The following is a 56851-nucleotide window of genomic DNA, read 5'->3' as shown; positions in this document are numbered from 1 at the left end:
TGAATATTACCGTTCCGGTGAAGAGAACATCGGTCTCTCCCGGAGCCACAATAAAGCCCGGCAGATGATGGGGTGCTAGGGGATGCATCGCTTCGGACATTGCCATCACTCCAAAATATCAGGCGCTGCCTGATGATCGCCGCTTCCTGTTCGCCACCCTGTGCGGTCTGGGCGGCTTTCTGCTGGGCAAGCCTGACGACGGACTGGTGGCCGGGCTTGGCCATGAATGCGAAGCTCAATTCCATACCACCTCTTCTGCCACAGCGCAGGGTTTTGCCGATCGACTCGAAAATAACCCGGCTTTTGATCCATTTCTCTCAGTCGCCCACGACCTGCCACGTATCGTCCGGATTGAAGCGGTCGATGTATTTGACGATCTGCTCGGTGGCTGGCCCGAGATCCGCCTCGTAGACGACGCCGTGCTGGTTGACGGCGAAGGTTTTTGCGCCCGTCTCGCCATATTTGGCCGGCCAAGCGATGAGGCCAAAGCCGGCGATCATGTTGCCGTTGATGACGTAGTCATAGGCGCCGCCGGCGATCTGGTCGCCCTGGCCGGTCAGGATCTTGTACTTGTAGCCGAAATAGCCTTCGCCCTTGGCCGCGTCCTCTAGTTCGGCCTGATCGATGTTGCCGTCAGCCGGGCTCTCACCGTTGATGTCGTCGGTCGGCCAGTAGAGCCCGTCGGTCGCGCCTTCCGAGCTGATCAGTTTCTGCGCGAACTCCTCCACGCCATCCTCGTCGCGGTCCTGCGACGCATAGTCCTCTTGCGCATCGACATAGGCGCGCATCGTCTCGATCGCGGTGAGCTCGTTTTCGCCGACATACCGGTTCACGATCTCTTCGAGCCCGGCATAGGTGTCGAAAGCCCACTTGCCGTCCTCGCCCTTGACGAGCGGAAACGGCAGCGGCCACAGCTTGTCGCCGATCTGCAGCGTGCGGCGGTCGCCCTCGCCATCGAGGACAAGCTGCTTGGCCACACCCTCCTTGATCGCCGCCAGTGTCTCCTCCGCGTTCTCGTCAGCTTTCAGCTTTTTCGCATCGAGGCCGAGAAGGGCCGCAACCGCACCGTTGCCGGCGTCGTTCAGGGCCTTCTTGAACGCCTCGACAGCCGCTTCCGGCGTGTCGAAGACGGGCGGCTCGGCAGCGGCCACGAAGGCGGTGATCTCCGGCGCCTCCGACGCATCCTGTGCGGCGGCTGGCTGCGAGACAGCGATGCCCACTGCAAGCGCCACGGCGCAGACAGAGTGGAGAAGGATCGTATGCAAAAGTCCCGTGTGACGGGTGGTGCTGAACATCAGTGTCATGGTCCTGTCCTCCCCGTTCCGTTAACGCCGGCGTCCGCCGCCGCTGCGCTTGATCTGCTTGTGGCCGCCACCACGGCTGCCGCCACCCATGGATTGATGGCCGCGGTTGGAGCTGACCTTGGTCACCTTGCCGCGATCGACGTTGCCAAGCCCCGACGGTTTCTTCGGCCGATTGTCGACCCTTGCCGCCGGTTTCGGCTTGCCGGCCGGGCGGTTGATCTTTGCCGGTTTGGCGGTTTGGCGGTTGGCGGTGGGGCGGTCGGCGACGGCGGGCCTGGCTTCTGGACGGTTGACGTTCGGCCGATTGCCCGGCCTGTTTGCCGCCTGACCGCCTTGGCCCTTCAGCCCGTCGAGCGTGCTCTTGCGGATGTCTCTCGTTGCAGCCGTCTTGCCCGGCACCCTGTTGGCGAGCTTGTCGTTCTTCTTGATGTCGCGGGCGCGGTCGCGGATGGCGTTGTCGCCATTCTTCTCGATCCGGTTCTTGATGTTGTTCCGGTCGAACTTGTTGAACTGGTTGCGGTCGATGTTGATCTTGCTGCGATCGATGTTCTTCCAGTCGACGTCGTTCAAGTTGATCTTGCCGTTGAAGTCGCGGTTGTTGAAGCAATTGTTGCAATCGATGTTGATGTCGTTGCCGTTCCAGCGGCCGCCCCATACGCCCCAGTCGTTCCAGTCGACGGCGGCGGCCCAGATGGCGCCGGTCACCGCCCCGGCGAAAAAGGTCGCTCCCGGATACCAGTAATAGGGGTAAGGATCGGGATAATAGCGGATCGGTTCCCACACGTAACCCGGCTCATAAAACATCTGCGGCGGATATTGCGGGACGTAGATCACTTCGGAGCTCGCCGACTTGATGACAAAATTGTCGTTCTCCTTGACCACCTGGATCTTGTCGTCGGTCTTGATCACGCCCTTGGCGACCGCCTCGTCTCGCAGCTGCTGGATGGCAACCAGCACGTCCTTCTGCTGGTAGGCAATGGCGTCGCCGAGCGTCTGCGTCCATTCGAGGTCGTCGCTCATCATCTTGACGATGTCCGGATAGTTGAGCAGCGACACTACCGAGCCGTCCCAGCTCTCCTTGGGCTTCAGGCTCTTGTCCTTCTCGTACCGCTCGAGAAAGCGCGCCGCCTCGACGATCTCTAGCGGATAGAGCGCTGCGGCCGTGATCACCGCGATCAGTTCGTCCGGATAGAGCGCAATGCGCGCAACCAGGACCTCCATCTCGTCGGCGCTCAGCGGCTCCGGCGAAGTCGTCGCATCACCCGAAGCGTCAGCCGCCGCGACCTGTTCTTGTGCAACGGCAGGATGCGCCGAGCCAGGCCCGGCAAGCAGCAGCGCCAGCGCCGCCGCGCCGACCTTCAACATATCATTGCCCGTCATGCTTCGATCCTCCCTGTCTGTCTCTGTTCCGGCAGGCTTTGCGCCGGGCGTTTTTGGCAGTGTTCGTCACGTTCTGCGTGCAATGCAGCGGAAACCTAAATGGCACGTCGACGTGTCGACGGGCTGCGCCATCCGCGCGGCCGGGCGGTAGCGCCGGCAATAGTTGGGCGCGCAAAGATGCGATCCGCCTTTCATCACCTTGCGCGGGATTCTGATCTGCGGCTGCCGTGGATCGAGGCTGTCGTCCCGTTTGGCACCGCGGGGGTTGTCAACCGTGCAGCACGGGCTGTCGATCTTGCCGTGTTCCTGGTACCAGTCCGTGGTCCACTGCCAGACATTGCCAGCCATGTCGTAGAGGCCGTAGCCATTGGCGGCAAAGGAGGCGACGGGTGACGTCCCCTCGTAGCCGTCCTCGCAGAGATTCTGCCATGGGAACTCACCTTGCCAGGTATTGGCCATGTGTCGGCCATCGGGTGCCATTTCATCGCCCCAGACAAATTCGGCCGCGTCGAGCCCGCCCCGCGCCGCGAATTCCCACTCGGCCTCGGTGGGCAATTCCTTGCCCGCCCACGATGCGTAGGCTTCGGCATCCTCAAAGTTCACATGCACGACCGGATGGTCGGCCAGCCGCTTGATCGAACTCGCCGGCCCGCGCGGATGGCGCCAATTGGCGCCGCGCACGTAGACCCACCAATTGTAGTGATCGCGAAGATCGACACGCTGTTTGGCCTTGCTGAACACCACCGACGACGGCGCCAGCATGTCCGGCTTCGCTCCGGGATAATCGTCGGGATTTACCGGACGTTCGGCCGAGGTGACGTAACCAGTTGCATCGACGAACCGAGCAAACTCGCGGTTGGTGACGGTGCAGGCGTCCATCCAGAAGCCGCCCACTGTCACCCTATGCGCCGGCGCCTCCTCGGGATAGTGCTTGTTCGATCCCATGAGGAATGTACCGCCGGGAATCCAGACCATGTTCAGGAATGGCTCTTCCACCTGTGTAGATTGAGCCTGGCGTTCCACAACTTGACGCATCGTCTTGCTCCGAATCCTTACTTCTCGAAGGCGAACACCCGGTTCCAATCCTTCTTCATATCGACAACCGTCCAACCAGAATCGGCTGCAGCGTCGAGGCCCTTGTCGAGGCGGCCGATGTGCGACTGGCGGTCGTAGGCCCATTCGCGCTCCGCGTCGGTGTGGTGCACGTAAAGGCAAAAGTGCGGGCCAGGTCCCGAGCATGTCCATTGCAGCATCTGCAGGTCGCCGTCCGAATTGCCAAACGCCGCGATTGGCCGGCGACCGATGTGCTGGTGGATGCCAACAGGCTTGCCCGCCTTGTCGTCAATGAAGTTGATTTCCGGCAACCGCATGAGCACCGGCGTTCCGTCGCGCATCTCGAACTTGGTCTTGCCACTGCTGCCGACGACCTGTTCGGGCGGTATGCCGTAGACCTTCTCCGTCCAGGGACGCATGAAATCGATGCCGCCGCCGGAGACGATGAAAGTCTTGAAACCGTTGGCGCGAAGATACGCGAACAGCTCCAGCATCGGCTGGTAGACCATCTCGGTGTAGAGCCGGCCGCTCTTTGGGTGTTTGGCGGTGGTAATCCATTCGCGAACGATCTGGTCGAATTCCACTGTTGTCATACCGGAGTGCGTGGTCATGACGATCTCCACGATCGCCGGCTCGCCGCCTGAGAGTGCAGCTTTCACGTCGCCCTTGAGCAACGAGGCAAAGGGCTCCTTGTCCTTCCACTCCGGATGCTGCGGGGCCATTGCCTTGACCCGATCGAGTGCGAACAGGAGCTGGAAGTACAGCGGCTGCTCGCCCCACAGCGTGCCGTCATTGTCGAAGACGGCGACGCGCTCTGCTTCGGGCACGAAGTCTGCCGCGCCTTCCGCAGTTACACGTTCGACGAAGGCGACGATCGCCTGCTTGGCCTGGACATCGTTCCAGGAAGGTAACTGATCGGCGCCCTGCGCAGTGGCAGAGGCAGCGGCCCCCAGCAACAGGAGGATGGACACCAGGTAGCGCTTCGCGGCGCAAGCAAGATTGGTCATGGCTTGATGTCTCCTGTAGGTCAGCGCCCATCAGGAGCGCCATCATCAAAAAGCGATCACTGGTAAGGGTGATCGCTCGGGTTCGTTGGACCTGACTCTCTCGCGGCAGCTGCCAAATCGGCTGACCGAGGTCCGTCGCGGCGTTCGAGCAGCAGCGTCCAGAGCCTGCCTTCGCCAAGGGCGACATTCAGTTCCCTGGACGCCAAATAGGGGATCAATATCAGCAGCATGATCAGGCTTGTCGCCAGCGTCTGAGGCAGCTTGGCGCCTCCGAACTCAGCGAGCGCGGCGGCGACCGATCGCCCATGAATCAAACCGACGACGACTTCCTCGATGACCGAGAGAACGAGAAGCAGGATCAGATAGAGCAAGGCCTTGTAGGCTATGACGTAGGCGATTCTTCCTCCTCCGCGCCGGTCGCCCAATCGAATCATCTGCCCGAGCATTATGAACTTCGCCAGGATCAGTGCCTTGATGGCCGCCAGGCCTGATGGCAGATAGCTGATGCCCTCCTCGCCAAGGATCGCTGCCTTGTAGAGAACGAGCGCACCAAAGCAGACGAATAGATACAAGGACAGGAGCGCGTACTCGCGCAGCTCGTTCTTTGCCCTCTGAGCAATGGTCTCGGTCGAGGGATTGTTGTTCGCGACTGCCATTGACCTGCTTCCGAGTTGGCTTGGAGGCCGCGCCTGCCGATAGTGCGAGCGCGGCCTATTCAAAGCGAAGACTCAGTGTCTGCCACCCTCCTGCAGTTTCGCCAGGACCTGGTCGAGCGCGAAGCTGCCGGGCCTCTGCCGCGGCGGGAATTCGACATAGGTCTGCAGGTGTTTGGCGACATAAGCCTGTGCCGGCACGAGCGCGAAGGCGTGCTCGACACGCCATCTGTCGTATTCCCCGGCGTCCGTCTGCGCCCGTTCGAACGGGTCGCCCTTGATGTCGAAAAGCTTCGGGAACCGCAGCGGAATCAGCGGGTTCTCCCACACGGCCAGTCCTTCCTCGCGCTGCTCGAGGAAGACCATCTTCCAACGTTCGTAACGCAAGCCGGCGAGATTGCCGTCATCGGTCCAGTAGAAGTATTCGTGGCGCTTGCCTTCGCCTTCGCCGGCCAACACGTCGCGTTGGTTGTAGCCGTCCAGATGCACCTTGAACGTCTTGCCAGCAGCTTCGTATCCGTTCAACAGCTTGGCCGTCACGTCTGGTTCGCCTGCGGCTGCGACCAGCGTCGGCACGAAATCTTCGTGTGACGTTATGTGATTGATTTCGGTTCCGGGCTTGATGACGCCCGGCCAGCGCATCATGCACGGCACGCGGTAGCCACCTTCCCAGTTTGTGTTCTTCTCGCCTTTGAAGGGCGTGGTGCCGCCGTCCGGCCACGAGAAAACCTCCGCGCCGTTGTCGGTCGTCCAAAGGACGATGGTGTTGTCGGCGATGCCGAGGTCATCGAGCTTGCCCAGAAGCTGGCCAACCATGCCGTCCATCTCCACCATGGCGTCCGCATAGATGCCCAAGCCGGTCTTGCCCTTCGAGGCCTCCTTGAGAAACGTGTAGATGTGGGTCCGGGTCGAATTGAACCAGCAGAAGAACGGCTTCCCGTCGGCGTTCGAGCGGTCGATGAAGTTGAGCGCGCTGCCGAGGAACTCTTCGTCTACAGTTTCCATGCGCTTCTTCGTCAGCGGACCGGTGTCCTCGATCTCCTGTTTACCCACCCGCCCGAAGCGCGGATCTTCGGTAGGATCGTCGGTTGCACTGGCCTTGCATTTCATCACGCCGCGTGGACCGAACCTGGCCTTGAACTCGGGGTTCTTCGGGTAGTCGGGATGCTCAGGCTCGTCCTCGGCATTGAGGTGATAGAGATTGCCGAAAAACTCATCGAAGCCGTGAACGGTGGGCAGATGCTCGTTGCGGTCGCCGAGATGGTTCTTGCCGAATTGCCCGGTAACATAGCCCTGCGGCTTGAGCAGTTCCGCAAGTGTCGGGTCTTTCTCCGACAGCCCTTCCTTGGCACCCGGCAGGCCTACCTTCAGCAGGCCGGTGCGGAAGCAGGATTGGCCGGTAATGAATGCGGCGCGCCCGGCTGTGCAGGACTGCTGGGCATAGTGGTCGGTGAAGATCGCGCCCTCTTTGGCGATCCGATCGATGTTCGGCGTGCGATAGCCCATCATGCCCCGGTTGTAGGCGCTGAGGTTCCAATAACCGACGTCATCGCCGAAAATGACGAGGATGTTGGGTTTTGCGCCGGCTGCTTGAGCTTTCGCGCTCGTGGCTATTCCCGATGCGACAGCCGAAATGGCGAGCACAGATCCTCCGGTCAGCAAAATGTCGCGCCGGTTCGGTTGTCGGTCTGGATTCGCCTGCTTGTCACTCATCTGACGTCCTCCTTTGACTGTACCGCTTTTCCAGGATGAGCCGAGTTTTCGGTTCCCTGGCATGCTCCGCGTTCTGTCGACGAGACGAAACTGGTGGCAGGACGCTTCAGACATGCCCCCGACAAAATCGCCCTTCGTGAGGTTCGCCTATTGCCGCTCGGGGCGGAAGGTAATTAACGGTAACCTACGGACGGAATCCGCTCGGTTGCATCGAAAGCGGGCTATCCAGGATACGGTCTAGCTCGACGGGACAAATGACAGTAGGGAGATCCAATTCCCGGCGCCGATATACCGCGCAATGGCCTTGGGTCGGATCGGGAAGACATTGCGGGTTCTTTGAGGACCGCTGCCACAAGCGTGTCAATCCTCGGCCATCGGCAGATACAGCTTCACCAAGCAACAGTCCGACTGCGTAACTTACATACTGATACTGGCACCATCAAAAAGACTATGCGCATTCTAGCGCATAAGGGGTGGCGCAATGGCAGCAAAAGGCAAAACTCGTGGCAGGGAGCTGTGATATTCGGCGGCAAGCGACGCCTGCCGCATGCCGAATTTGCGATCCGCAAATGAGGCATTCCGCGACAGTAGGGTGTGGACGGTCGACACCGACTTTTCCTTCAGTTAAGCGACGGGCGCAGCCTGGGTGGATGCCATGGCCGGTCTTCGTGGAAACTATTCGGTCAGGCCCGAGGTCGACCGGTGGGGCTCGTCGGCGCCGGCGAAGCCGACATCGACTGGGATGTCGCCGGGGCGGTCGGCTATCGTTTCAACGATCGCATCTCATCGGTCATCGGGTACCGGGCACTGGGCGTCGACTACAGCAACGACGGCGGTTTCCTCGATGTCGTGCAGCAAGGTCCGATTCTGGGACTCGTGGTCCGGTTTTAGCGGCACAAAGAGTCCGATGGATTTTGATTGCGCCCGTAGCTTGCAGCCACTCTGCCCGGAGACGTAGCATGCAGCCAGAACAGGGCCCATAAATGGGGCGAGGAGCCAATATGTGCAGCTGCGGCATTCAAAACTCGAGGCACTCATGAATTACAAGCTACGGCTCGGGTTCTTGCCAGTTGTCGTCGTGCTCTTGCTAGCGCTCTTGCAAGGAACTTCGCTAGCTCAACAGCCCTCCCCCGACCTTCCGCCCGAAAAGGCAAAGCAGTTCCTCGAGCTTTTGTCCGATCCGCAACTAAAGGCATGGCTCGAGGGAAAGATTCCAGCGGCCACGGACGAGCCCGGCCTGTCCATTTCCGAGGACATCTTGAGCGTGGAGACGGGTATTCGTGCCCGTATCGGTGCGCTCGGCGCCGCGATCCCGCGCCTGCCGGAAGAATTTTCGCGAGCCGCCGAAATTGTCTCGCGTGACGTGAACTCCGGCAGGCCAGGGCTGGTCATGGGCATCCTGGCGGTCCTGATCGCGGTCGGTTTCGGAGCCGAGTGGGCGGTCCGACGAGCGCTCGCCAGGACGAGGGGCGCGGTTGCTCAGGAAGACGCCGGACAAGCGGTCCTCTTCGAGACTGTCGCCCTGCTGACTTTTGCGCTCGCCAGCGCCGGTTCGTTCTTGGCGCTCGGATGGCCACCCTTGCTCCGCAGGATCATTCTGACCCTGCTTCTTGCGTTCATCGCGTTCCGTATCGTTCGGGCGGCAGCCCGATTGCTGTTTGCGTTCGGCGGTGCGCCAAGCGCCCCCTCGGACAGGCCGACTCGGCTTTTCGAAAGTGAGGCTTCGACCCGTTTCTGGCGGTGGCGTGTCAGCCTTATGGCCGGGTTCCTGCTGTTCGGCTGGGCGATCGCCAGCCTCATGCCTGGCCTGGGCTTCTCTCAAGAGGCTGCAGAGCTCGCCGCCTTCCTGTTCGGGCTTGGCGTTCTGGCGACCGCAATCGAGGTCGTCTGGCAACGGCCCGACGGGGGAGGCTCTCTGGTCAAGCAATGGTTTCTCACCTTGTTCCTGATCGTGCTCTGGATGGCTTGGGTCGCCGGCCTGCTCGGCGTCCTGTGGCTTGGGATTTTCGCCCTGGTGCTGCCGACAGCCTTGCGCGGCGTCGGCGCCGCGGCACAGGCTTTCGCCGGCAGATCGAAGCGCAGCGGCGCGATGGGCGTCGCACTCAACGTGCTCATTGTCAGGGGCGCCAGGGCGGCGGTCATTGCCGCGGCGGTCGCATGGCTCGCCCATATCTGGCGGATCAGGGCCGCGAGCCTCGCCGCCAGCGAAACCGGCGGCTTCCTGATAACCGGGCTGCTCCACGGCATCATCATTTTGCTGATCGCCGACCTGCTCTGGCAACTGTCGAAGGCCTTGATCGAATATCGCATGAACCTCGCGCAGGCGGATGGGAGCAGCGCCGACCAGCTGGCCCGCAGCGGCCGGCTGCGCACGCTGTTGCCGATATTCCGCAACGCCCTTGCCGTGTTCATAGCCGCGGTCACCGTGCTAACGATCCTCGCTGGGCTCGGCGTGAAGATACTCCCGCTGATTGCCGGCGCCGGCATCTTCGGCATCGCCATCGGCTTCGGCTCGCAGACCCTGGTCAAGGACGTGCTGAGCGGCGTGTTCTACATGATGGACGACGCCTTCCGGGTCGGTGAATACATCCAGAGCGGCAGCTACAAAGGCACGGTCGAATCCTTCAGCCTGCGGTCGGTGCGTCTGCGGCATCATCGCGGCCCCATCTATACCGTCCCGTTCGGTGAACTCGGGGCGGTCCAGAACATGAGCAGGGATTGGGTGATGGACAAGATCACGATCGGCGTGACCTATGATTCCGACGTGGACCTGGCGCGCAAGCTGATCAAGAAGATCGGCCAGGAGCTGGCGGCAGACCCAGAATTTGCGGCTGACACGATCGAGCCGCTCAAGATGCAAGGCATCGACAATTTCGGGGACTACGCGATCGTTCTCAGGATGAAGCTGATGACAAAGCCCGGGACCCAATTCGGCATCAAGCGGCGCGCCTTCATGATGATCAAGAAGGCCTTCGAGGAGAACGGTATCAAGATCGCGGTTCCCACCGTTCACGTCGAGGGTGGCGGGGAGACTGCGGCCGCTGCTCATCAGGCAAACCAAATCCTGAAAAAGAGCAAGGCCCCCTTGGAGGCGGTGAGCGACACGCCATAGAGCTGCGCGGTCCTGTCCACGTCATTCGAACTCGGCCTCACCTCTCTGAGAAAGGCATAAAGCGGGGCGAGCATCCACCCACGGGTCAGAGCCTTCCTGCGGATCGGATCGCTGCTCGGATTTCATTGTACCCATGGGGTCGCTCCACGCCCGCTACATGAACATAGAATCAAAGCGCTCAATGCTCCAGAACGCTGCGATCGTCCCGATGACATAGGCTGAGGCGACAACCGCCTGCCGCGGCAATTCATAAACGCGCTGGACTAGATGAATGGCGACCAGCACGACGGCAATAAATATCAGCTGGCCAAGTTCGACGCCGACGTTGAATGAGAAGAGCGCCAGCGGGACCATGGGATCCGCGCCCATGGCCAACCGTATCCACTTGTCACGGGACGAGTTCGATCTCGCCGGGCTGCCAGGTCTTGTCGAACCATGGCTGCAGCGGACCATAGAGGCGAAGAAGAACGTTCCAGCCCTTGCCGGGAACTGTCTGGATCCAGTTGGCCTCATGGCCTTCCGGCGCCGTGGGGCCGAACCAGACATCGACCGAGGAGTCCGCGTTGATCACAATGTCTTTCTTGTCGCTGCCGATGCTGGGGAATTGCTGGTCCGTCTGCAGCATCGAACGCGTCTGATTGTCATACAAGACGAACGACCAGAAATTCTTTGCCGGAATGTTTGGCGGCAGATGCACCTTATAGGTCTTGCCGCCATCGAACGGCTTGCCGTCCTTGTCGGTCGTGGCGCCTGCGTACTGCGAACCGATGCCGACGCGCTTTATCGCCATGGCCGGCGTGATGCCCGTCGCATAGTAGTGGAACAGGACACGGGCATCCAGATAGCGAACGCCGGGCTGCAGAAGGAACTCGTAGCTGCCGCCGACAAAGCCGGTGAACCAGGCACTGTCCGGATAGTAGTAGGCATCCTTCATGCGGGTCTTGAAGGTGATGGTGCGCGCCGTCGCATTGCCGACGGCTACGGCTTCGGTGAGGATCTTTTTCATCCGCTCGTCCGGCGCGAAGGGTTTGCCTTTTACGATGCCGATGGCGGCGAGTTGTCCCAACACTTCCGGGTGATAGGACTCCTCCGGCTCGTATTGGACGATGTCGTTCACTTCCTCGTAGAAATGAAAATCATTGGCATGGATGGTGTTGAACTCCTTGCCGGAAGAATTGATGATCTTCATCGGCGGCGGGTTGTCAGCTTCCGAAAGAGGATAAACCTTGGCGAATTTCCTGGTGTTTTCGACAGCAGTGGCGGTACTGCCGTTCTCGAGGAAGCCGCGCCAGAAGAACAGGTTTCCGTAGGTTGACGTCTTAAACACGAAATAGCCGTCAGGTATCTCGCCTTGGTAACCCGGCGGCAAAAGCAGGTATTTTCCGCCCTTGCCCTTGTCCGGTCCGGCATTGCCGACATCGCCGATATATTGGAACCAGTGGTTGTCGATCATGCCCAGGATATTGGGCGGTGTCTCGATGACCAGCGGGCCAGCCTTGGTGTCCAGCCACATCAAATTGTAGATGCTTTCGGTGTTGGCCGTCAGGAACAGCGAATGCGAGTCCGCCAGGTTTTCGAACACCAGGATGGTCTGGTTGTTGTCGGCTCCCTGGCTGGCAAATCCAACCCGCATAGCTTCGACGGATGCACCAGGCATGGCGTTGAGAAAAGCGTCGACGCCGCGCATGAAATCGAGGTTGTCGTAGATCTTCTCCGAAGTGGCGTCATCCGGGAAGCCATCGAAAAAATTCAGTTTGCCAATCCTGGTGTCCACACTCTCCGGCGTGACGATGGAATCCGGTATCGGCGTCGTCATCTTCATTTTCGGCGCTTCGGCGGAAGCGGTGCTCATGCCGATCAGTACCACCGCGGCGGTGGCGCAAAGCAGTCTCGTCGTGCGTGCAGCGGTCGCAGTGGAGCCGGCCAATTTCAGGTAGTGTTTCATGGCTTTTCATCCTTCACAGTGGTTCAGGCCGCGGGGCGGCCGGTCTTCTCATTTTTTCGGGAACAGAAGCGTCCGGTCCATCAACCGACGGATCGGGAACCGACGCGCTGCGCTGAAAATGCTTTTCTTGCCTTTTGGCCGATACTCGCTGGCATTGCGCCACGTTATTCAAAGCAACTTAGGCTCGGCATTCGTGCCGTGCCAGCCGCAGTATGTAAATTACGTGGACCAACCCGTAATTGACGAAAAACGAGGCGCGGGCGGTCGAAACCTCAACACGCGAGGGTACGGTGATCCGGGCGGATGCCTCCGCAGAAGGAAGTTCAATTCCCTGCGCGGAAAGACTGTCGTGCCCAAGTCCACCGGATCGCGGACGGCATACCGGTGGGCCTCGTTCCCAAGGCCAGCGCTGGAGCACGCGTTTGCCTTGGATGGTCGGGCGATTTCCTAACTATGCGACTGCCTGGGCCCTGCTGGCTCAGCGGCTCGATCGCGGACTTGATCCGACTCGGCGCGAATGAGCGCCAGAACAATGAGCCAGACCGGCAACACAACAATCAGGCAGGTCGTTTTGAGGAAGGAGCTTGTCGCATGTTTGAGCCTTCCTGTCTTGGCAGGCGGCGCACGATCCGCCTGCCCCAACACCAGCCAAGCAAAATCCGGCGTTTCCTTTAGCCAGCCGGACTGTACCAGATCGGCGAGGTGTACGCGCGCTCCTGCATCTCCATCGTCGCTTCCGGCGGCATATTTACGCCGAAATATTTGGCGTCGTAGGCCGTCCAACGCGGCGTCGGGATTTCCAGCACGCGGCCGTAATAGAACGCCCGCTGCGTCGGATCGAACTCCGGATCGGTCCAGACGGCGACCAGTTCCGGGGCGCCTATCGTGTTGGTCCAGGTGGCGTCGGCGACATCGACTGTGCTGCCGACAGCGGGCACCTTGCCGTCCGCGCCCGGCTTGCGATCGCCCGACCACGCAACGTCGTAGACCTTTTCCTGCACCTTTCCGGTAGCATCCAGCCATCCCTTGACGATTTGATAGCGATCGAGGTTTGCGCCGATCGGATCCTTCAGCGCTGCAACCAGGAAGGTCGGCGCCTTGCCTTCCGGCGCGGCAGTGAGATCGCCACCCATCGGTACGCCCTTCGTATAGCCGATGAGAGCAGGGCTGCGGGTATTGGCGTCGGCTTCAACGAAATCGAAGCCGCCGAAGAGCCGCACCAGCATCCGCGATCCGGTCGTGGCATAAGTCTCCCGGCGTGCCATCGCGTCGAAGATCGCCTCGCGGGTGTTCTCGGTCGCCCAGACCGCCGCGTAGCCGGAAGCGGTCTGCTCCCAGCCCATAATGGTCGCCTTCTCGGTCTTGACGAACGGGTGCGTGGCGCGGGCCGGCCCCGGCTCGCTGCTAGATGTCTTGCCGAAGAAATTGTCCTCCTCGACTGCGGCAAGCCCGGTATGCGCGTCGGTCGAGCCGACCATGCCGAACTTGTAGGGGTTCACCCCGAGCTCCTGCTCCAGCTTGAGCCCGTTCTTCAGCGCCGCGCGCGCATATTCGAACTCCAGCATATCGGGCGTCTTGACGACGGTCAGGTCGAGATTGCCCTTGTCCCAGCGCTCGAAGCTGGCGAATTCGTCATTTGGTGACAGGAAGGGGTGCGTTTCGCCGTCGCCCTTGATCTGTGTAGCCTCGTAGAGACGCTCCCATTTGGCGCGCGTCTCCGCATATTCGCGGTCTATCGGCTTGTCGACGCCCGGCTCGATCATCGGGAACATGCGGCCATTGGAAAGGTTGCCATTATGGGCGATGGCGAGCACGTCGCCGCCGGTTTTCTCCTCATAGGCCGCCATCCACTTCCACAGGTCGCGGGGATTGTCGCTGCCCGGTGCGAGCACGGTGAAGGGTACGATCTGGCGGGCGAGATCGCCATTGTCGCGGAAAATGACGTTGCGATGCAGGTTGTTGCCGCCCGTGTTGGAGGTCCATTCGTAGCCAATCACAGCAGTGAAGCGGCCTGGATCGTTCGCCTCCTCCGCCGCGTCAATGGTCTCCTGCCATGCCGAGCGATAGGGGGCGGAGTCGGGCGAATAAAGCAGCGGCCCGGTGAGTTGCCCTGCCCCGAAGGCAGTGATGAGCTCGATCGCGGCAGTGGCGCCCTGGCCGGACTGGATCATGTCGTACCACCGTCGTCCCTTGGGGTCCGCCACGATATCAGGCTTGCCGGCCAACAGGTCGTTGAAGAAGCCCATATTGTCGGAATGGTCGGTGACGACCAGGAAATCGAGCGGCCGCGACAGTTTCACCAATTGCCCGGAGGATGCCATCACCTCCTCACCTTTGCCGAAGCGATAGGCATCGCGCGGTCCAAGGCGCGCACCGAAGGCGCCGGCATCGAAGGAGAAGGATGTGTGGGTGTGGGTGTCGCCGAACAGCGGCCGGGTCGGGAAGTTGCGCCCGGCCCAGGGAGAATAGGGCCGTTTGGCCGGATAGAGCTGGTCGGCGGTTCCCTTGTCCAAGGAACCGGAATCCAGCAGGGTATCCTGCGCCGCAGCGGGCAGCGCGCCTGTCAGGCTTGCTGTTCCAAGAGCGGCGACCGAAACAAACTGCAAAAGTCCGAACGTTCTCATCATAGTCCTCCTCCAACTGTGGTGCATGCCCAAGCCAATCATTCCCTGGAAAACTTGGTCATCGGAGACCACCAGACCGCGTGAACACGGCCTTGGAACTCCTGCCTTCATCAGCGCTTGAAAGGTACATGGCGATCGCGAAACGCGATGCTTCGTCCAGGCCAACGCCCGCATTCAGGATTTCACGCAGCCGGGGCACGAAACGAACCACTTTCCAATCGGACAGGTCATTTGCGACATTCCCGGCAAGCTCGGGGTGATGCGCGAGCAGGCGACCGTAAGCTTCGACGATTGCGGACCGCAGTTCGACTGCCCCGCCCGTCCCCTGTACCGACAATGCTTTGACGATTTCGAGCAGCTCAGCATGACTTCGGCCCGGCTCGACAAAGTATTCTTCCGCGAGCCGCGTCACCCCGTCCGCGCCGGTCATCTCGATGAGCGCAGTGGCATAGGCACCGAGGTTGATCGTCAGCCCGTACTCCGCCGCGGTCTTCAGTTTTCCGCGAACGAAGGCGATGTCGTCCGGGCGGTCCGACATGCCGAGCATGAGGATGTAGAGCCCATGCCATTCGACATGAAACAAGTCGTTGACAATTCGATAGATGTCGTCGCGCGCAACACTTGTTTTGAGATCGCGCAGCGTTGCGTAGGGCGCGCGCGCGACCTCGAGGAAGGCCAGTTCGGCGAGCCTGCGATCTGCGTGCCGGAGGTAAGTTGCGAAGAACACCGCGCGTTCGGCCAGCGTCTTCGAGCTCTTGTCCCATTGAGCCACCTGGCGCATTACACTTTGATACTCGCGCCCCGCCATGCCAAGCGCTCTCCAGGCCCCGCCGGGACCGTTCTGGACAAGAATAACCTGGAGAGCCGGATACAGCTGGAGCGCGCGGGCCGTCGTCGAATCGAGGAACAGAGGGATGGCGCTGCCGTCGTAGCGTCCCTTGAATGTTTCCAGCACTGCGTAGGAGAAAGGTCTTGCCGGGTTCTCGCGCGCGAAGACCGCCGTGCCGCTCCCGACAACCTGGTCGGCATTCGTCACCTTGGGATAGGGCATACAGAGCACACAAGCATGCGCCGGCGTCGCGGTCAGCAGGAACGCCGCGGCAATCATGTATATCAGCGATGCCAGTGCTGCGCTTGTCAGCCCGGTTCGCCGATCCCTGCGCGAGGTGTTCATATGCCGCCCTTCCCGACAATCTCAAAGGTCGCCACACGTTCGATCACCCAGAACATTGCAATCGTGCCGATAGCGTATGGCGGTACGAGATCCAGCCAGGCCGGCAGCGATCGCCTGCGAACCCCCAGTGCGACCAGCGCAAGCACGGCTCCGACAAAAAGAAGCTGTCCGACTTCCACTCCGAGGTTGAAGAACAGCAGCGCAACGGGAATCTGTCCCGCCGGCAGTCCAATCTCGCCAAGAGCGCCGGCAAAACCGAAGCCATGCAGGAGCCCGAAAGCAAATGCCACCAACCAGGGTGCTCGAGCGGCTAAACTTCTGCGCCCCTGCCGTACGTGGACGATCTCGACGGCGACGAACGCGATGGACAACGCAATCACCGCCTCGACCGGCGGCGAAGGGATGTGAACAAAGCCGAGCGTCGCCAGCGCGAGCGTGATGCTGTGCGCAACGGTAAAGGCGGTGACCGTCTTGACGAGCCGCCACGAGCCCTCGGTGATGATGAGCAGGGCAAGCACGAAAAGCAGATGATCGAAGCCTGACAGAATGTGCTCGACGCCAAGTTTGAAATAAGTGGCGGCCGTAAACCAGCGGCTTGGAGTTGCAGGAATCGTCGCTTCCGGGGCGCCGGGCGTCAGCCGCTCGATCCACACGTCGCCGCTGGCGAACTCGACGCGCACGAGCGCATCGGTCATCGTGTTTTGCAGGCCGTCAATCGATACCACCTGGCCTTCCAACGGCTCGACCGCGCGCATCTGCCAGGTCTGCACCATTGCGTCGCCGGTCGGGCGCGAGAGGACCGGCGTGAGGTTCTCGACCTTGCCCGAGAATGCTGCAGAGAGCGCCAGACGCGCGTCACCCTGCATCGGTGTCTTGAACAGCACGCTGAACTCGTTCGGCGCCTCTTCCTGAACGCTGAGGTAGGCTGGGCGCACCTCGTGGGCCGAGGCACCCTCCGAGAACAGCATGGCGATGGCCGCTGTCAGCACGACCAGCCGAACGCACTGCCTCGCGGCGTCGGCACCTCGGACGAGTGCAGGCCATTTGGTCAGCGGTTTCATTGCGTGGCCACTTTCGGTGCGGGCTCGGGCCCCAATCCCGCTTTCGTGGTGTCGTCCAGCTCGACGCCATACTTGTTGCGCAGCGCAATCAGATAATCGCGGCTCAACTGGGTCTGCTTCGCAGATCGCCACTCAGAAAGGACCGCATCCCTGACGGTCTCGAAGGGCTTCAGCGCGGTCGCTGTACGCTGTGTGACGAGCACCAGATGAAAGCCATAGCCGGATTTCATCGGCCCCTGCCATCCGCCGGCTTCGAGTGCAAACACCGCGCGCGCAAAATCGGCACCGAACATTCCGGACAGCGCCAACTCGTCGGTATCGGCGAAGCCGTCGCCGAACGGCGGCCGGTCGCCCGCGGTCGAACTGTCCTCCGTATTCGCTGACAGCGCGCCCAGCACGGCGGTCGCGTCCGCCGCGGCATCCTTGCGATGCTCCGGGTTGAAGTAGACCTGCCTGAACGAGAGTTTTCCGGGCGTCTCGAAGTGTGCAGGGTTGGCGGCATGGAACTGCCGCAATTCCGCTTCGGTCGGCTCGGCAAGCTGGGCCGTGTCCTCGACAAGGAATTTCAGCTTTTGCGCCAGGCGGCGGCGGATGATGGTGTCGTCCTGCTCAAGGCCCATCTCCTGCGCTTCGCGCGCCATCACTTTCTCATTCAGCAGATCGTCGACAAGACCCTTGAGCTCATCGGCGCTTGGCTCACGCAGCCATTGGCTCGACCAGGTCTGCTTGAGCCAGCGCACGTCGCCTTCACCGATCCGGATCGGCTCGGCGGCTGTGGCTTCGATACGCCTGTCGTTCAGCCAGGAATAGCCGCCAAACAGGATCGCACCGATGACGGCAAAATGCAGCAGAGGCTCCCTGAGCAATATCATACGCTTTCCTGCGCCCCCTGCTGTCGCATCCATGGTTCGGTCCAAGACGACAGCATCTCGCATCAGAGCCATTCGAGTGTGATACTTCGAAGACTACTTCTTTCGCTCCTGCATGGATGGTAGGCCCCAAAGATCCGGAGCGGAATGTAATTTACGTGGGCAAGCACGTAACAGGGCAACAACAAAGCCGCTGCTGAGCGTGTGAGTAGTCGCGCCAAAATTGCGGTGAGCATCGATTGCGAGCCGATCACGTCGCACGACGATGCTCTCGCTCCGGCGAATTCATCAAAAATCCGGCACCAAAGGGACCGTGGAGAAGATTTCGATACGATCAGTGACACTGTGCAATTCGAGCGGTTCGTAGCACAGTTTTGCCGAGCCATTTAGGGCCGGAGACGAACCTCGAGATTACGCCGCGCAGGCCAACCGAGGGGCTACTTCTTGCAATCTTTTGTGGCGGAGCCAACGCATTTCTTGCCAGCACCCGATTTCTGGCTGGCCTGGGAACCCGTCAAGGCGCCGATGTGATTGCCCAAATTTTCTCTGCTGTTTTGATCGACGGCTGCAACAGGTGCGGCAATCACCAACCCTGCTGCGCTGCCCGCCGCTGCCGCCACACCGGTCGTTGCGTGAATGATCGTGTCGCCGAGGCCTATCCTGTTGTCGGTCAACGTCTGGCCGCCGGCCATACGCGCCCCGATCAGTTGCACGACCTGCGGTGACGAGGCGAACTTGCCGTGATGCAAAGGATCTCCGGATTTGACTTTCGTCAGATCGATGACGGTTATGTTGTTGCTGGCGAGATCTTCCTTGTATGGAGCTTGTTCCGGATCAATCGATCCGAGCCGGGGGATATCGCCCCAGACCCGTCGCGAAACTTTGAGCGCGCGATCGTCCTGCGAGACAAAGAGGGTGAACTGCGGGTGCTGTTTGCCCATGTCGGCAATCTGAGTGCGAAACACATCGACGTCGACGTCTGGCGCGGCCAGCATGACGTTCTTGAACTTTTTCGGAAGGCCGCCATTGCGGATGGCCATCTGGCGCAAGCCTTCCAGCGCAAGCCAGTTGCCCATCGAATGGGCGAGGATCGAAACTTCCTTTATCTGGGGATCGCGTGCAAGGTATTGGAACAGCAGTTCAAGCGCATTTCGCGTGTAGTTGGTGCTTTCACGATCGTAGCCATACGCCAGCGCACTGCCTCGGGAGGGCCAGGTGACCAGGATCGGGACGCTCTGCGTGTCCGTGTCCTTTGCGATCTGCGCAAAGCGATAGACCGCGTCTTCAAAGCGATTGTTGAATCCGTGAATAAAGACGAGGACACTGTGATCCGGGCTCTTCCTGACAGAAGCGCTAAGCCACCCCTTTGCTGTCTGGAGCGTCAATTCCTGGGCCTGCACGACGGCGAAATCAGTCGCCGGGTTGGACGGCAGCTTCTTGGGCCATGCGACCTCTCCAACCTTGCGGACCGATGGCGGAGGGATCGACACCGTGATTTCGGCGAACGAGGGGGCCAGTCCGCGCTCGCCCGTATACATTTGTGCCGGATTGGAGGAACGACTGCGTGTCGTTGCGACCAGCATCTCCACCTTGCTGGAGGACGGCGAGGTATCGGCCACGGGCAGCAGCACATTCGTCGGACGGGACGCGCACCCCCACAGCAGGCCAACCAACGCCGATGCCAACAAGACGTTGCTGACACGCCTGACTTTGGACGGGCTCACGAAACAGTTCCCCAAACTCTTCTCCCGTTCGAAGTCGTCCCAGGCTCAGATATAATCAGAACCGAAATCTGGCGCCGATGATTGGTCCCTGCATTGCTATGTCGAACACAAATCGGTCGTCGTCGTAGTCTACGGCAAGGTAGCGATAGCCCGCTTCCAGCGTGACCCAATCACTGTACCGGTATTGAAGCGTGCCCTGCACTTGCCAATCTATGTCGGCGCCAAGGCCGAAGCCACCGACATCCGCCTCGCCATGGAGTCCGAATCCGTTGCCGAGAGCAACGTCGCCGGCCACGCCAATAATGGGGTCGACCCAGGTCTTGCTGCCGCGGGCCTCCCTTACGGCGAGAGGGCCAGTAACGGTCAGATCAGCATCGAGGTGCCAGAGCCGTCCGCCGGCCAGAACGTCCAAGGTCGCGGTGCCATTGTCGACGACCCGATAGGAGCCGCCGAAGGTCCACACCACCGTGTCCATGTTCGCTTCGGCCGAGAAAAGAGCCAACGGGCCGGGCGACGTGCCATCGGCCTCGAGTCCCAGGTATATGAAGTCGGTGAACAGTGCGTAGCGGCCATTGCGCGCCTCACCGGCAAGCATGACCGGCGGGGGAGACCAATCGATGTGGTCAAAGATCTGGCCGAAATCGACGTCGATATCGACCGGCGACAGGCCCCTGACGCCGACCCTGCCCTTCATGCCTGCCATCCAGAAATAGGGCTTTGCGGCGAAGGTCCAGGCCGGCGCGGCTTCAGCAGGCACGGGGGCGGCTTCAGGAAGTTGCGTCGCAGCGTCCGCAGCGATCGCCGGCACCGCAAACAGCGCTGCCGCTGTTCCCGCCGAAGCCAACACGAGCGCTCGGATGATACCCATATCGAAGTCCCCTCCAGTTCCGTCTTTTACTTCATGTCCGCTGCGATCGTCTTGCACCCGCAGTGACAACATATCTCTATTCGCGCCGCTCAGCTAATGGATATCGGTTTCCGATCGTCTTTCATGTCGACAGCGGTTCATTTGTTGCTGTCACGGACGGACAGTGCCGGGCCTACTTCGGGAACTGCAGGCTGATTCCCGTGCGGAACCCGAAGCTGTCGGGGCTTACCGCCCAACACCGCACGCAGGTCGATTGCCATTCCAAGCCAGCCTCCGCTTAATTCCGGCGTGGCGGCCAAGGAATGATATGCGGTTTCCGGGCGGCATCCGCGTGCAGCACCGCTCCGACCTCCCCAACCAATCGATCCACCAGTTCCTTCCATTCGGCTCGTCTGGCCTCGCGCAATGCCGGCGGGACCTTGTCGATCCTCGAGAGTGCGAGTTCCGCCTCAGCAAGTTCCTCGCAAATATCCTGAAAGCCCTCACTTCGGCCCATGAGCCGATGGATCGCCAACTCAAATTGCGGGAACCGACGCACCGCCGCCGAGACCGCTCTTTGTCTATCAGCCGGTTCGTCGTCCATCCTCATGGCGCAAATTCGTGTTTCCCTGGACCACCGTAACCTATCGCATGGAGGCTGTTGCGGAATGTAAGTTACGTGGGCAACAGGGTAATTTTTGAACATCCCGTAGCGAGTTCGATCGGCGCCAACTCTAAAAAAAGCCGCAAATTCCAACCCCGCTGCCGGTGAGGTCGCCTGACTATCGATCCGTTGTCATCCGCCTCTGCATTGCGTGAACCGCCGCCGTCACCCGGATGTTACCCGTTCAGACTATTAGGGGAGTATTGCAAGAACTGGCTCGCGGATATAGATTACGCACCAGAGGTAACCGGCGAAAAAAGAAAAATATAACTGGGAGTAAATCCTCCCAGAACGTCAGGTGAGGGAACCAAGGTGATCCGGGCCGAACCAGCCGCAGGGAGGGAACATAGGCTCGCCCCAGAGGATTGTCGTGCCCAGCTTGGCCGGATCCTCAACAGCGCGGACTTCGATGCAACCGGTCGCGAGCGCCGCTTCCTCAGCCATGTGGTGGAGGAGACGCTGGCGGGTCGCGGTGATCGTATCAAGGCCTATTCGATCGCAGTCGAAGTGTTCGGCCGTGACATGTCCTTCGACCCGCAGACGGATCCGATTGTCCGCATCGAGGCTGGCCACCTCCGGCGCGGGCTCGAGCGATACTACCTGACTGCCGGACACGCCGATTCTATTCTCATCACGATCCCGAAGGGCGGTTACGTTCCAGCGTTCTCGGTGCGATCGCCTTTCGAGACCATTGAGCCGGCCTTGCCGGTCAACCGGGCAGAAAAAGTCGCGCCCCCTGGCCGATGGATGAAGGCATCATGGCTGACGGTGGCTCTTGCGGCAATCGTCGCGGCATTGGCTGTTCTGGCATTGGGATTGGCGAGGAGCGACGTTCGCCCGACTTCGCCTGAGATCCCGCGACTGCTGGTCGAGACGTTTGACGACCTTTCAGGAACGGAAGCCTCCAGGGCCATCGCGAGTGGATTGAGGCAGGAAGTCGTCAGCCAGCTTTCCAAGTTCAAGGATATCGTGGTCGTGGAGTCGGCCGCAAAGGGGGAGGATCCATCGATCTCGCCGGCACGATTTGTCCTGGCCGGAAGCGTGAACATGTCGACCGATGCCTTCCGGCTTCGGGTCCGGCTGCTCAACCCGGCGGACAACTCGGTTCTGTGGGCAGAAAGCTATGATGGCGGGTTGAAAGTGGCGCAGCTTGTGGAAGTCCAGACCGACATCGCGCGTAATGTGTCATCGAGCCTGGCCCAGTCATACGGCGTCATCTTCCAGGCAGACGCCAATCTCCACGTCGTCAATCCGCCCGACGATTGGGCCGCCTACTCTTGCACGCTTTCTTTTTACGCATATCGGGTCGGTGTCGATGCAGAAAGCCGGTCATCGGTACGCGCGTGCCTTGAGAAGGCGGTGGACCGCTTTCCGACCTACGCCACCGCCTGGGGTCTTCTCTCGCTGATCTACATAGACGACTACCGATTCGAGTTTTCAGCCGACCCCGCAGAGTCCGCCGCTGCGCTCGATCGCGCCTTGGCGGCGGCAAGGCGATCTGTGGGGCTTGATCCTGTCAACATCCGGGGACGCCAGGCGGAAATGGTTGCGCTCTATTTCCACAAGGAGATCGATGCCGCATTGAAAGTGGGCAAGCAGACTTTGACCATCAACCCGAACGACACCGAGTTTATGGGCGAATATGGAGAGCGCCTGGCGGTTTCTGGAAATTGGCATGACGGATGCCAGTTGATAGCGGAGGCGCGTCAGAAGAACCCAGGGCCAGGCTACTATGACGTGGATCTGGCCCTTTGCTCGTATTTCAGTGGGGATTATACGCAGGCAGCTATGTGGATCAACAAATCGCCATTTCCGTCGAATCCGATCTATCATTTGCTTGCCGCTGCCGTTTTCGGCGAGGGAGGATACAAAATCGCGGCTGATCGCGAGGTCGCATGGCTGAACCAAAATCAACCTGATTTGGTGAAGAACATGCGCCAGGTGGTTTCGGCGCGGTTGGCCCGTTCGCAAGATGTCGAGTTTTTCCTCGGCTCGCTAAGGAAAGCGGGCCTTGGCATCGCAGACGACTAAGAAGTCAGCGGCGCCCGCCCCTCACCTGCCCTGCGGCGAAGCCGGCATCAAAAACAACGAGATCTGGATGGACGGAAGTGTTCGTTCGAATGATGCCATTGCGTTGTCTTGAGCGCAGGTTTTGCTCAGCCAGCACAGCGCCTCCTCTTAAGCCCGCTGGTCTTGGCCCGGCGGCCTGCTGACAGTCCCCAGTAGAGCTGCCGGGCCACTCGAACTTGCTCAATGGAAGGCGCGGACTTCCAGGATCAGAACCAACAAGCACACCAGAGGCATCATCTTTGGCGAGTTGCTGCATCATTGAGCACTTGCCAATGAAGAACGCAAAAAAGCCCCGCCGCTCCATTTGCGAAGCGGCGGGGCCCCCCACTCGCCCCCCATCAATGCCCATGCAATTGCGGTGCCAGACATGTTGACCCATTGCGGCGCACCTTTGATGCCACGACGGCCTGTCGCAGTTGCGAGGGCTGTATCGAGCCGGTCGATGGAGTATCGACTTTTTTGCCGCAAAAGCTTTCCCGCCGGAACGCTTGCTCGTCTGGATGGTTGGTTGGGATGCAGGAGATGCAGGCGTGGCCAAGAAGCTGTCAATCGCGCAAACGTTGCGACGAACCTCCGACCAACTGAAGAGGATCCGCAAACACGTCGCCAATGGCGGTCATGTGGACCAGATGCAAGAGGTCGACGCCTTGGTAGGCCTCGCCAAAGAAGTGGCCGACCGGCAGTTGGCCGGGTTTGAAAGCCCGGCAGATGAAAATGATGGCTCTGCGCAAGACGATGACGATGCAAAGGACTGAGCGTTGTCGACCGGCTCGTGACATTCCGCGATAACGGAATTACTTGATTTGCCAAAATCGGTACTATCCAGCGGCGGCGGACCCCCAATCCGCCTGGCCGGCGCCGTCAAGCGTTCTTACCCCACGCCCCCCAAGCGGCGCCGGCCGCTCGGTTGCGCACCCTCGTGTCCGGCCCCGAGGGCATGCTTTTGCGCAACATGCATTGGACCAGGAGACGCGCGGGTTTGACGGGTTTTTTCTGCAACTTGCGGCGATCTGTACACGCGCCACGCAATCGGCAGATTCCCATCGCTCTCGGTGGCCTTTAATACCCGATCTGCGATATCGCAGCGGATAATGGGATCGTCTGTTAGATGATCCATTGGATTCTGTGGATTCTGTTTGAAAAACATCTCCGCCCCCGCGCTTGGCGCTGAGAATGCTCAACGGATACCGCTTTGAACAGTCGTCAAATGACGACCACAGACGGATTTATGCGCCATCCCACGACGCACGTTGGCGTAATTGCGTGGAGGCGAGACGCGGATCCTGCCGGTGGTCGGTGCAACAGAAGCTTGCAGCCGGGAACAACCACTCGACGGTTCGCGTTTGTGCAAAGGCCCGCTTCTTTTGCACGGGCAGCGAGCCTCGAAGGTTCGCAATGCCGCACCGGCGTTTCAATCGCACCCGCCTCAGCCCTCACGATTTGGCTATTTGTGAACGCGTGTACGATCAGGTTTGCGCAGATGAACACATCGACCCTTTGAGCCGGGATGCCGAAGCCTTGGCGGTGATGATTGTCGCAATATTCCGAAACATTACGACCAGTGAGCGCGAACTGCTGGAGGAGGTCAGGTCGCTTCGTCGTCCAAAGGGCGCAGAACAGGCGCGCTAGCTTGGCGGCTTTCCCTGACGAATCGTTCTTGTCCCGCTTTGGCACAGCCGGATTGGCATCGTAATTGCCTTTTGAGTCTCGCCAGAGTGTAGCCACAGCGCTTGCGAAGGAGATGGAAATGGGTTTGGCCGAAGACCTGTCTGATGTTGCCCTCACATTTGCTTGTCCGGATTGCTCGCATCCGGCGGTAAGGAAGGGCTCTGCGCTGAAAACGATCGCCCACTTCAGATGCGACGGGTGCAACGCCAAGGTGCGGATCACTTATCCGCAGAAACTGGCGATCTTCGAAAAGCACAAGCTATTGACTGCGCATGGGGCATGGCAATAACTCAACGCTGCTTATGCGGTTAAGAGCCAGGTTCGACTTCCCTGTGATTCCAAAGGGTTTTGGCGAATTGATGAATTGATTTGGAAGATGACGGGGACCCCGATCGCCCGGAAACAACTTGGCCGAGCATGTCTGCGCCATGAACTTATTTGACGGAGGCCGAACGCCATGGTTGAACCGCAGCTCATCGCCTGCAAGGGCGCCTCCGATCGTATTCAACTCCAGGTGGTTTGAATTTGACCACGGCAATTGAGGACATTTTTCGGCCGCTTGCATTAACCGCGCGGTTGCTTGTCCAGTGCTGGCCGCAGCTATTGCTTGTCGGCTGCCTGGGCATGATCGCTCGTGGTCTGCTGCTTCAGGGCGCCGTTACGGTCGGCCTCCAATTCCCGCTGGGCGGAATGGTCATGCTGTCGCTGGTGGTCCTCGCCAAGCTGACGGTGCTGGTCATGATGTTCGTGGTGCTTCGGCCGCATATGCCGGCGGTGGCGGCACTGAGGCAAAAAGCCAAAAAGGCATTGGACGAGACGAAGCGCGAGCCGGTCCTGGCGATTACCGCCGCTGCGATCCTGCCGTTCTTTGCCTATTATGCCGCCTGGGGTTTTCTTGGCGATACGGTTCGCGAATATTCGCGCATGGCGCTCGCCCAGGCCGATTTCGGCAAGAGCGTCGACATCTTCGCCATTCTTCAGTCAAGCGGCGTGGCACTGTCGATCGTCATATGCTGGCTGGTGCGTTTTGCCGCCAAGCGACTGAACGCGCGCGCCTCTCACCCCTACTGGCGGCTGCTGATCGTGGCGACGGACGCGACCTGGATCTTCATCGGCCTCTATGCGCTCGGCGTATGGAAGGACCAGTTGATCCGCTGGCTTGGCGCAGGCGCCGCTCTGCAACAACTCAGCCTCGATTTGCTTGCGCCGGTAAGTCAGGCGGCCGCGGCCGGCCAGTTCGTTCCCGTGGAGTTCCAGCCGCTTCCCTTCGGCGAGCAGCTTCAGAATCTATTCTTTTTCGCGTTGCTGCCGATCGTCTGGCTGGTGATGGCGGCGATCATCAACGGCTATGAGCTTGCGGCGCCGGCCGCTTCCGGTCCTGCGCCATCCCGTGCGACCTCCTGGCAGAAGTGGCTGAAGGATTTCACGTCTCATTTCGTTGGCGGCTACCGCAGCCGCTATTCACCGGTCTGGACCTGCGTCAAGCTGACGCTCAGTGCCGGCCTGGCCACGCTTGTCACCTTCGTCATCGCCTATCAGGCCATCTCCTGGGCCGGCGCCTGGGCATGGTATGGCCTGACGAGGCTGATCGGAGCGCATGATCTCGGGACCTGGCAGGTCTTCGCCGATGCCATCAGCCTGTTCATCGGCAGCCCAAGCGAACTCGACGGAGGAATCCTGCTCGACGCGGTCAGGGTCGCGCTGCTTGCAGCCGTGCTCGAAACCGCAGTCGCGATGGCTGGCGCAGCGAATGGCGTCAGGTCCGCGGCTCGCTGACGCTGAGATAACTCGGCAGCGCCGAGTAGAGGGCGATCGACAGCCTGAGGCCGCTCGCCGCAGGTGGGATCGAAAAGCTGGCAGCCATCCGTGCCGGTTTGCCGGGCTCCGTCGCCGCGAATGCCATGCCGCCGCACTGGGACCGTTGCTCGGCCTCCGGATACTGCTTCCTGACCACCGGATCGGCAAACAGGGTTGGCCGCCATTCGCGACCGCTGCCATCGGAAAGCCGCACCTCGCAAGGTACCGAGCCGAGCGCTTTCGGGTCAGCAGCGAGAGCTTCGAATTCGGCAAGCACGACGGCGCTTCCCGCGCTGCCTGCCAGTCTGGTGAAGCGTGTCACGGTCCAGCTGGCGCCGGCATAGTCGATCGGCTGTCCCAGGCTCGCAGATAGCGGCTGGCGCAGATGTTGAGAGCGCCAGTCCTTGATGCTTCCCCACGTCTGCACGGCCAGCGCGGCAGGCAGTGCGACCACCAGCGCCATCATGCTCAGCCAGTAGCCTCGCCGCGTTGACGTCACCTTTGCGGGAGAACTGTCCATGGCGGCCTTTCTTCGTTGCGGCGTATGATGATAGCCGGCTCGATGTCCTTGCCGGAAATAGTCGTGGCGATGCGGATCTCGTCGTCGAGCGGCAGCAATTTTGTGGGTGCGACCACGACGGTGCCGCCGGCGACGGCATCCTCCGGCACTTCGAAGACCAGAAGGACCCGGCGTGGCAGCCCGGGCTGGTAGACATCGCCCGGCATCATTTCGATCGTCGCCCACAAGCGGTCGGTCAGGACATAACGGATGCCGCTGCGGCTCAGCCACTCGCCCGATGTGAGACCCAGGGTCTTGAATTTCGCCTCGGCCTCGCCTTCGACCACAACCCATACGCCGGAACTCGTGTAGGTCTTTGACTTGCCGTAGGTCTCGACGTTGAGAACACGCGCCACCCTGGCGCTGTCCAGCGAAAGCGCGAAGGCGCGGGCCTCCACACGCTTGTTCATGCCGCCCGAAGCGACGATCGGCGATGTAATGTCGCTGTACAGCGGGCGCGTGTGCTGCATGCCGTAGAGCACGGCGGCAGCCAACAGCAGCGCCAGCGCCGAACGCACCATGCGCATCATGGCGCCTTCTCCACCGGCAGATCGACCGTCGCAACCGGATCACGTTCGAACCACCCGCTTGCGCCGTAGACATTGTCACGCAACTTGTAGATCTGGCCGGTGACGGTGATCGTCACCTTGTCGGGCACGGGCACACCGGCCGGCCACTCCCAGGCCATGGTCAAGCGTTCCGGCATGTTGGGGTTGAAATATCCCGCCAGATACTTGTCACGCTCGAGATAAACCGTTGGCGTCGGCAGCTTTTGCGCCGGCGCGCCGAGCGTGACGGCGCGATGGAGCACGTTGTTAGGGGTGGCGGAACGGTTCACCACATCCATGTCCACCATCACAAGCTGCACGGGCCGCGATGGCGGAACGCCTGTCGGCGGCACGGTTCCGGCACGTGCCGTTCGCAAGGTCACAAACCAGCGACCGGCGTCGATTTGCTGGCCCGCCTGCACAACCGGCACCTTTGGCGGATGGGCAGCCTCGTAGAGCGTCATCGAAAACGAGATTGCCGATGCGGCCAGCCCGCCCAGGCCTGCGATCAGAAAAGCATACAGCCGTTGCCGTATTGTCGTTCGTGTCGGTTCCGTCATGCGCCGTGCGGTATGCGATGGTCCTCGGGCCAGCCTTATACGATGCGAAAATGATTTGTTACAACAGCAGTGGCAGGCATCTCCAAAGGGGTTCAGCGCAGGCCACCAGCCGCGCAATCGGATCGTGGCCCGCCCGGCCAGTGTTCAATCTCCGCGGCTGACGCCAAGAGCGGCATTGGCGCCGGGCTCGGCTCGGCGCCCCCTCACCTTCTTCACTTGTCAGACCACACGGCCAGCTCGTAGCCGTCCGGATCGGAGAAGTGGAAGCGGCGGCCGCCCGGGAAGGAATAGGCGGGCTTGACAATCTTTCCGCCGGCTTCCTCGACATGGCGCTGGGTCTCGTCGAGCTTGTCAGCATAAAGGATCACCAGCGGCCCGCCTGCCGCCTTGCTTTGGCCGCCGAGAGCGAAGCCGCCGGTCAGGCGGCCGTCGTTGAACTCGCAATAGCTCGGCCCGTAGTCCTTGAAGGACCAGCCGAAGGCCTTTCCCTAGAAGTCGCGCGAGCGCGCGATGTCGCCGACGGAAAACTCGACATAATCGATGCGCTTGTCGTTGCTGGATTTGGCCATGATCTTCTCCTTTCGCGGTTTTTGGAAGCTCAGCGTTCGAGCATTGCCTTCAGGCTGTTGAGGTCGCGCTGCACGGCCTCGGCGTCGGCAGCGAATATCTCCTCCGTCATGTCCGGCGCTCTCAACAGCACGAACATGACCTCCGCGCCGGTCCCGTTGGCAACCACGCGCACCGCATTGCGGGTTTCCTTGCCATCGGCAAAGACGATGTGATCGAGGACGCTGTATTCGTTCGGCCGGGAGAAGCGGATGCGGATGGGCCGGCCGTCGGGGTCCTCCGCAGTCCATTCCTCGCCCGATCTTTCGAAGCGCCTGCCGAGGCCTGCCGCCCAGCGCTGGAAATTCTCAGGGATGGAGGCGAAGTCATAGACTTCGCGCCAGTCCCGGTCGATGGACACGGTGACGATGCGGGATCTGTAGATGGTCATATCTGCCTCCTTTCAACGAAGGCAGACTAGGCCGAGTTGGCGGTGGCGTATTGAACGAAACGGCCAGCTCAGGCGCCGAGCTGCCACAGAACCGTCGCCGGCGAGAAGCCCGACAGGCGCCGCACCTCGCGCGTCAGATGCGCCTGGTCGGAATAGCCCGCCTCGAACGCAAGATCGGCCAGGCGCGGCCCGGCAGACTGCCGCGCCAGGTTCAGGAACCGCTGGAAGCGGAGGATGCGGTCGAGCGTCTTCGGGCCATAGCCGAAAGCCTCCTGGCAGCGGCGGCGCAGCGTTCGCGGGCTGACGTCGAGCCGGTCGAGGATCACCGCCATGCCCGGACCGGCGGATTCGGTTTTCAGCGCGTTGAAGGCAAATCCCATGTCCGCAGGCGGCGGCTCGACATCCGGCGCAAGCCTGCAGAGTGCCGCTTGCATCGCCCGCATCCGCTCTATCGTCGAGGACGCCTCGCCAATTTTTTCAGCGATTTCGCGCGCCAGCGCTCCCCAGAAGTGGCTGAGCGCCACCCGGCCGCCGACGATTTCCGACATCGGCAGGCCGAGCCACCGGCTTGCCGCACCCGGTCGGAAGCGGGCGCCGATCACCGTAGAGCCAGGTGTCATCGCAGAGAGGGCAACCGCCACGTCGGGGCCTGCCACGACCAGATCGCCGTCGATCCAGGTGATGTCGACGCAGCCGTCGGGGACCACGGCCGACAGGCTCGCCGCGTCCGCTCGCAATGTATTGGACCAGGCACACTGGAAATGCCCTTCGAGTGCGGCCGCAGGATCGAACTCGCGGTACTCCCCGATTGCCCCGGCAAGGATTGGTGCCCCGGAAAGGACGGGTGTGTTGTCGTCAGACGTCACAAGCCTCTCCTGTGAGGAACACTTCAGGCGTCGTACTCTTCGGTCCCCGAAATCTATTGCGGTGGCGGTGCGCTTCAACCCTCCTCTGCGCTTCAACCCCTCGTTTGGGACCTGCACTGTGAGCGGGCGTCTGCGGTGCAATGCGTCCTGACGACCGGGGCGTCGTTCGATTGACAGCTTTCACCGGCTGCTGGCGATGTCGCCCGCGATAGGCAGTTTGCCGTCTTTATCGCCATGGAGCCTTGACGCACGGGAACCTTACACGTTAGGGCGTCCGGGCACGAACGATTGGCGACCAAGCAAGGAAATTCCAGCTGATGGAAATTTTTACCGCCGCCGGCCTCGCGGCCCTGCTCCAGGTCATTGCCATCGACCTTGTGCTTGCCGGCGACAATGCCATCGTCATCGGCCTTGCTGCGGCGGGCCTGCCGTCGGATCAGCGCAAGAAGGCGATTCTCGTCGGCATTGCGGCGGCCACCGTGCTTCGCATCTTCTTCGCTCTGATCACCCAGTGGCTTCTCACCATCGGCCCCATTCTCCTCATAGCCGGCGGCCTGCTGCTGCTTTGGGTGTGCTGGAAGATGTGGCGCGAGTTGCGTGTCAGCTACGAGCAGGAACATGACGCGACGGAAGCGTTGTCGAATGTCGATTACGACAAAAGCGGGACGATTGGCGGCAAAGGGCCGCGCAAGACCTTCGCTCAGGCAGCCTGGCAGATCGTCATTGCCGACGTTTCGATGTCTCTCGACAACGTCCTTGCAGTCGCCGGCGCGGCGATGGACCATCCGACGGTCCTGATCATCGGCTTGGCGCTGTCGATTGCGCTGATGGGCTTCGCCGCTTCGTTTGTCGCTCGCCTCCTGCATAAGTACCGCTGGATCGCCTATATCGGCCTGGTGATCATTTTCTACGTCGCCGTGAAGATGCTTCTGGATGGTGCTGTGCAGCAGTGGCCCGAACAGTTTGCGTTCCTGGCGCCCTGGTTCGGGCCGGGCGGTCATTGAAACCTTGGCAATGCCGGTCCGCCCGAGGCGCCAAGCCATTCCTCGGTTTGCCTGATTGCGGAACTATGCTATTGCGCCGTGCGAATTGTGCTTCTGCGAAAGTTCAAAAGATCAACATGCATCGAGACTTCCGGGCCGGGCCTAAGGGTTTCCGGCCCGCGTCCATTGGAAACCGCAAATGTCTGCCCCTCGCGTCAGTTTCGTCAGCCTTGGATGCCCGAAAGCCCTCGTGGACTCGGAGCGCATCATCACGCGCCTGCGCGCCGAGGGCTATGAGATCGCGCGCAAGCATGACGGCGCCGATCTGGTCGTCGTCAACACCTGCGGCTTTCTCGATTCGGCTCGCGATGAATCGCTCGATGCCATCGGCTCCGCCCTTTCGGAGAACGGCAGGGTCATCGTCACCGGCTGTCTCGGCGCCGAACCGGACGTCATCCGCGAAAAACATCCCAACGTTCTCGCCATCACCGGTCCGCAGGCCTACGAGAGCGTGATGGCTGCGGTGCATGAGGCCGCGCCCCCGAGCCACGATCCCTATGTCGACCTTTTGCCGCCGCAAGGCGTCAAGCTCACGCCGCGCCACTATGCCTATCTCAAGATTTCGGAGGGCTGCAACAACCGCTGCTCCTTCTGCATCATCCCGGCGCTGCGCGGCGATCTCGTCTCGCGGCCGGCGGCCGACGTGCTGCGCGAGGCCGAAAAACTGGCCAATGCCGGCGTCAAGGAAATCCTGGTCATCTCGCAGGACACCAGCGCCTACGGCATCGACATCAAATACCAGACCAGCATGTTTGGCGATCGCGAAGTGCGGGCCAAATTCCTCGATCTGTCGGAGGAACTCGGCAAACTCGGCGTCTGGATACGCATGCACTATGTCTACCCCTACCCGCATGTCGCCGATGTCATCCCGCTGATGGCCGAAGGAAAGATCCTTCCCTATCTGGACATCCCGTTCCAGCACGCCTCGCCGCGAGTGCTGAAGAACATGCGCCGGCCCGCCCACGGCGAAAAGACGCTCGACCGTATTCGCGGCTGGCGCGAAATCTGTCCGGATCTGGCGATCCGCTCCACCTTCATCGTCGGCTTCCCCGGCGAGACGGACGACGATTTCGAGATGCTGCTCGACTGGCTGGACGAAGCCAGGATCGACCGCGCCGGCTGCTTCAAATACGAGCCAGTCAGGGGCGCCCGCTCCAACGACCTCGGCCTCGAACAGGTTCCGCAGGAAATCAAGGAGGCGCGCTGGCACCGTTTCATGCAGCGTCAGCAGAAGATCTCGGCGACGCAGCTCGCCAGGAAGGTCGGCAAGCGTCTGCCAGTGCTGATCGACGAGGCGCATGGCACCTCGGCGAAGGGCCGCACCAGATACGACGCGCCCGAAATCGACGGCTCGGTGCATATCCAGTCGCGGCGTCCGTTGCGCGCCGGCGATGTCGTCACCGTCAAGATCGACCGTGCCGACGCTTACGATCTTTACGGCTCAGCGGTCTGACCGCATCTCGCACTACGGCGCCGCGTCCTTTCGGGCGGCAAAGGACGCCGCATAACACCTGATTTTGCGCATGGCCCTTCCGGAAATCGATCCCGATTTCGGGCTCTTGCTAAACGAAAGGGCGCCGCACGGCGCCCTTCCTGTCACGATTTTGGCCCAGCTTGCGCTTACTGCGGCAGCTTGTCGTCGACGCCCTTGACGTAGAAGTTCATGCCGAGCAGCGTCGGGTCGTCGGCGACTTCGCCTTCCTTCAGCCACGGCGTGCCGTCCTGCTTGGCGATCGGCCCGGTGAACGGGTTCCATCCTTCGACGATCTTCTTCTCGGTGGCTTCCGCCATCGCCTTCACGTCGTCGGGCATGTTGGTGTAAGGGGCCATTTTAACGGCGCCGTCCTTGATGCCCAGCCAGACATTGCCGGGCTTCCAGGTGCCGTCGAGCGCGGCCTTCACCCGGCCGATATAATACGGCCCCCAATCGTCGACGATCGAGGTCAACTGCGCCTTGGGGGCGAACTTGATCATGTCCGAAGACTGGCCGAAGCCCTGCAGTCCGCGCTCTTCGGCGACTTGCAGGGCAGCGGTCGAGTCGGTGTGCTGGACGATGATGTCGGCGCCCTGGTCGAACAGAGCCTTGGCGGCATCGGCTTCCTTGCCCGGATCGAACCATGAATTGATCCAGACGATCTTCGCCTTGAAATCCGGCTTGATCGACTGGGCGCCGAGCATGAAGGAATTGATACCCATCACCACTTCGGGAATCGGGAACGAAACGATGTAGCCGGCGACGCCCGACTTCGATTGCTTGGCGGCGATCTGGCCGAGGATGTAGCGGCCTTCGTAGAAGCGTGCGTTGTAGATGCCGAGATTTTCTGATGTCTTGTAGCCGGTCGCGTGTTCGAACATCACGTCGGGGAATTTCTTGGCGACCTTCACTTCGGGGTCCATGAAGCCGAAGGACGTACCGAAAATGATCTTGCATCCTTCGCGCGCCAGGCGCTCGAAGGCACGATCGGCATCGGGACCCTCGGAGACGTTCTCCAGATAAGCGGTCTCGACCTTGTCGCCGAGCGCCTTCTCCACGTCCAGGCGGCCCTGGTCATGCTGGTACGAATAGCCGAAATCACCGATCGGGCCGGTATAGACCCAACAGGCTTTCAGCTTTTCCTGCGCTTCGGCGGTCGCCGCCAGCGACAATGCCGCCGCCGCGGTCATCAGCGCAATAAGCAGTTTTTTCATCGTGTTACCTCTCTGAGTTAAGCCTTGGAGCTTCCCGTTTGTCTTTTTATCGTCAGCGATCCGGAACGAATGGCTGCCCCAAGGAAGCCGGTGTGTTCATCATCGTCAAACGCTTGTTGCGCGAGATTAGAACGAGAACCACGATGGTTGCCAGATAGGGCAACGAAGAAAGCAGTTGCGAGGGAACCGGAATGCCAAAAGCCTGTGCATGAAGCTGGCCGATCCAGACCGCGCCGAAGATATAGGCGCCCGCCAGCACCCGCCATGGCCGCCATGATGCGAACACGACCAGCGCCAGCGCAATCCAGCCGCGCCCGGCGGTCATGTTCTCCACCCATTGCGGCGTATAGACCAGCGACAGGTGGCCCCCGGCAAGGCCCGCACAGGCGCCGCCGAAGATCACCGCCAGGTAGCGGTAGCGGATGACCTCGATGCCAAGCGCATGGGCCGATGTATGGCTGTCGCCGATCGAGCGCAGCGTCAGCCCGGTGCGGGTCTTGAACAGGAACCACATGACGGCGGCGGTCAATGCAATCGAGATGTAGAAGATCGGGTCCTGGCCGAACAGCAATCTGCCGATGACGGGCATCGCCGTCAGGCCGGGAATGTCGAGGTTTGGCAGCCTCGCGCCGGGCTGGCCGACAAAGCTGGTGCCCATCATGCCGGAAAGCCCTAGGCCGAGCAGTGTCAGCGACAGGCCGGTCGCCACCTGGTTCGTGGCCAGCGACAAGGTCATGACGGCGAACAGCAGCGAAAACACCGCACCCAGGGCGATCGCCGCCAACAACCCGATCCATGGCGATCCGGTGAGATAGCCGGCGCCGAAACCGCCGACCGCCCCCATGATCATCATGCCTTCGACGCCGAGATTGAGCACGCCGGAACGTTCGACCACTAGCTCGCCGATCGCCGCGATCAGCAAAGGCGTCGCCGCGGTTGCGATGGTCAAAAGAATGTTGACGGTGATGTCCATCAGCGGGCCTCCTCCAGCTTCGGCGCGGCTTCAAGCGTCGGCGCAGCCAGGCCGATCAGACGAATGCGGTAGTGAATGAGCGTGTCGCAGCCGAGCACGAAGAACAGGAGCATGCCCTGGAACACGCGCGCCACCTTGTCGGAGATGCCGAGCGCGCTTTGTACCGCCTCGCCGCCAAGATAGGTCAGCGCCAGCACCAGGCCCGCCGCGACAATGCCTAATGGATTGAGCCGGCCGAGGAACGCCACGATGATGGCGGCAAAGCCGTAGCCGGGCGAAATCACCGGCTGCAGCTGGCCGATGGCGCCGGAGACTTCGGAGATGCCGGCAAGTCCAGCCAGTGCCCCCGACAGCATGAAGGCGAAGAACACCATCCGCTTGATGCCGAAGCCGGCGAAGCGCCCTGCCCTGGGGCTTGCGCCGAGCACGCGGACCTCAAAGCCTTTCAGCATGCGGCTCATCAGCATCCAGACCAGCACCGCCGCGACCAGCGCGAACACGAAACCCCAATTGGCACGGCCGGAGGCCGGCATCAGTTCCGGCAATATCGCCGAGTCGTTGAACTGTATCGTCTGCGGGAAATTGAAACCCTTCGGATCGCGCCACGGCCCGCGCACCAGCCAGTCGAGGAACAGCTGCGCGACATAGACCAGCATCAGGCTGGTCAGGATCTCGTTGGTGTTGAAGCGCGCCTTGAGCAGGGCGGGAATGGCGGCGTAGGCGGCACCGCCGACCATGCCGAACAGCAGCATCAGCGGCAGCACCAGAGGCCCTTCAAACTGTGGAAACAGCACCGGAACGCTCGAGCCGACAATGCCGCCCAGGATGAACTGGCCTTCCGCGCCGATGTTCCAGATGTTGGCTCTGTAGCAAACCGACAGGCCGACCCCGATCAGGATGAGCGGTGCCGCCTTGATCGCCAGCTCATGCAGCTGCCAGACCTGACTGACAGGCTCGAGGAAGTAGATCTGGAAAGCCTTCAAGGGATTGACGCCAAGCAGCGCGAACAGGATGGCGCCGGCAATGATCGTCAGCACGAATGCAATGAAGGGCGACAGCGCCGAGAACAGCATCGAGCGCTGCGGCCGTTTGACGAGTTCGAGGCGCATCATGACGTCTCCAGAGCGTGTTCGGCGTGGCCCGGCTCGGCCCCGCCCATTAGCAGTCCGATCTTTTCGAACGTGGCCTCGGCGATCGGCAACGGCTTCGACAATTCGCCATTGTGCATCACCGCGATCGCGTCGGATATCTCGAACAATTCGTCGAGATCCTGGCTGATGACCAACACTGCCGAGCCGCTGCGCGCCAATTCGATCAGCGTCTGCCTGATATGGGCGGCCGCACCGGCGTCGACGCCCCAGGTCGGCTGATTGACGACCATGACGCTTGGCCTGCGGTCGAGTTCGCGGCCGACGATGAATTTCTGCAGATTGCCGCCTGAAAGCGCTGCCGCCTCCGGGTCCGCAGCGCTCTTGCGCACATCCATCGCCTTGATGATGCGTTGGGCAGCGGCATAGATCGCATCGCTTTTGACCATTCCGCCGGCGCCGACAAACACCTTGCCGTCCGTGGCATGGCGCGACAGCAGCAGGTTTTCCGAAAGCTTCATGCGCGGTGCTGCACCGTGGCCGAGCCGCTCTTCCGGCACGAAGGCAGCGCCCATCAGCCGCCTGCCGGTGATGCTGAGGCCGCCGGCGTCCTTGCCGCGGATGCGTACCGAGGCGGCATCCTGCTGCGGCACCTCGCCGGAAACGGATTCGAAGAACTCGCCCTGGCCGTTGCCGGCGACGCCTGCAATTCCGATCACTTCGCCGGCGCGTACGGTCAGGTTGATGTTTCTGAGCGGGATCGAGAACGGCGTTGCCGGCTTGCGGCTGAGCGCGCAGATTTCAAGCAGCGGCTGCGCGGTCTCGATACCCTGGGCCGGCGCGCGCACCACGGCCTGCACGTCGTTGCCGACCATCATGCGGGCCAGCGATGCCGCGGTTTCCTTGCGCGGATTGCAATGGCCAACCACCTTGCCGTGGCGCAGCACGGTGGCGCGGTCGCAGATACGCTTGACCTCTTCCAGCCGGTGCGAAATGTAGAGGATGGACTTTCCTTCCGAGCGCAGCCGTTCGAGCGTCTCGAACAGCTTGTCGGCTTCCTGCGGCGTCAGCACCGAGGTCGGCTCGTCGAGGATGATGAGTTGCGGCGTCTGCAGCAGACAGCGGATGATCTCGATACGCTGGCGCTCACCGACCGAGAGGTCGCCGACCAGCGATTGCGGATCGAGCGGCAGGCCGTAGCTATAGGAAAGCGCCCTCGCCTTCGCGGCAATCGTGCTGATCGGCGAACCGTCGTCCAGCGACAGCGCGATGTTCTCGGCCGCAGTCAGTGCCTCGAACAGCGAAAAATGCTGGAACACCATGCCGATGCCAAGCTTCTTCGCAAAGCCGGGATTGGTGATCGTGACCGCCTGGCCGTTCCAGAAAATCTCGCCCGAATTGGGCTCCAGCGTTCCGAACAGCATTTTGACGAGCGTCGACTTGCCGGCGCCGTTCTCGCCGAGCAACGCATGGATTTCGCCTTTTGCGACGGTGAGATCGATATCGTCGCACGCAGTCAATGTGCCGAACGTCTTGGTAAGGCCACGAACCTCAAGCAGGTTGGCGTCGTCCTGATTTGCACTCACAGTGCCTCCCATCTGGTTTGCCAGATATGTTCTGTGTTCCCGCAGGCATGGTATGCGCGGCCTGCTGTCGTCGCAAAGCGGCACCCGTCTTGAAAGAGCTTCAAGAATTTCAGCGGAAACCTAACGCATCGGCCCGAAAATCGAAATCGATTTTCGGAAAGCACGATGCGTGGATTCAAAATGTCAGAGCGTGCTTTTGTGCGCCCAAGTGGACGCACGTCGCTCAAAGCGATGGCAAGGCTCAGGGGACAAGAATGGTTGTCCCGGTCGTCCTGCGGCCTTCGAGGTCGGAATGCGCCCTGCCGGCATCCTGGAGCGCGTAACGCTGATTGATCTTGATCTTGACCGCGCCGCTGAGCACGATTTCGAACAGCGCGGCGGCGGACGCCTCCAGGTCTTCGCGCCTGGCGTTGTAGACGAACAGCGTCGGACGGGTTGCAAACAGCGAACCTTTCTGCGCCAGCAATGACATGCTGAACGGCGGGACCGGTCCCGACGATTGACCGAAGCTGGCGAACATGCCGAGCGGCTTTAGGCAGTCGAGCGAGGCCGGAAAGGTGTCGTTGCCGACCGAATCATAGACGACGTCGCACTTCTTGCTGCCGGTGATGGCGAGGACGCCGGCGACGAAGTCCTGCTCGCGGTAGTTGATGACGTGGTCGAAGCCATGCGCCCTGGCGAGCTCGATCTTGTCGGCGGAGCTGGCGGTGCCGATCACGGTTGCGCCAAGATGCTTGGCCCATTGGCCGAGGATCAGCCCGACACCGCCGGCCGCCGCGTGAAACAGGATCGTGTCGCCCGCCTTCACCTTGAAGGTACGGCGCAGCAGATATTCCGCCGTCATCCCTTTCAGCATCATGGCGGCCGCCTGTTCGTCGCTGATACCGTCCGGCACCTTGACGACGCGATCGGCCGCGATCACGCGCTGCTCGGCATAGGCTCCAGTCGTCACGGCGTAGGCGATGCGATCGCCCGGCTTCAGCCAGTCGATATCCGCGCCCACTTCCACGACCACCCCGGCCGCCTCGCTGCCGGGTATCAGCGGGAAACCGCCTGGCGGCGGGTAAAGGCCGGAGCGATGATAGACGTCGATGAAATTGAGGCCGATCGCCGTGTGCCTGACCAGGATTTGCCCCGAGCCGGGTTGGCCCGGATCGGCGTCCTCATAGGTCAGGACCTCCGGACCGCCATGGGCGTGGATGCGTATTGCTTTGGACATTGATGAGGCTCTCTTGGGACCAGACTCTATGGGATCAGGTTTTCTTGGCGCCGAGCGTTGGAAAGAGCTGCATGATACCGCCGATGCATGCGAGGTAAAGTCCGGTGACCGTGATGCCGATCTTGGTGAAGACACTCACCTGCTCGCCCAGGACGCCGATCTGGTCGTAGAAGGCGGCAAGAGCTGCCTGCGCCAGCGCCAGCGCTCCGAAAGCGCACCATAGCAGCGTCATGCCAAGGTTGATCGGCCGCAGCCGCGCCACCCGCACCGGGTGGATGAAATTGATCGGCACAAAGGTCAGGATGCCGGCCACCACGACCACGGCGAAGGAAACCCATTGTCCCGGCTCGATGACGAACAGCGTGAACACCACCATGTTCCAGACCACGGGAAACCCCTTGAAGAAATTTTCCTTGGTCTTCATCCCGGTGTCGGCATAGTAGATCGCGCTCGACACGACGATGATCGCCGCCGACAGGAACGACAGGCCCTCACCCATGAAGCCGCGCTGGTAAAGCGCGAAGGCTGGTATCAGCACATAGGTGACGTAATCGATGATGTTGTCGAGGAGTTCGCCCGACCACGTCGGCAGGATTTCCTTGACCTCGAGCTTCCTGGCGATCGGCCCGTCGATGCCGTCGACGAACAGCGCCAGCCCCAGCCACCAGAACATCGCCGTCCAGCGCTGCTCGCTCGCCGCAACCAGCGACAGGAACGCCAGGAACGAGCCCGATGCGGTCAGCAGATGAACCGAAAATGCGCGCGCCTGCGGCCATGTGACTTTCTTCTTCGGCCTCGGAATCTTGTCGGCGATTTTCCTGGCCGTGATTTTTCCGGCCGTGATTTTTCTGGCCGTTGTTTTTTTGCTCACGGGCCCCGCCAGTCCAGCTTGCAGATTTCGGCCGAGCGGCCGGCAAAATTCCAGTTGCGACCGAAGGCCCGCATCTTGCTCTTGTCGGACCTGGCGACGATGATTTCCGGTGCGATCCAGTACTCCGAATTGCTGATCACCGTATCCTTGTCGCGGTCCTTGCCGGAAATCGGCGTCACCGCTCCATCGATGATCTTCGGGATCTGGAAGATCCGCGTCCTGTCGCGCGTCTCATAAGTGATCGGCGCCTGCTCGACGCCGAGGAACTTTCCGACCAGGATGGAGAGCAGCGAGGTGGTCCCGCCAGCCTTGCCGGTGAAAATCCTGGTCAGCGCCTTTACCGCGTAGACTGAGGCGCGCTTGTCGATGAACAGTCCGGCGGTCCAGTTGCCGCGGCTCATATAGCCGGGGATTTCCATGACCAGCCCAAGATTGAGGCCGGACAGCTCGACCTCGCCGAAATGGCCGGCATCGATGCGGAACCCCGCCCAGGTCTGGCAATAGCCCTCGGTCGGCGGATGACTGCCGAGAGACAGCACGCAAGGACAAAAAACCGTGCAATTGCAGGAGAGCACCAACTCTCCTTTCATTGCCCAGCCTTGATCCGCCATAGAATTCTCTCCCTATGCCGAGACTACTAGCAGGGCGGTTGCCCAGACAAGCAGTATCGCACCGGCGATCCGGGTTGGCAGCCTGCCCGCCGTCTGTTTTTCGATCAGGGTGAAGAGGCCGATCAACGCCAACCAGAACACGTTCATCACACCGACGGCGAACATCACCAGCATCAGCGCCCAGCAGCAGCCGAGGCACCAGACACCCTGCTCCATGCCGAGCCGGAAAATGCGGCCGGGCCTCGCGCTCCAGTTCGAAAACAGGATCGAGAACGGGCTTTTGCATTTTGTCAGGCAGGCTTCCTTCAGGCCGCTGAACTGGTAGAGGCCAGCAACCAGAAGCGCAGCCGCTCCTGTCGCTCCGACCACCGGATCGAGCATCTGCACAGATGAGGCGAAGGCGTGAACGATGAGCGTCAGCGCCGCAAACACTGCCGACGCAGCCAACCAGACGCTGAGGTAACCGGCGACCAGGATCAGCGGATGGACAACCGCTTCGCCCTTGATCCGCGCGGTATCGGCAATCTCGCAATAGGTGCGGATCATCGGCCCCGCCGAAGGCAGCATGGTGGCGACCGCCATCAGGAACCACATGACGATGAGCGCTCCGGCCTGCGCGCCGACGCCCCCGTCGAGCGGCGCAGGTGCAAGACAAAGACTGAAGAAGCGCTCGAGAAGATCCGGCAGCGGCAGCCCCGGCAGGTACCTGAGCATCGTGTCGCCGGGTGCATCGATACCCGGAACCCGGCTTTCGGCGCCACGTATGGCCACGGCGCCAAGCAGCAGCCAGGCCAGGACGACGGCTGCGCCCAAAACGATGTTCACCGCCAGTCGAGGATTGCGCGAGACGCTCGCCGCGGCGCGGCCGAAACGGTCGAGATGACTGAAATCATGGTCTTCGGCGGTCATGGCAATCGAATGGGCCGAATCGCCGCGTTGATCAAGCTGCATGATCTGATCTATATGCTCATCAGGTCGGACCGACCGCCTCGCATCGCAACCGGGAAGCCGAAATTGGACCGTCGGGACACAGCACGGATACTGGTGGCCGGCAGTGGCCCGGCAGGGCAGATTGCAGCGCTTGGTTTCGCAGACGCCGGCTTTCCCGTGACGCTCGTTGGACCCGAGGCAAATGGCCAGGACGGCCGCACGACGGCCCTGATGAACCCGGCCCTGAAGATCCTCGAACGGTTGGGCGTCCTCGATGCGGTGAGGTCCCAGGCCGCACCGCTGAAGGTGATGCGCATCGTCGATGCAACCAGCCGGCTGATCCGCAGCCCGGTGGTCATTTTCCGCGCCAGCGAAATCGGCGAGGAGCAGTTCGGATTGAATTTACCCAACAGTGCGCTCAACCCCGCACTTGCCCGTGTTGTTGCCGCCCATTCCGGCATCGAATGGCGAAAAGCGATGATAGAGACCTGGCGCCTCGAGGGCGACCATGCGCATGCGATCCTGTCTGACGGCAGCGAGATCACGGCATCGCTGGCCGTCGCTGCCGATGGCCGTCTGTCGCCGGCCCGCGAGGCTGCCGGCATCTCGACGTCGGCGCGGTCCTATCCGCAGGCGGCATTGGTTCTCAATTTCGGCCACCGCAGCGACCACGCGTTCACTTCGACCGAGTTCCACACCGAGACCGGCCCGTTCACCCAGGTTCCCCTGCCCGGCAACCGGTCGAGCCTTGTCTGGGTGGTAGAGCCGGAAACGGCGAAGGAACTCGCCGCACTGGACGACGCGGCGCTTTCGATGCGGATCGAACAGCGGATGCAATCGATGCTGGGCCGGGTTTCCGTCGAACCCGGGCGGCAGGTCTACCAGCTTTCCGGCGTGACGCCGCGGTGCTTCGCGCGCAACCGGGTGGCACTTGTCAGCGAAGCCGCCCATGTGTTTCCGCCGATCGGCGCGCAAGGTCTCAACCTTGGTATCAGGGATATCGATGATCTGATTGGAATTACTTGCAAAAACAGGGACGACCCGGGCGCCGTCAAGGCCCTCGCAGCCTATGATTTCAAGCGCCGGCCCGACATCCTGGCGCGCAGCAATGCGGTCAACCTGCTCAACAAATCGCTGCTCTCGCAGATGCTGCCGGCACAGATGGCGCGCAGTGCTGGCCTTGGCGTGCTCGGCGGATTCGCGCCGCTCCGCGCCTTTTTCATGCGCGAGGGGCTGCGGCCCGGCAGTGGTTTTGCAGCGCTCGCCGGCGGCTTAAGGAAACAGATCCGGCGCTAGCACAGGGCGGGCTGGCCCGTAGCTTGGCGGGGCGTCAACCGTTCGGCATTGAAATCATGCGGCGTCTGCGTCAAATAGGTCAGGTATCAGCCATAAGTCGGGCTCGATTTTTTGAAGCGTAACGCGTAAATTCAAGGTCTTAGGGAGTCTTTGCGCATTCCAAGGACGCGGCACTCTAGGACTTAGTGGTGAGTACCATGATGAAAACAGCCAAATTTTCGATCGGACAGGTGGTCCGCCACCGGCTGTTTCCGTTCCGCGGCATCATTTTCGATGTCGACCCGCAATTCGCCAACACCGACGAATGGTACGAGGCGATCCCGGCGGATGTGCGGCCGCGCAAGGACCAGCCCTTCTACCACTTGCTCGCCGAGAATTCGGAAACGGAATACATCGCCTATGTGTCTGAGCAGAACCTGCTCGAGGACCGGTCTGGCGAACCGGTGCGGCATCCGGAGATCGGCGAGATGTTCGACAAGAGGCCGGATGGACGCTACGAGCCGAGACGCCAGTCAAGACATTGACCTGATAAAAATTGCGGGGACCTGACGAAAATCGCGGGGACCTGACGCGATTGCGGGCCTCGTGGGATCAAGAAATGGCCGGACGGAACAAAAAAAGCGGGGCATGACCCCGCTTTTTGTTGCCTTGAGAAATTGTCTTGTTTGCCTCAGGAATCAGTTGGCGGTCTTCGCCTTGTCCTGCTCTTCCTTGAGCTTCTTGGCGAAGTCCTGGTTGTTCTTGGCAACGAAATCCTGAAGCTTCTTCTGCCGATCCTCGATGTCCGACTGCTGCAGCGGCGGCCCGTCGAAGGCGCCGCTGAAGCCAGTCAGAGCGACCTTGATCGGGTTCGGCTGGTTCTGGAAATTGACTGAGGTCAGCGTCAGGTTCGAACCCTTCTTGAAGGAATTGATGAGCTGATCGGTCAGCGGCACTTCCGCCACGCAGCGGTCGGGGAAGCAGATCACATAGTCGAGCTTCTGCGCCTTCGCGGTGTCGATCTGGAGGCCAATGCCGGGAGGAATCAGGCGACCGCTCGGAACCGTCACCTGGAACACCTTGCGGTTTACCTTGCCCTTCAATTCGATCAGGCTGATGCCGGTGACGAGCTGGCCGTTGCCGGCGGTGGTGATGTTCTGGACATTGCAGATGTCGACGTCTTCCTGCTTGGTGCAGGCTTTGAACCAGCCCTGCGGAATCTGCTGTTGCTGCTGCGCAAGAGCAGCGGGAAGCTGTGCGCCCAAAAAGCCGACCACTCCAGCGGCCATGACCGACAGGCGGTACGCGTTGCTGTTCAGGCTCGTCATATCGTGCACTTCCTCTCAAATGATCCCGGGACCGGCTTCTTCGCGCCGTGTGGTCCAGCTAACTGTTGCCGAATTGAGGCAACAGAATGACTTCGAACGGCGTGTTACACTGCAAGCGGTGCCGAATCCAGCCTGATGTCAGCAATTCTTGAGCTCGCGATTAGCCGGGAGGCGGTCGGCTCATGTTAGGGTGCGCTCCGAATCATCAAGCCGACCCGGTAAGGAGACGGTCATGGGCCGCGTTCTTGTTTGGCTGATCGCCGCGATTATCACCCTTTCGCCCCAGCCGGCCTTGTCGGAGCCAAAACACGCGATCGCCATGCAGGGCGAGCCGGCGCTACCGGCCGACTATGCGCATTTCAACTACGTCAATCCCGATGCACCGAAGGGCGGCAGCATCACCTATTGCGTCGTTGGCAGCTTCGACAATCTCAACCCTTTCATCCTGAAAAGCCTGCGCACGACGGCACGCGGCATGATCGACAGGATCTTCGGCAATCTCGTCTTCGAGCCGTTGATGCAGCGCAATGACGATGAGTCCTTCAGTCTTTACGGCCTGCTTGCCGACACTGCCGACATGGATCCGGAGCGCAAGAGCATCGAATTCCACCTCGATCCGAGGGCCAAATGGTCTGATGGCCAACCGGTGACTGCGGAAGACGTGCTGTTCACCTACGAGGTCTTTACCGAGAAAGGCCGGCCACCCTACAGCGCCCGCATGAGCATGGTCGCCAAACTGGAAAAGACCGGCGACCGCAGCGTGCGCTTTACATTCAACGACAAGGCTAATCGCGAGACTCCGTTGGTTATCGCGATGACGCCGATCGTGCCGAAGCACGCTTTCGACAAGGCGACCTTCGACAGGACCACGCTGAAACCGGTGATCGGCAGCGGCCCCTACACCGTGGCGCACGTGGCGCCTGGCCAGCGCATCGTGTTCAAGCGCAACCCGAATTATTGGGGCAAGGACATCCCCGCCAAGCGCGGTTTCGACAATTACGACCAGATCACCATCGAATATTTCCTCAACGCCAACGCCAAGCTGGAAGCTTTCAAGAAAGGCATCTGCGCTATCGCTGACGACAGCGATCCGGTCAAGCGCGAGCGCGATCTCGACTTCCCGGCCTTCCACAAGGGCGACGTGATCGCCGAAAAGTTCGACACCGGCATCCCGCCAGTGGTGACGGGGTTCCTGTTCAACACGCGGCTGCAGAAGTTCTCCAATCCGGTGGTTCGACGCGCACTCGGCATGTTCTACGACTTCGAATGGGCCAACAAGAACTTGTTTGGCGGCAAGTACATGCGCACCATGAGCTATTGGCAGAATTCCGAGCTGTCGGCACTCGGCCATCCGGCCGACGACAGGGAAAAGGCGCTCCTGGCACCCTACCCGGGTCGTGTGCCGGCCGATGTCATGGACGGCACCTGGCGGCCACCTGTCACCGACGGCTCGGGCCAGGACCGCAGGGTGCTGAAAGCTGCGTTCGACATATTCAAGGGCGCGGGCTATGCCCTGCACGATGGAGTGATGCTCGATCCCGAGGGGAAACCCTTCGGCTTCGAGATCCTGACCGCCTCCCAGAACGAAGAGCGCCTTGCCGCCATCTACCAGCGCACGCTTGCGAAGATCGGCATCGACGTCACCATCCGCAGCCTTGACGGCGACCAGATCCAGTCACGCAAGCAACGTTTCAATTTCGAGGTGCTGATCGGCGCCAGCGGTTTCGAGAACTCGCTGTCGCCGGGCATCGAGCAGTTCGGGCGCTGGGGATCAGCTGCCGCCAATGCCGAAGGGTCGTTCAACCTTGCCGGCGTCGCCGATCCGGCGATAGATGCAGCACTTGAGGCGATGGTCGACGCCCGCAGCCGCGAAGATTATGTTGCCGCCGTCCGGGTCCTCGACAGGTTGTTGATCTCCGGCCACTACATGGTTCCCATGCAGCACAACACGCAGGAATGGCTCGCCTACTGGAGCTATCTGGAACATCCGCGAAAGACCCCCATATCCGGTTATCGACTGCCGACATGGTGGCGCAAGCCGAAGTGACCACTTCGGAACAGGAGATCAAGATGAGCGACGAGAAGTCGATTACCGTCGATGTGGTCTCCGACGTCGTCTGCCCCTGGTGCTTCATCGGCCAGAAGCGGCTCGACAAGGCGATCGCCGCGGCAAACGAGGTCGAGGTGCATATTCGCTGGCGGCCGTTCCAGCTCGACCCAACCATCCCGCCCGAAGGCAAGGATCGCCGCGAATACATGATGGCCAAGTTCGGCAGCGACGAACGCATTCGCGAGATCCACGCCCGCATCGAGCCATTGGGGGAGGCCGAGGGCATCAACTTCGCCTTCGCCGCCATCAAGGTTGCGCCCAACACGCTGGACGCGCACCGCGTCATCCGCTGGGCTGGTGCCGCCGGCGAGGTCATGCAGAACCGGCTGGTGCGACGTCTGTTCCAGTTGAATTTCGAGGAAGGCGCCAATCTCGGCGATCATGTCGTGCTGATCAACGCCGCCCGCGAGGCCGGCATGGATGCGTCCGTCGTCGAGACGCTTTTGCCGACGGACGCCGATGTCGAGGCGGTGCGCACCGAAATCGCCACTGCTTCGCGCATGGGTATCACGGGCGTGCCGTGCTTTCTGCTTGAGGGCAAGTATGCGGTGATGGGCGCGCAAGACGTTGACACGCTCACCGACGCCATTCGCCAGGTTGCGGCGGCGAAGGCGCGGGGCGAGTTGGAGAAAGCGAACTGATGGACGTCCTTCCATAGGCGCCTTTGGCGACATTGCCACAGCAGCCAACGCCCTCGGGGCCAACGCCCTCCGGTCACTTTCCCGGTCGATATGGCAACAAGGATGACGGTGCATCTTTGCGTCGAGTCGTCTTCCGCAGCATAAAAATCGGCCGATCGATCACGATCTTGCCTCACAAAACTGTGCAAAAACTTTCCCTTGGGGAAGATGCTGACGCTTGCCTACGTGAACCAGCAACTCATTGAAATTATAGTGATAGTTTGAGTCGAGAGCGGCATCGCATCGCGTTGCCGCTGTTGCTTAATGGCAACGGCCAGGGGTTCAATCCTCCACAAGCCCGAGAAAAGATAATTGAAAATGATCAATTGGTGTTACTGTCTGTAACAAAACTAAAAGAGGTTTGGGCGGGATTGTGATTCGGGTCGGTAGACCAGGGCGACATTCAATATCGGAAAAATGGCTCCGCGGTGCCGCAAGGCCGCCGCTCCTGACACCAGTTTCCTCGATGCGCAGCTTCTGGGGACTGATGCGGGCCTACTGGTTCTCGGACCGCTGGGTGGAGGCTTGGACGCTGACGCTGGTCATCGCCCTGTTTACCGCGCTTTCCAGCAAGGCTGGCGTCTGGTTCGCCGAAGCATCCGGAGAACTGGTCAACTCGATTGCCTTCTACCACGACGCCGCGAACACCACGCCGCTCGCATCGCTGCTCACCAACGCCGGCGTGCTCATCCTTCTGGTCGTGCTCAAGGACGCGGGCTTTACCGGCATCCGCACTTTTGTTTCCGCGACGCTGCATCGCAAATGGCGCGCTTGGCTGGACAGCCGTTTCAACGCAGCGCTTCTCGACACCAATCACACGCATTTCCATGCTCAGCACGGTTCCTCCGGGGCTGCTGCCCCCGACAACATCGACCAGCGCGTCCAGGAATCGATCAAGGACATGACCGGCGGAGCCATCGGCCTCGCCATCGGGGTGATGGCTGTCGCCACATCGCTTTATTTCGTCGGCCGGAAACTGCTTGAAACCTCGGCAGAGGTGAAAGGGCTGGAGTTCCTCGGCAGCTATGGCAGCGCGGTCCTGGCTTTCCTTGCGGTCGCCATTTACGTGCCGCTGAACACCTGGATCGCGGTGAAGCTCGGCAGGTTGCTGGAACGGATCAACATCCGGATGCAGCAATCCGAAGGCAGTTATCGCGGCGAGCTGACCACGTTCCTGCGCCGCAGTTTCCATGTCGCCGCCTCCCAGGGCGAGAATGTGCAAAAGACGATGCACGAACGGCTTTATGTCGACATCGACCGCACCTGGGCAAGGCTGAACATCGTCAACACCAGCTATCGTTCTTTCGAGCTGGTCTACACTTTCATCGGCGCCCGCATTGTCGCCTATGCGCCGGGCCTGGTGCCCTATATCCACAACCGTTTCGACCTCAAGGGCTACATAACCGGCTCCGAGATGGTCAACTCACTCATCAATCAATGTTCGTGGTTCATCCATGTCATGCCTTCCATTGCGGCGCTGCGCGCCAACAGCCAACGCGTGACCGAACTCGCCAACGCGATCGAAAACGTCCAACACCCGCAGGAATTCTATAGTCTCACCGGCTGTTCCGATTTCCGCTACGACCGTCAGAACCCGGTTTTCGGCTTGACCATCCAGAAACTCGAGCTGACCCACCAGGGCGAGGACGCCACCCCCTTCCTGAGTGCTGCGAATTTGCGCTTCCGGCGTGGCGAGTGGACGTTCCTGAAGGGCGAATCCGGCTGCGGCAAGACATCGCTGATCAAGGCGATCAACGGCCTGTGGCCCTATGGCCGCGGCTCCATCGTCTTCCCGGAAGGGGTCGAAAGTTTCTATGCCGCCCAGGAGGTCAAGCTGCAGCAGGTCTCGCTGAAGCAACTGGTCTGCCTGCCCGGTTCAGAGCGCGATCACACCGACACGCAGGTTGCATCGGCTCTGCACAAAGCCGGCCTTGGCGATTTCATCGAACACATGGCCGATGAAAGCCGTGACGGAATGAGCTGGGACCAGGTGCTTTCGGGCGGCCAGAAACAGAAGCTGGTTGTCGCTCGTATCGTGCTGCAGCAGCCGGGGCTGCTGTTCCTTGACGAGGCGACCGGGGCGCTCGATCCGGAAGGGAAGATCGCTTTCCATCAGGCGATCAAGGACAATTGTCCAGACGTCACGGTGATCTCGATCATGCACGAGGCCGTGCCGCCAAGGTCGCTTTCGGGCGACGAATTCTACCACAGCATCGTTGCCATCGCGGATGGCGTCGCCATCAAGAAGCCGCTGGCGCCGAGCCTGCCGGTCGAGCTCACCACCATCCTCGCGCACCCCAGGCCAGTCGCGGAACCAAGGCCGGTCGAGGAAAGATGGCTGCGCTTCCCTCGCCGCATCAGACAGAAATAATGCATGTCGCGCAAAAGCATGCCCTCGGGCCTGACCGAAGGGTGTGCAGCGGTTTTGCGTCGCACGGAAGCTACTATGAAGACCGTCAGGATCGCTGCTGCCCAGACCCCTGAATTTTTGGAGGACATTGATGCAGCACTGGACTGTCTGGCGATCGTCGCGGCTCGCGCGAAAGCCGAAGGCGCGGTGTTGTTGTGTTTGCCGGAGGGCTTTCTTCAGGGGTATCTAACCGGCGAGCAATCGGCACGGCGCAATGCCCTCGACCTTACATCACCTGAGTTCGAGGCCATTATGAAGCGGTTGCCGAAAACGGGACCAATGATCGTCATGGGCATAATCGAGGTTGAGGATGGGCGACTGTTCAACACCGCGAACGTGGTAGATCGGGGTACGCTCATTGGTCGGTATCGAAAAAAGCATCTGCTCCGTGGCGAACAAGTTTTCGACGCTGGAAACGATAGCCATGTCTTCGAGGTCGATGGTCTGCGTTTCGGAATTAACATTTGCTACGACACGAATTTCCCGGAGGCCGCGCAGAAGATCGCGGACCTTGGCGCATCCCTGATTGTGTGCCCCACCAATAATATGCTCAGCCGAAAGAAAGCGGAGGCGTACAAGGATTTGCACAATGCCGTGCGGGGTGACAGATGCCGGGAGACGGGCCTTTGGCTTGTCTCGGCCGACGTGACTGGTGAGCGCCAGGGGCGAGTTTCCTTTGGTCCTACGGCGGTCCTTGATCCCACGGGCCAGGTCGCCGCGCAACTGCCCTTGGGCGAACCTGGATTGCAGGTCTTCGATCTTCCTGGCGATCGGTAAGACGCGAGGTATTGGCGAGCACAGTCCTTTTTTCGCCCGAAATTCGGACATTTGCGACAAGTTGACGAATCGAGGTCTTATCGCCATTCTTGGTTTGGCGTGACCTACGCCTAACCTCCCAAGACCCTCCCCAGCATGGTCTTAAACGGAGGCAAAGGGACTTCAGTCTCGGGTCGCTGTCTTGGTCCGACCGTTTCGGGCGTGGTTGCTGGGGAACTTGCGTCCGGGACGTGAAAGGCCTGACAATGACGCAAAATGGAAATCTTAAACGTCGCGTACGTGCTCGCGCAGCCAAAACGGGCGAATCTTACACAGCTGCTCTCAAGCACATTCGCCAGACATCACCGGACCACCCTGAGCCTGAGCCTAAATCAGTGCGGTTGGCCGTAGCGCAAACTACCTTCTACAATGATCCTCGCGACATCTCCCGGCTTCGGGCTAGCGGGCTAGAAATGCGGCGCTTGATGCGTGAGGCACATAAAGCCGGGGCGCGACTTCTGCATTTTCCCGAGGGCGCAACCTGCTCACCCAACAAGCGTATTATGTCCGTTAGCGGACCCAAAGAGATCGGCCCTTCCGACTGGGACAGGTTCGAATGGGCTGCTCTGCGAGAGGAACTGGACGCCACTAGGAAGCTTGCGCGAGAGCTTGAGCTATGGACGATTTTCGGTTCGGTGCATCAACTCACCCAGCCGCACCGACCACATAACAGCCTGTATGTCTTCTCTGATCGTGGGGAGCTGGTGACACGCTATGACGAGCGTATGCTGTCGAACACGAAAATCTCGTTCATGTACTCGCCGGGGAAAATCCCAGTGACGTTCGAGGTTGACGGTGTTCGCTTCGGCTGCGCGCTCGGCATGGAGTCGCACTTTCCGGAAATATTCATCGAATACGAGCAGCTTGATGTCGATTGCGTCCTATTCTCGACTACCGGCGAGTCCTCTACCGCCGGTCCAGCCTTCGCCGTAGAGGCGCTAGGACATGCGGCAAGCAATAGGTATTGGGTCAGCTTTTCTGCCCACGCGCCGCAAAGCCTGACGGCCCCTTCGGGAATAGCTGCCCCCGATGGTCAATGGGCCGTGCGGTGCTCGGCAGACGGTACACCCGCTATTACCGTCGCGGACATCAAAACTGATCCGGAACATCCTGCGCGGCCGTGGAGGCGAACGGCTCGCTCCGACCTCTATTCACATCATCAGGTAAACAGTGATCCGAGGAGCGACGGGCGCAACGTGTTCTGAGGAGCAGCTAACGGCCTGTGGGGGCAGTTTGCCCCCTGGCCGGACAGCTTGCTGCGATCCCTGCATTACTCAAGAATTCCAAAATAGGTCTTTCGTCCCAGACCTGGACTTCAATGAAGCGATCATAGCGCCGTAGGTGATCTGTCCTCCAACGCTCGCCGGGCATTCCGAAATCTTGGACTACTCGCTTGATCTGAAGCAACGTGAACACCTGTCCGTGGTATGGTTGCCGCTCAGGCCGATGGTCGTCATGGGTCGCAATAGGCAGGCTGGCCATGCTATCGGGATAGGTGAAAGTGAGCACGTCTGAAGGAAACTCGGCAAGCGGCATCACCATGGAGCATGGCCGAGAGAGGTCTTGGCCATCTGCGAAATCACCGAGAAAGAAGTAGATCGGTCTATTCCGTCGAGTTTGCCCTAAGAGTTGTCGCCTCTCGTTGATCAGCCATGCCTCTGTTTTGAGCCGTCTACCAAGATAATTTGCCTTAATGGGCCGCTTGCCCGCATCCCGGATGCGTTGCAGGATCTGCTCTGCTTCGGCCAGAGGCAAATCGCATAGATTCGAGAGGAAGACGCCTTCCGGATCGTAGTTATGCGTCACAACCTCTGGAATCGTATTCACTGGCTCAGCTCGAATCTCGCTCGGTGCTCCATCTTAACTTGGAAAGACCCTGCCGGCACTATCGCGGTCAATCTTGTCGCGGATTGGTGATCTGAAATTGCGCTCGAGTGGCGCTGCACCATTGCCTTCGTGCATGCTCCGTTGGTGACGAAACGGGAAAAACGTCAGGCGCGCTCGCCGTCCCTCACCCGGTAGGTCGGCTTGTACATGGTGACGAGTTCTTCCGCCGCGGTCGGGTGCACGGCCATCGTGCGATCGAAGTCATCCTTGGTCAGCCCGGCCTTCAGCGGAATGCCGAGAAGCTGCGCCATCTCGCCGGCATCAGGCCCGAGGATATGGGCACCGAGCACCTTTTTCGAGGCGCCGTCGACCACCAGCTTCATCAGCATCTTTTCGTCGCGGCCCGACAGCGTGTTGCGCATCGGCCGGAAGCTGGCGCGGTAGACCTCAACGTCGGAAAAACGCTTTATGGCCTCGTCTTCCGACAGGCCGACCGTGCCGATCTCGGGCTGCGAGAACACCGCGGTGGCGATCGTTTCATGGTCGGGCGCGGTCGGGTTGCCCTTGAAGGCGGTCTCGACGAAACACATCGCCTCATGGATCGCCACCGGCGTCAGTTGCACGCGGTTGGTGACGTCGCCGATGGCCCAGATGTTGTCGATGCTGGTGCGCGAATATTGGTCGACATGGATAGCGCCGGTCCTGGTCATCTCGATGCCGACGCCCTCAAGCCCCATGTTTTCGGTGTTGGGGAGACGGCCGATGGCGAGCATGACCTGATCGACCGTCAGCACTTTGCCGCCGGTGACGACTGCGTCGAGGCGCCCGTCGGGACGCTTCCTGACCCATTCGGACACGGCATGGCAGAGGATTTTTATCCCCTTCTTTTCCATCGTCTCGTGCAGCATCCGCCTGAGATCCATGTCGAAGCGGGAGAGGATCTCCTTGCCGCGATAGACCAGCGTGGTGTCGACGCCGAGGCCGTGAAAGATGTTGGCGAATTCGACGGCAATATAGCCGCCGCCCTCGATCATGATCGCGTCAGGCAATTCCTTGAGATCGAAGGCCTCGTTGGAAAAGATACAATGCTCATGGCCGGGCAGAGCCGGGTGTGGTGCCGGGCGGCCGCCGGTGGCGATGAGAATCTGGTCGGCGGTGACGGTGCGGTCCTCGCCGAGAAGATGCACCGCATGCGGATCGACCAGCATGGCGCGTGACTGAAACGTCTCGCCGCCGGCGCCTTGGACATTTTTCCTGTAGATGGCTTCCAGCCGGCTGATCTCGCGATCCTTGTTGGCAACCAGTGTCTGCCAGTCGAAGCTCGCCTGCGGCACGGTCCAGCCGTAACCGGCGGCGTCGGCAAAGTGCTCGGGAAATTGCGAGGCATAGACATAGAGCTTTTTCGGCACGCAGCCGCGGATGACGCAGGTGCCGCCATAGCGGTATTCCTCGGCGATGCCGACGCGCTTGCCGAGTGCCGCCGCCACGCGCGCCGCCCTCACCCCGCCGGAGCCGCCGCCGATGACGAAAAGATCGTAGTCATAGACGGCCATGGCGCGGCTCCTTGCCCTTCAAAATGTCTGAGACAGGTAGGCTGCAAACCGCCAAAAGAAAAGCCCGGACGCAGCCCATCCTGTCGGACGCGCAACGGAGGCGGGCTTTCCGGTCCAGCAGCGATGACGCCGCCGGAAACAGGCTCAGTTCTTCGGTGCTTCCGGCTGCGTGCCATCAGCAGGAGCCGCGGCATTTGACGGTGCTGTGGCCTTTGCCGCCGCGGCCAGCGTTTCGCCGACCTGCTGGGCGAGATCGCGAGCGAGGCCGTTCTGCCATATCTCGGCGGCCTTGAGCAGCTCACGCGTCACGGCCTGGCCGCTGTCGAGCAGTTTCTTGCCGGTATCGGAATTGTAGAAAGCGGCGATTTCGGTAAGCTCTTTTTCAGAAAATACCTTGGCATAGGCCAGGGCCGCTTCCTTCTCGAGATCGGCGCGGCGCGAGGCCAGCGCCAGAGCCTTTTCGCTAACCGTTCTGCCGATCAACTCCTGCATGTCCGGGTTCTTTTGGATAAGCTGCTGCTGAAGCGCGGCGGCGGCCTGCGGCAGGATGTTGTCGAACGGGTCCGTCGCGTCGATCGCCGCGACTGCGGCGCGGGCCGCCTTCAGATGCCCTTCGCTGACGTCCTGCGAGAACGCCGGCGATGAAAACGCAAAGACGGCCGAAGCTGCCAGAATTGCAGAAAAACGGCGAACCCGGTTATGCAACGTCATGATCGGTAGAACTCCCTGGTTTTCGGGCGGCATGGACGGTTTGGACGCCGTCGCCGGCTATGATGGCCGCTGATGCCAGCCCGATGAAAAGACCATGCTCGACCACGCCCGGAATGGCATGGAGAGCATTCGAAAGCGCTCTTGTATCCGGAATGCGGCCAAAAGATGCATCGAGGATAAAATGGCCGCCGTCTGTAACAAAAGGCTGGCTTCCCGTCATCCTCAATGTGACGGGGCCGGAAAGGCCGAGCCTTCCGGCTGCCGCGGCGACGGCGATTTCCGTGGCACGCAGGCCGAACGGGTTGACCTCGATCGGCAGTGGAAAACGGCCAAGCGTCTCGACCATCTTCGAACGGTCGGCAATGACGATCATGCGGGCGGAAGCCGCCGCCACGATCTTTTCGCGCAGCAGCGCACCGCCGCCGCCCTTGATCAATGTCAGCTCCGGATCGATCTCGTCGGCGCCGTCGATGGTAAGGTCGAGCTCGGGCGTTTCTTCCAGCGTCGAAAGCGGCACGCCAAGCTCGCTGCAGAGGGTGGCGGTGCGCTCCGAGGTCGGCACGCCGATAATGGTAAGGCCGGTGGCGACCTTTTCGGCGAGCCGCCGAACGAACTCTTCGGCCGTCGAGCCGGTGCCGATGCCAAGCCGCATGCCATCGCTGACATGGGCAAGTGCCGCCCGCGCGGCCTCGACCTTCAGTTGCCTCGCATCCATGCTTTGCCCCGGATTTCGCTTGTTTCGGCGCTCCTAGCATCTTTGCCCGTCCGGTCAAAGACTTTGCCCTGTGGATTGAGCCGGCACGGCTTGCCTGGATGGGCTGCAGCGGCTATCGCCTGCAGGCAGCGCAATCGTCACAGGACATGCCATGACCCGACCGATCATCGTGTTCGACCTCGACGGGACGCTGGTCGACACAGCGCCGGACCTGCTCGACAGCCTCAACCACAGCCTTGCCGCCAGCGAACTCGCAGCCGTCGACGAGGCCGGCTTCAAGCGCTTCGTCGGCCATGGCGGCCGGGTGATGATCGAGCGCGCGCACGCCGCGCAGCAGAGATCGCTGGTGGTAGAGGAACACGACCGATTGCTAAAACTGTTCCTCGATCATTACACCGACAACATCCCGGGCAAATCGCGCCCCTACCCCGGCGTCGTCGAGGCGATCGCCCGATTCGAGGCAGCCGGCTATCTCCTGGCTGTCTGCACGAACAAATACGAAGCCAACTCGGTGGCGCTGATCGAGGCGCTCGACCTGGCGAAGCATTTCGCGGCGATTTGCGGTCAGGACACGTTTGCGTTCCGCAAGCCCGACCCGCGCCATCTGACCGAAACCATCGTGCTCGCCGGCGGCGATCCGCACCGCGCGCTGATGGTCGGTGATTCGCAGACCGACATCGATACGGCGAAGGCGGCCGGCATTCCCGTGGTGGCAGTGGATTTCGGCTACACCGACCGCCATGTGCGCGAATTCGAACCCTCGGCGGTGATCTCGCATTTCGATGCGCTGACGCTTGGTCTGGCCGAACGCCTGATTGCAGCTGCCGGGCACTGAGCGCGACGGCGACCGGACCGCTCCCGGCGGGCCTGCATTCGGTCCTCGTCGGAACGCCAGCACATCGCCTTGACTTCCCCGGCCGGCCTCCCTTATATCGCGGCGCGCTTGGCCTTCGGGCAACGAGCGGGCGATTAGCTCAGCGGGAGAGCACACCCTTCACACGGGTGGGGTCGCAGGTTCAATCCCTGCATCGCCCACCAATACCCGCTTCCCGTACAAAGTTACCATCCGCTTCGGAGCCGCCTACGCTTCGAACTTCCGCCTCATCGCAAGGTTTGCCATGACCCGGTTCATGCGATTCGCCAGGCAGCCGGGGACACATCACAAGGCCCTGTCTACCCTTGGAATCGCTCAAGCTGCACATTGAACGCGGCCGGGAGAAAGTTGACGCAGGACAAAATCGTCCTAGGTGAACTGCTATCTCAGTGGCCCGCGAACTGACGAGGGAAGTCGCCGTCGACCTCCTGCTCCGATTAGGTGAAACTGCGCAATTGCAAATGCGTCCGGCTTCCGCGAACATTGCTGGACCCCATCAAGGGCCCGTAGCGGCCGACCCGAAACTGAGCGCTGGCTTCCCGGCCCGCTGTCCTGGCGGCCTCGACCTTGGATCCAGCCGGCGACCTTAAAGTCGAAAGGGAGGAATAACCGATGAACCTGACAAAACACCTTGCCGGTGTGGTGATCGCGTCGACCTGTCTGTGTGCGCCTGCGCTGGCGCAGACCAAGTTGACCATGTGGTATCACGGCGCCGGCAATGAGGTGGAGTCGCGAATCCTCAACCAGATTATTTCCGACTTCAACACCAGCCAGTCCGACTGGACGGTGACCATCGAGAGCTTCCCCGAGAAGAGCTACAATGATTCCGTCGCGGCGGCGGCCCTGGCGGGCAACCTGCCCGACATCCTGGATGTGGACGGGCCCGTCATGCCCAATTGGGCCTGGGCCGGCTATCTGCAGCCGCTGCCGATCGACGAGAGCGAGTTCGCCGACTTCCTGCCCGGCGCCAAAGGCGTGTGGGATGGCAAGCTCTATTCGGTCGGTCTGTGGGAGGCGGCGGTGGCGCTTTTTGCACGCCAATCGACGCTGGATGAATTGGGCTTGCGCACCCCGACCCTCGACAAGCCTTGGTCGCGCGAGGAATTCATGGCCGCGCTCGACGCTGCCAAGGCCTCCGGCAAGTATGAATTCGCCCTTGATCTCGGCATGAACGACCAGGCCGAGTGGTATTCCTACGCCTTCTCGCCGTTCCTGCAGAGCTTCGGCGGCGACATTGTCGACCGTTCGACCTACAAGACCGCGGAAGGCGCGCTGAACGGCGAGGCTGCGCAGGCGTTCGGCAAGTGGTGGCAAGCGCTGTTTACCGGAGGCTATGCGCCTGGCACCA

General features: G+C 61.1%; 51 protein-coding genes, 1 tRNA gene and 2 pseudogenes (2 of these 54 running past the window's edge). 19 read left to right on the top strand and 35 right to left on the bottom strand.

The genetic code is table 11. From position 1 onward, the window contains the following. The 7 genes from BLT09_RS04425 to BLT09_RS04395 form a co-directional block, all read right to left on the bottom strand. Nucleotides 1-100: the start of a hypothetical protein gene (locus tag BLT09_RS04425; RefSeq protein ID WP_208602475.1), read on the bottom strand. 416 nt of this gene lie to the left of the window's left edge; the window shows 100 of its 516 coding nt (coding positions 1-100); the start codon lies at nt 98-100; its stop codon lies off the left edge, out of view. A 217-nt stretch (nt 101-317) separates the two neighbouring features. After that, nucleotides 318-1304: a DUF2950 domain-containing protein gene (locus BLT09_RS04420; protein ID WP_236473409.1), complete on the bottom strand. Its 987-nt coding sequence runs from the start codon at nt 1302-1304 to the stop codon at nt 318-320. Nucleotides 1305-1325: 21 nt separating this feature from the next. After that, nucleotides 1326-2684: a DUF3300 domain-containing protein gene (locus tag BLT09_RS04415; RefSeq protein ID WP_236473410.1), complete on the bottom strand. Its 1359-nt coding sequence runs from the start codon at nt 2682-2684 to the stop codon at nt 1326-1328. Nucleotides 2685-2750: 66 nt separating this feature from the next. Further along, nucleotides 2751-3719: a formylglycine-generating enzyme family protein gene (locus BLT09_RS04410; protein WP_091591026.1), complete on the bottom strand. Its 969-nt coding sequence runs from the start codon at nt 3717-3719 to the stop codon at nt 2751-2753. Nucleotides 3720-3736: 17 nt separating this feature from the next. Then, nucleotides 3737-4744: an HAD family hydrolase gene (locus BLT09_RS04405; protein WP_091591023.1), complete on the bottom strand. Its 1008-nt coding sequence runs from the start codon at nt 4742-4744 to the stop codon at nt 3737-3739. Nucleotides 4745-4800: 56 nt separating this feature from the next. Continuing rightward, entirely contained in the window at nt 4801-5400 is a 600-nt protein-coding gene (locus BLT09_RS04400; RefSeq protein ID WP_236473411.1) for a hypothetical protein, read from the bottom strand. Nucleotides 5401-5472: 72 nt separating this feature from the next. Continuing rightward, entirely contained in the window at nt 5473-7110 is a 1638-nt protein-coding gene (locus BLT09_RS04395) for an arylsulfatase (protein WP_091591022.1), read from the bottom strand. 637 nt (nt 7111-7747) lie between these two features. On the opposite strand from BLT09_RS04395, the pseudogene BLT09_RS04390 reads away from it, so the two are divergent. Both BLT09_RS04390 and BLT09_RS04385 read left to right on the top strand, forming a co-directional pair. Continuing rightward, nucleotides 7748-8001: pseudogene (locus tag BLT09_RS04390) on the top strand (hypothetical protein); the annotation flags it as partial. 145 nt (nt 8002-8146) lie between these two features. Then, nucleotides 8147-10222 (top strand): mechanosensitive ion channel family protein, encoded by a 2076-nt coding sequence (locus BLT09_RS04385; protein ID WP_091591020.1) that lies wholly within the window; start codon nt 8147-8149, stop codon nt 10220-10222. A gap of 153 nt (nt 10223-10375) precedes the next feature. Here BLT09_RS04385 and BLT09_RS34195 read toward each other — a convergent pair whose 3' ends face one another. From BLT09_RS34195 to BLT09_RS04340, 9 genes are all read right to left on the bottom strand, one after another. Continuing rightward, nucleotides 10376-10591, bottom strand: coding sequence for a HupE/UreJ family protein (locus BLT09_RS34195; RefSeq protein WP_091591018.1), 216 nt, complete (start codon nt 10589-10591; stop codon nt 10376-10378). Between the two features lie 19 nt (nt 10592-10610). Further along, a complete protein-coding gene (locus BLT09_RS04375) occupies nt 10611-12167 on the bottom strand; it encodes a DUF1254 domain-containing protein (protein WP_091591016.1) in 1557 nt (518 codons plus the stop codon). Nucleotides 12168-12838: 671 nt separating this feature from the next. Beyond that, nucleotides 12839-14794 (bottom strand): DUF3604 domain-containing protein, encoded by a 1956-nt coding sequence (locus BLT09_RS04370; protein ID WP_091591015.1) that lies wholly within the window; start codon nt 14792-14794, stop codon nt 12839-12841. Nucleotides 14795-14849: 55 nt separating this feature from the next. Then, nucleotides 14850-15965: a hypothetical protein gene (locus BLT09_RS04365; protein ID WP_091591013.1), complete on the bottom strand. Its 1116-nt coding sequence runs from the start codon at nt 15963-15965 to the stop codon at nt 14850-14852. Then, nucleotides 15962-16933 carry a HupE/UreJ family protein gene (locus tag BLT09_RS04360; protein WP_167366356.1) on the bottom strand — a complete coding sequence of 324 codons (972 nt, stop codon included), beginning with the start codon at nt 16931-16933 and terminating at the stop codon, nt 15962-15964. Before BLT09_RS04360 ends, BLT09_RS04365 begins: the two co-directional genes overlap by 4 nt. An 89-nt stretch (nt 16934-17022) precedes the next feature. Further along, nucleotides 17023-17898 (bottom strand): peptidyl-prolyl cis-trans isomerase, encoded by an 876-nt coding sequence (locus tag BLT09_RS04355; protein ID WP_091591010.1) that lies wholly within the window; start codon nt 17896-17898, stop codon nt 17023-17025. A gap of 434 nt (nt 17899-18332) precedes the next feature. Beyond that, on the bottom strand, nt 18333-19583 hold the full coding sequence (locus BLT09_RS04350; RefSeq protein WP_413468406.1) for an alpha/beta hydrolase: 1251 nt from the start codon (nt 19581-19583) through the stop codon (nt 18333-18335). Between the two features lie 91 nt (nt 19584-19674). Continuing rightward, nucleotides 19675-20559 (bottom strand): porin family protein, encoded by an 885-nt coding sequence (locus BLT09_RS04345; RefSeq protein WP_139172496.1) that lies wholly within the window; start codon nt 20557-20559, stop codon nt 19675-19677. A gap of 205 nt (nt 20560-20764) precedes the next feature. After that, on the bottom strand, nt 20765-21076 hold the full coding sequence (locus BLT09_RS04340; RefSeq protein WP_091591006.1) for a hypothetical protein: 312 nt from the start codon (nt 21074-21076) through the stop codon (nt 20765-20767). Between the two features lie 501 nt (nt 21077-21577). On the opposite strand from BLT09_RS04340, the gene BLT09_RS04335 reads away from it, so the two are divergent. From BLT09_RS04335 to BLT09_RS04320, 5 genes are all read left to right on the top strand, one after another. Further along, a complete protein-coding gene (locus tag BLT09_RS04335; RefSeq protein ID WP_236473412.1) occupies nt 21578-23161 on the top strand; it encodes a hypothetical protein in 1584 nt (527 codons plus the stop codon). A 569-nt stretch (nt 23162-23730) separates the two neighbouring features. Next, complete coding sequence (locus tag BLT09_RS33440; RefSeq protein WP_139172494.1) at nt 23731-23955, top strand: hypothetical protein; 225 nt, start codon at nt 23731-23733, stop codon at nt 23953-23955. A 640-nt stretch (nt 23956-24595) separates the two neighbouring features. Further along, on the top strand, nt 24596-24829 hold the full coding sequence (locus BLT09_RS33435; protein ID WP_027151722.1) for a hypothetical protein: 234 nt from the start codon (nt 24596-24598) through the stop codon (nt 24827-24829). A 118-nt stretch (nt 24830-24947) separates the two neighbouring features. Further along, nucleotides 24948-25157, top strand: a complete 210-nt coding sequence (locus BLT09_RS04325; protein WP_023801824.1) for a hypothetical protein — start codon at nt 24948-24950, stop codon at nt 25155-25157. A 335-nt stretch (nt 25158-25492) separates the two neighbouring features. Beyond that, on the top strand, nt 25493-26644 hold the full coding sequence (locus BLT09_RS04320; protein WP_236473414.1) for a hypothetical protein: 1152 nt from the start codon (nt 25493-25495) through the stop codon (nt 26642-26644). Here the strand turns inward: BLT09_RS04320 and BLT09_RS04315 are convergent. The 6 genes and pseudogenes from BLT09_RS04315 to BLT09_RS04290 all read right to left on the bottom strand — a co-directional run bounded on the left by BLT09_RS04315 (nt 26625) and on the right by BLT09_RS04290 (nt 30195). Further along, the gene (locus tag BLT09_RS04315; RefSeq protein WP_139172492.1) at nt 26625-27185 is read right to left on the bottom strand and encodes a hypothetical protein; all 561 of its coding nucleotides are present in this window, start codon (nt 27183-27185) and stop codon (nt 26625-26627) included. The two genes, BLT09_RS04320 and BLT09_RS04315, sit on opposite strands and share 20 nt — an antisense overlap. After that, nucleotides 27161-27754 (bottom strand): hypothetical protein, encoded by a 594-nt coding sequence (locus tag BLT09_RS04310; protein WP_091590998.1) that lies wholly within the window; start codon nt 27752-27754, stop codon nt 27161-27163. Before BLT09_RS04310 ends, BLT09_RS04315 begins: the two co-directional genes overlap by 25 nt. After that, a complete protein-coding gene (locus BLT09_RS04305; RefSeq protein WP_139172490.1) occupies nt 27751-28236 on the bottom strand; it encodes a hypothetical protein in 486 nt (161 codons plus the stop codon). The genes BLT09_RS04310 and BLT09_RS04305 overlap by 4 nt, the downstream gene beginning before the upstream one ends. A 308-nt stretch (nt 28237-28544) precedes the next feature. After that, nucleotides 28545-28901: pseudogene (locus tag BLT09_RS04300) on the bottom strand (VOC family protein). Nucleotides 28902-28930: 29 nt separating this feature from the next. Beyond that, nucleotides 28931-29329: a polyketide cyclase gene (locus BLT09_RS04295; protein WP_091590995.1), complete on the bottom strand. Its 399-nt coding sequence runs from the start codon at nt 29327-29329 to the stop codon at nt 28931-28933. A 68-nt stretch (nt 29330-29397) separates the two neighbouring features. Further along, on the bottom strand, nt 29398-30195 hold the full coding sequence (locus tag BLT09_RS04290) for a helix-turn-helix domain-containing protein (protein WP_091590993.1): 798 nt from the start codon (nt 30193-30195) through the stop codon (nt 29398-29400). A 317-nt stretch (nt 30196-30512) separates the two neighbouring features. Between BLT09_RS04290 and BLT09_RS04285 the strand changes: the two genes are divergently transcribed. Together BLT09_RS04285 and rimO are read left to right on the top strand one after the other, a co-directional pair. Continuing rightward, complete coding sequence (locus BLT09_RS04285) at nt 30513-31199, top strand: TerC family protein (RefSeq protein ID WP_023801832.1); 687 nt, start codon at nt 30513-30515, stop codon at nt 31197-31199. A gap of 178 nt (nt 31200-31377) precedes the next feature. Further along, the gene (gene rimO, locus BLT09_RS04280; protein WP_091590991.1) at nt 31378-32691 is read left to right on the top strand and encodes a 30S ribosomal protein S12 methylthiotransferase RimO; all 1314 of its coding nucleotides are present in this window, start codon (nt 31378-31380) and stop codon (nt 32689-32691) included. A gap of 167 nt (nt 32692-32858) precedes the next feature. Here the strand turns inward: rimO and BLT09_RS04275 are convergent, their stop codons facing one another. The 8 genes from BLT09_RS04275 to BLT09_RS04240 form a co-directional block, all read right to left on the bottom strand. Next, nucleotides 32859-33926 (bottom strand): BMP family ABC transporter substrate-binding protein, encoded by a 1068-nt coding sequence (locus tag BLT09_RS04275; protein ID WP_023801834.1) that lies wholly within the window; start codon nt 33924-33926, stop codon nt 32859-32861. Between the two features lie 52 nt (nt 33927-33978). After that, complete coding sequence (locus BLT09_RS04270) at nt 33979-34899, bottom strand: ABC transporter permease (protein WP_027151731.1); 921 nt, start codon at nt 34897-34899, stop codon at nt 33979-33981. Beyond that, on the bottom strand, nt 34899-36011 hold the full coding sequence (locus BLT09_RS04265) for an ABC transporter permease (protein ID WP_091590990.1): 1113 nt from the start codon (nt 36009-36011) through the stop codon (nt 34899-34901). The genes BLT09_RS04270 and BLT09_RS04265 overlap by 1 nt, the downstream gene beginning before the upstream one ends. Beyond that, on the bottom strand, nt 36008-37585 hold the full coding sequence (locus tag BLT09_RS04260; protein ID WP_167366334.1) for an ABC transporter ATP-binding protein: 1578 nt from the start codon (nt 37583-37585) through the stop codon (nt 36008-36010). The genes BLT09_RS04265 and BLT09_RS04260 overlap by 4 nt, the downstream gene beginning before the upstream one ends. Before the next feature lie 229 nt (nt 37586-37814). Further along, nucleotides 37815-38792, bottom strand: a complete 978-nt coding sequence (locus tag BLT09_RS04255; protein WP_091590988.1) for a quinone oxidoreductase family protein — start codon at nt 38790-38792, stop codon at nt 37815-37817. A gap of 34 nt (nt 38793-38826) precedes the next feature. Then, a complete protein-coding gene (gene pcsA, locus BLT09_RS04250; protein WP_023801839.1) occupies nt 38827-39663 on the bottom strand; it encodes a phosphatidylcholine synthase in 837 nt (278 codons plus the stop codon). After that, a complete protein-coding gene (locus BLT09_RS04245) occupies nt 39660-40274 on the bottom strand; it encodes a DUF1326 domain-containing protein (RefSeq protein WP_023801840.1) in 615 nt (204 codons plus the stop codon). The genes pcsA and BLT09_RS04245 overlap by 4 nt, the downstream gene beginning before the upstream one ends. Nucleotides 40275-40286: 12 nt before the next feature. Beyond that, nucleotides 40287-41225: a DUF2182 domain-containing protein gene (locus BLT09_RS04240; RefSeq protein ID WP_091590986.1), complete on the bottom strand. Its 939-nt coding sequence runs from the start codon at nt 41223-41225 to the stop codon at nt 40287-40289. Between the two features lie 63 nt (nt 41226-41288). Here BLT09_RS04240 and BLT09_RS04235 point away from each other — a divergent pair, with 63 nt between their 5' ends. Together BLT09_RS04235 and hspQ are read left to right on the top strand one after the other, a co-directional pair. Further along, nucleotides 41289-42500: a UbiH/UbiF family hydroxylase gene (locus tag BLT09_RS04235; protein WP_091591743.1), complete on the top strand. Its 1212-nt coding sequence runs from the start codon at nt 41289-41291 to the stop codon at nt 42498-42500. 200 nt (nt 42501-42700) lie between these two features. Beyond that, nucleotides 42701-43024 (top strand): heat shock protein HspQ, encoded by a 324-nt coding sequence (gene hspQ, locus BLT09_RS04230; RefSeq protein WP_023801843.1) that lies wholly within the window; start codon nt 42701-42703, stop codon nt 43022-43024. Between the two features lie 153 nt (nt 43025-43177). Here hspQ and BLT09_RS04225 read toward each other — a convergent pair whose 3' ends face one another. Continuing rightward, a complete protein-coding gene (locus BLT09_RS04225; RefSeq protein WP_091590984.1) occupies nt 43178-43807 on the bottom strand; it encodes an invasion associated locus B family protein in 630 nt (209 codons plus the stop codon). A 232-nt stretch (nt 43808-44039) separates the two neighbouring features. Here BLT09_RS04225 and BLT09_RS04220 point away from each other — a divergent pair, with 232 nt between their 5' ends. The 5 genes from BLT09_RS04220 to BLT09_RS04200 all read left to right on the top strand — a co-directional run bounded on the left by BLT09_RS04220 (nt 44040) and on the right by BLT09_RS04200 (nt 51028). Further along, nucleotides 44040-45854: an extracellular solute-binding protein gene (locus tag BLT09_RS04220; protein ID WP_091590982.1), complete on the top strand. Its 1815-nt coding sequence runs from the start codon at nt 44040-44042 to the stop codon at nt 45852-45854. 23 nt (nt 45855-45877) lie between these two features. Further along, nucleotides 45878-46558: a DsbA family oxidoreductase gene (locus tag BLT09_RS04215; protein WP_091591742.1), complete on the top strand. Its 681-nt coding sequence runs from the start codon at nt 45878-45880 to the stop codon at nt 46556-46558. 505 nt (nt 46559-47063) lie between these two features. Next, a complete protein-coding gene (locus BLT09_RS04210) occupies nt 47064-48968 on the top strand; it encodes an ABC transporter ATP-binding protein/permease (RefSeq protein ID WP_167366333.1) in 1905 nt (634 codons plus the stop codon). A gap of 75 nt (nt 48969-49043) precedes the next feature. Further along, nucleotides 49044-49784: a carbon-nitrogen hydrolase family protein gene (locus tag BLT09_RS04205; RefSeq protein WP_091590981.1), complete on the top strand. Its 741-nt coding sequence runs from the start codon at nt 49044-49046 to the stop codon at nt 49782-49784. A gap of 245 nt (nt 49785-50029) precedes the next feature. Next, nucleotides 50030-51028: a carbon-nitrogen hydrolase family protein gene (locus tag BLT09_RS04200; RefSeq protein ID WP_091590979.1), complete on the top strand. Its 999-nt coding sequence runs from the start codon at nt 50030-50032 to the stop codon at nt 51026-51028. A 7-nt stretch (nt 51029-51035) separates the two neighbouring features. Here BLT09_RS04200 and BLT09_RS04195 read toward each other — a convergent pair whose 3' ends face one another. The 4 genes from BLT09_RS04195 to rpiA all read right to left on the bottom strand — a co-directional run bounded on the left by BLT09_RS04195 (nt 51036) and on the right by rpiA (nt 54629). After that, nucleotides 51036-51650 carry a hypothetical protein gene (locus BLT09_RS04195; RefSeq protein WP_139172489.1) on the bottom strand — a complete coding sequence of 205 codons (615 nt, stop codon included), beginning with the start codon at nt 51648-51650 and terminating at the stop codon, nt 51036-51038. A 164-nt stretch (nt 51651-51814) separates the two neighbouring features. Then, a complete protein-coding gene (gene gor, locus BLT09_RS04190; RefSeq protein ID WP_091590975.1) occupies nt 51815-53203 on the bottom strand; it encodes a glutathione-disulfide reductase in 1389 nt (462 codons plus the stop codon). A 144-nt stretch (nt 53204-53347) separates the two neighbouring features. After that, on the bottom strand, nt 53348-53914 hold the full coding sequence (locus BLT09_RS04185; protein WP_091590973.1) for a DUF2059 domain-containing protein: 567 nt from the start codon (nt 53912-53914) through the stop codon (nt 53348-53350). After that, a complete protein-coding gene (gene rpiA, locus BLT09_RS04180) occupies nt 53901-54629 on the bottom strand; it encodes a ribose-5-phosphate isomerase RpiA (protein WP_091590971.1) in 729 nt (242 codons plus the stop codon). Before rpiA ends, BLT09_RS04185 begins: the two co-directional genes overlap by 14 nt. 151 nt (nt 54630-54780) lie before the next feature. Between rpiA and BLT09_RS04175 the strand changes: the two genes are divergently transcribed. The 3 genes from BLT09_RS04175 to BLT09_RS04165 all read left to right on the top strand — a co-directional run. Next, on the top strand, nt 54781-55464 hold the full coding sequence (locus BLT09_RS04175; RefSeq protein ID WP_091590970.1) for a phosphoglycolate phosphatase: 684 nt from the start codon (nt 54781-54783) through the stop codon (nt 55462-55464). Between the two features lie 128 nt (nt 55465-55592). Next, nucleotides 55593-55667: transfer RNA gene (locus BLT09_RS04170), tRNA-Val, on the top strand. 448 nt (nt 55668-56115) lie between these two features. Beyond that, a protein-coding gene (locus tag BLT09_RS04165) for an ABC transporter substrate-binding protein (RefSeq protein ID WP_091590968.1) crosses the window boundary here: on the top strand, nt 56116-56851 show its 5' portion. Its footprint extends 527 nt past the window's final position; only the first 736 of its 1263 coding nucleotides appear in the window; its start codon is at nt 56116-56118; its stop codon lies off the right edge, out of view.

The organism is Mesorhizobium muleiense (assembly GCF_900099905.1).
Lineage (GTDB): Bacteria > Pseudomonadota > Alphaproteobacteria > Rhizobiales > Rhizobiaceae > Mesorhizobium > Mesorhizobium muleiense.
The sequence above is the reverse complement of the archived record's forward strand: the minus strand, read 5'-3'. Positions and strand labels throughout refer to the sequence as shown.

Excerpts from the sequence above, each read along its gene's own strand:
- BLT09_RS04420 (WP_236473409.1), bottom strand. The coding sequence starts at position 1,304 with ATGACACTGATGTTCAGCACCACCCGTCACACGGGACTTTTGCATACG.
- BLT09_RS04415 (WP_236473410.1), bottom strand. The coding sequence starts at position 2,684 with ATGACGGGCAATGATATGTTGAAGGTCGGCGCGGCGGCGCTGGCGCTG.
- BLT09_RS04410 (WP_091591026.1), bottom strand. The coding sequence starts at position 3,719 with ATGCGTCAAGTTGTGGAACGCCAGGCTCAATCTACACAGGTGGAAGAG.
- BLT09_RS04405 (WP_091591023.1), bottom strand. The coding sequence starts at position 4,744 with ATGACCAATCTTGCTTGCGCCGCGAAGCGCTACCTGGTGTCCATCCTC.
- BLT09_RS04400 (WP_236473411.1), bottom strand. The coding sequence starts at position 5,400 with ATGGCAGTCGCGAACAACAATCCCTCGACCGAGACCATTGCTCAGAGG.
- BLT09_RS04395 (WP_091591022.1), bottom strand. The coding sequence starts at position 7,110 with ATGAGTGACAAGCAGGCGAATCCAGACCGACAACCGAACCGGCGCGAC.
- BLT09_RS04385 (WP_091591020.1), top strand. The coding sequence starts at position 8,147 with ATGAATTACAAGCTACGGCTCGGGTTCTTGCCAGTTGTCGTCGTGCTC.
- BLT09_RS34195 (WP_091591018.1), bottom strand. The coding sequence starts at position 10,591 with ATGGGCGCGGATCCCATGGTCCCGCTGGCGCTCTTCTCATTCAACGTC.
- BLT09_RS04375 (WP_091591016.1), bottom strand. The coding sequence starts at position 12,167 with ATGAAACACTACCTGAAATTGGCCGGCTCCACTGCGACCGCTGCACGC.
- BLT09_RS04370 (WP_091591015.1), bottom strand. The coding sequence starts at position 14,794 with ATGATGAGAACGTTCGGACTTTTGCAGTTTGTTTCGGTCGCCGCTCTT.
- BLT09_RS04365 (WP_091591013.1), bottom strand. The coding sequence starts at position 15,965 with ATGAACACCTCGCGCAGGGATCGGCGAACCGGGCTGACAAGCGCAGCA.
- BLT09_RS04360 (WP_167366356.1), bottom strand. The coding sequence starts at position 16,933 with ATGCTGTTCTCGGAGGGTGCCTCGGCCCACGAGGTGCGCCCAGCCTAC.
- BLT09_RS04355 (WP_091591010.1), bottom strand. The coding sequence starts at position 17,898 with ATGATATTGCTCAGGGAGCCTCTGCTGCATTTTGCCGTCATCGGTGCG.
- BLT09_RS04345 (WP_139172496.1), bottom strand. The coding sequence starts at position 20,559 with ATGTTGTCACTGCGGGTGCAAGACGATCGCAGCGGACATGAAGTAAAA.
- BLT09_RS04340 (WP_091591006.1), bottom strand. The coding sequence starts at position 21,076 with ATGAGGATGGACGACGAACCGGCTGATAGACAAAGAGCGGTCTCGGCG.
- BLT09_RS33435 (WP_027151722.1), top strand. The coding sequence starts at position 24,596 with ATGCCGCACCGGCGTTTCAATCGCACCCGCCTCAGCCCTCACGATTTG.
- BLT09_RS04325 (WP_023801824.1), top strand. The coding sequence starts at position 24,948 with ATGGGTTTGGCCGAAGACCTGTCTGATGTTGCCCTCACATTTGCTTGT.
- BLT09_RS04320 (WP_236473414.1), top strand. The coding sequence starts at position 25,493 with ATGATCGCTCGTGGTCTGCTGCTTCAGGGCGCCGTTACGGTCGGCCTC.
- BLT09_RS04315 (WP_139172492.1), bottom strand. The coding sequence starts at position 27,185 with ATGGACAGTTCTCCCGCAAAGGTGACGTCAACGCGGCGAGGCTACTGG.
- BLT09_RS04310 (WP_091590998.1), bottom strand. The coding sequence starts at position 27,754 with ATGATGCGCATGGTGCGTTCGGCGCTGGCGCTGCTGTTGGCTGCCGCC.
- BLT09_RS04305 (WP_139172490.1), bottom strand. The coding sequence starts at position 28,236 with ATGACGCTCTACGAGGCTGCCCATCCGCCAAAGGTGCCGGTTGTGCAG.
- BLT09_RS04295 (WP_091590995.1), bottom strand. The coding sequence starts at position 29,329 with ATGACCATCTACAGATCCCGCATCGTCACCGTGTCCATCGACCGGGAC.
- BLT09_RS04285 (WP_023801832.1), top strand. The coding sequence starts at position 30,513 with ATGGAAATTTTTACCGCCGCCGGCCTCGCGGCCCTGCTCCAGGTCATT.
- rimO (WP_091590991.1), top strand. The coding sequence starts at position 31,378 with ATGTCTGCCCCTCGCGTCAGTTTCGTCAGCCTTGGATGCCCGAAAGCC.
- BLT09_RS04275 (WP_023801834.1), bottom strand. The coding sequence starts at position 33,926 with ATGAAAAAACTGCTTATTGCGCTGATGACCGCGGCGGCGGCATTGTCG.
- BLT09_RS04270 (WP_027151731.1), bottom strand. The coding sequence starts at position 34,899 with ATGGACATCACCGTCAACATTCTTTTGACCATCGCAACCGCGGCGACG.
- BLT09_RS04265 (WP_091590990.1), bottom strand. The coding sequence starts at position 36,011 with ATGATGCGCCTCGAACTCGTCAAACGGCCGCAGCGCTCGATGCTGTTC.
- BLT09_RS04260 (WP_167366334.1), bottom strand. The coding sequence starts at position 37,585 with ATGGGAGGCACTGTGAGTGCAAATCAGGACGACGCCAACCTGCTTGAG.
- BLT09_RS04255 (WP_091590988.1), bottom strand. The coding sequence starts at position 38,792 with ATGTCCAAAGCAATACGCATCCACGCCCATGGCGGTCCGGAGGTCCTG.
- BLT09_RS04245 (WP_023801840.1), bottom strand. The coding sequence starts at position 40,274 with ATGGCGGATCAAGGCTGGGCAATGAAAGGAGAGTTGGTGCTCTCCTGC.
- BLT09_RS04240 (WP_091590986.1), bottom strand. The coding sequence starts at position 41,225 with ATGCAGCTTGATCAACGCGGCGATTCGGCCCATTCGATTGCCATGACC.
- hspQ (WP_023801843.1), top strand. The coding sequence starts at position 42,701 with ATGAAAACAGCCAAATTTTCGATCGGACAGGTGGTCCGCCACCGGCTG.
- BLT09_RS04225 (WP_091590984.1), bottom strand. The coding sequence starts at position 43,807 with ATGACGAGCCTGAACAGCAACGCGTACCGCCTGTCGGTCATGGCCGCT.
- BLT09_RS04220 (WP_091590982.1), top strand. The coding sequence starts at position 44,040 with ATGGGCCGCGTTCTTGTTTGGCTGATCGCCGCGATTATCACCCTTTCG.
- BLT09_RS04215 (WP_091591742.1), top strand. The coding sequence starts at position 45,878 with ATGAGCGACGAGAAGTCGATTACCGTCGATGTGGTCTCCGACGTCGTC.
- BLT09_RS04210 (WP_167366333.1), top strand. The coding sequence starts at position 47,064 with ATGCGCAGCTTCTGGGGACTGATGCGGGCCTACTGGTTCTCGGACCGC.
- BLT09_RS04205 (WP_091590981.1), top strand. The coding sequence starts at position 49,044 with ATGAAGACCGTCAGGATCGCTGCTGCCCAGACCCCTGAATTTTTGGAG.
- BLT09_RS04200 (WP_091590979.1), top strand. The coding sequence starts at position 50,030 with ATGACGCAAAATGGAAATCTTAAACGTCGCGTACGTGCTCGCGCAGCC.
- gor (WP_091590975.1), bottom strand. The coding sequence starts at position 53,203 with ATGGCCGTCTATGACTACGATCTTTTCGTCATCGGCGGCGGCTCCGGC.
- BLT09_RS04185 (WP_091590973.1), bottom strand. The coding sequence starts at position 53,914 with ATGACGTTGCATAACCGGGTTCGCCGTTTTTCTGCAATTCTGGCAGCT.
- rpiA (WP_091590971.1), bottom strand. The coding sequence starts at position 54,629 with ATGGATGCGAGGCAACTGAAGGTCGAGGCCGCGCGGGCGGCACTTGCC.
- BLT09_RS04175 (WP_091590970.1), top strand. The coding sequence starts at position 54,781 with ATGACCCGACCGATCATCGTGTTCGACCTCGACGGGACGCTGGTCGAC.